Here is a 57,671-nt window from a genome sequence, read left to right on the forward strand (position 1 = left end):
ATTGAGCGGTCAATCTCTGATTTTCGCTTTCTGCAGCTTTTTTGTATTTTCTTTATTCTATACAATTGTCAATGTAATTGAAGAATTACTTGAGCAAGTTCTCTCCCCCAATGAATATAGAGCTTCTGTAATGTCCACTATAGGCGCGGTAGGTACGGTCGGATATCTTATCGGAGGATCTCTAACCGGCTGGTTATCAGACTTAGTCGGTCCTACGAATACCGCAATTCTAGCGGCAGTTAGTCTAATAGGCGCAGGAATCTTTGCGGGATTGACCATGCTTCGATATCGAGTAGAAAAGGTTTAGTTCAATTTTGTCCAACAAGAAAAAAGTAATTAGTTGATAATCATAATTCAATATTTAAAGTAAGGCATCAATAAGATGTCCGCGGATATACATGCATCCATTTAGAGCTGTATTGACCTTCCTCGTGGTTCTTTGCGTGATATAGCTGTGCTTCTAAGTATGACTAACCGGAAGGGTTGATGACGCATCGGTCAGCCTACCGCAATGGAATCAGCTACTGCTCACCAGAAATGCAGGTTAGTGCTTGCATGACCAGTACTGTTCACAACAGGGCGATGTTGTACGGAAATACATTGATGTAGGGTTGAGGGTTCCACGCCTCACACGGATACAGCCAAGGCAAGGTGGCAGACGCCCTGGGCCATGCAAGATCCGCAATGTCGGACTGGCTAAATGCAAAGCCTCCGATAGAGGTAGCAGTTGTCAATGAGATCTGCGACTATATGTGTCGGACATCTGGGTGGTCATCCGCAGGGCCGAGCAACGTATGACGGAAAGCCTAGCACCTATCCTCTCTGACTGTGGATTTCCTTCAAGTCTCAGAGGATAAGAAGGCGGCTTATGTGCTTGGACACAGTCAAGACCGGCGACCATCCACTGGCAGCACACCGACGCTACTAGAACAGGCGTTACGGTCTGCGCCTGGAACGCCGTACAAGGCGCGAAACCGCGCTGAAGCTCGCCAAACCCTCGAATATCGGATCGTCTGCGAACCCGACGCCACCCTCCAAATCAACCAGGGCTACCAGCCCATACCCGATTCGAACCAGACGCACTGCAAAGCACGAACCTGCCCCCCCTCCCCACAGGCACGACCATCGTACAGAATAAATGGTAGCCTGCTGGTAGTCATAGAGGATGAAGAAAGAGGGATAAGTCATGTCCAACGCTGAACAGACCCCACAGACTCCAAAGACCCCACAGACACCTGTGCCCCCATGGATGCAGCCACCGGAGGAAAAGCCGATTTACAAGAAGGTCTGGTTCTGGGTCGTCATCGCAGTCGTTGCCATTCTTGTTTTTGCCGCAACCGCAGGATCAAACATCAAGCTGACCATCGGTGTCCCCAAGATCGAGACAGCCGGCATATCACAGCAACTGAACAAGATGAAGAAAACCCCAAAGGACACTGAAACCCCTGCCAACCCTAACCCCGACGATCACCAGGCGGCTCTGGCCAAGGCGCAAGACTACTCTGAGGTTCTGCACAAGAGCAAGCAGGGCATCTACGAGCAGCTCACCAACGAGGATAAATTCACGCCCGAGGCCGCCCAGTACGCCATAGACCACCTCAAAGCCGACGACAAGGCCAATGCCCTCGCCGCAGCCCAAGATGACGAGAGAATACTGCACTTGAGCAAGCAGCGCGTCTACGACAATCTCACCAGAGATGAGAAATACACGCCTGAGGACGCCCAGTACGCCGTAGATAACCTCAAAGCCGACTACAAGGCCAATGCTCTCGCCGCAGCCAAATATTTCCAGAAAATACACATGAGCCCGGCAGAAATCCAGAAGCAACTCACCAGCCAGTACGGAGAGAAGTTTACCCCTGAAGAAGCGGCTTACGCCATGCAGCACCTCAAACAGTAACCAGATTCCAACGGACCGGCCCGCTCCGGCGGGGCTTTTCCTTTGCGAGGGCTCTGTCGCTTAAATGTCGCACAAAATCGTGTTTCAGACAAATCATCAAAGCAAGAGAAAAGCCTCCACAACCTATGCGTCTGTGGGGGGGCTTTGACTCTGTGCCGCCACAGGGTTCGAACTACTGACATGCTGATTAAGAGGCAGCTTCTTTTTTGCGACTTGTACCACTGTATCCTCCCCACCTGAGATGACAGAACGTTGCATCAGCTGGTGTTATTGACTTTTCGACTCATTAAGCAATCTCCGACAAGCGCCACAATTGCTTGTGCCAAACGATTGTCGGATATGGCGTAAGTTGTCGTATTCCACATATTTGTTACACCTCGTGTTCGCCACACCTGAAAATTCAGGAACCTTCCAGCTGACTAAGCAGTTCTGGACTTGCTGGTAGTCTGCTGGTAGTCATAGAGGACGAAGGGAGAGGTAAGTCATGTCCAACGCTGAACAGACCCCACAGACTCCAAAGACCCCACAGACACCCGTGCCCCCATGGATGCAGCCACCCGAGGAAAAGCCGATTTACAAGAAGGTCTGGTTCTGGATCGCCATCGCAGTCGTTGCCATTCTTGTTTTTGCCGCAACCGCAGGATCAAACATCAAGCTGACCATCGGTGTCCCCAAGATCGAGACAGCCGGCATATCACAGCAACTGAACAAGATGAAGAAAACTATAAAAGCCCCTAAAAAACCTGCTAACCCTGACCCTGACAATCACAAGGCGGCTCTGGCTCAGGCGCAAGACTTCTCTGAGCTCCTGTACATGAGCAAGCAGGGCATCTACGATAGGCTCACCAGCGTGGATAAATTCACGCCCGAGGCCGCCCAGTACGCCGTAGACCATCTCAAAGCCGACTACAACGCCAATGCCCTTGCCGAAGCCAAACACTACCAGAAAAGAATGCACATGAGCAAGCGGGGCATCTACGATGAGCTCACCAGCGAGGATAAATTCACGCCCGAGGCTGCCCAGTACGCCGTAGATAACCTCCAAGCCGACGACAACGCGGCTGCTCAGGCTAAAGCCAAACATTACCTGGAAATAACACACGAGAGCAAGGAGGGCATCTACTACGACCTCACCAGTGAGGATAAATTCACGCCCAATGTCGCCCAGCACGCCGTAGATAACCTCAAAGCCGACTACAAGGCCACTGCTCTCGCCGCAGCCAAAGACTACCAGAAAATGCACATGAGCCCGGCAGAAATCCAGCATCAGCTCGCCAGCCCGTACGGATCGAAGTTTACCCCCGAAGAAGTGGCTTACGCCATGCAGCATCTCAATCAGTAACCAGATCCCAACGGATCAGCCCCGCTCCGGCGGGGCTTTTCCTTTGCGGGAACCTTTGTCGCACAAATGTCACACAAAATCAAGTCTTAAGCAAACTTGCCGAGTAATGGAAAAGCCCCGCAGCCTTTGTGGCTGTAGGGCTTCCGTGTGGTGCGCCAGACAGGATTCGAACCTGCAACCTGCTGATCCGTAGTCAGCTGCTCTAATCCGTTGGGCTACTGGCGCATGTCATCTTGACGAGGAACTCGTTTTTGACAACTCATTTATACTACCGCAATTGTGGATTCTGTCCAGTCTGGTGTGTCGCACAGGAAGCGGGAAACCACGGGCTTCAGTCTGACTGGGACCAAGACAGCCAGAGCAGATATTCCACGTTGCCATGGGCTCCGGTTATCGGCGATGGCATGGTAGCTCGAACAACGAATTCATACTCACGTGCACAGGCCAAGACGCGCTCCAACGCCTCCTGCCTGCGATCCTCGTCCGTCACAATGCCATGATGGCCCAGCAGGCTGCGTCCGACCTCGAACTGGGGCTTGACCAGCAACAGGCAGTTGGCAGCAGGCGCCAGCAAGGCAGGGAGGACGGGAATGACGTAGGTCAGCGAGATGAAAGACACATCCGAAACCACATATTCCGGATGATACGGCAGATCCCCCGGCTGGACTTCGCGTATGTTGACACCGCTCCTGTCAATCACCCTAGGATCAGCGGCAATCCGTTCCAGCAACTGTCCGTGGCCCACATCAAGGGCGATAACTCGCCTTGCCCCGCGCCTGAGCAGAACGTCAGTGAAACCGCCCGTGGAAGCCCCGATATCGAGACAGAGCCTGTCCTGCGGACCGGGCATCCCCTGCGCCGCAAAAGTCCTCAGGGCGCCCTCCAGCTTCAGCGCTCCCCGAGAGGCATAGTCATCGCCCGGATCCAGAAGAATCACATCGCCTGGCTGGACGCTCTGAGCAGGCTTTGATGCCAGATGATCGTTGACCGTAACTCGGCCCTGCCGAATCAACGCCTGGGCTCTGGCCCGTGAATCCGTCAGCCCCTGTGCAGACAGGATACGGTCAAGCCGGTCGCGGGTGTGAGCCACAGTCCTTCGACGACCGTCCCCAGCGCTGACGACCGTGTCCTCAACGTTCACTTGCCCTCCTGGTTCAGGTCCTGCTGGAGCCCGGTCAGCACCTTGCCGAGCAGCTCAACCTGTTGGGCATCGTCCAGATCGTCCAATTGAGCCAAATCAGGGAAACGTTCCAAAAGAGGTGCCATGACTTGCTTATCCATGGGCTCTTCAGATGCTGACACAGTCGGATCCTCATCATCTGCATGTGAAGACCGCGCAGTACGCTCAGACCCTACAGGCTGCTCGGTCTGACCAGACTGCCTATGTAGCCCGTAGTGATTGGATTCCTGGGATGATTCGCTCGCTTCGGGCTGTCCGGACTTGGCTTCTTCCGACATGGCCCGCTATGCCCCTACGACAAAGGCGGGCAGATCCAGCGAGTCCATGTCTCCACCACGATCCTGGTACTCCCAGAGCGCACAGGCACAGGCTCGCACAGCATCCAAATCAGACAGGGGTTCGCCACCTGCCTCAAGAGCGCGCAGGGTGACATGCCCGTCATCGTCCACCCTTGCGGTTTGGCCGCCGCAGTGCCAGGTTTGGTCTGCCTCCTTGTTGGGCTGGGGCTGTGGCGCAGTCAGGCCGCGCAGGTCTTCAGCCAGATAGGTAGGCCGCAACTTGGCAGGTGCAGTCAGAATGGCAGGTGTTCGGGCCACGCCTGTCAGGACGACCATGGAGTCGTACCCACCCCGGTTGGCTGCCTCGATGTCGGTATCCAGACGGTCACCCACAGGCAGGCATCGGTCAACGTCAAAGATCTTCTCTTGGCTATCCGCTAACAGCTGCCGAGCCTCGTCATACATGGCCGATTCCGGCTTACCGGCCGAAGCCTCCGGCTGCTTTCCAGTAGCCAGAATCACCGGTTGGAGCATAGCTCCATTACCGGGTGCCATGCCACCTTCACGGGGCAGGGTCTGATCCTTGTTGGTAGTGAAGTAACGTGCACCATTTTCAATGGCAAAGGCGGCCTGGGCCAGGTCCTGCCAGCTCAGCTCGGGATACCAGGCCTGAATGACGGCCTCTGGCTTATCTGCGGCCTTGTTTACCGGCACCATTCCGTTAAGGCGGATCTGATCACGTAGATGATCGGATCCAATGACCAGCACTCTGGCGCCCTCCTGCAGGTGTCGGCGCAGCATTCGTGCGGCGACTACGGCCGAGGTGATGACCTGGCCATCGTCCAGGGTCAGACCGAACCCGCGCAGCTGATCGGCCACTACATGGGGAAACCGGGATGCATTGTTGGTGGTGTAGGCCATGCGCAAGCCGAGCGTCTGAGCGCGGTCGATGCCCTCGGCCGCATGCTCAACAGGGTCAGCACCCCGGTAGACCACCCCATCCAGGTCAAGCAGTGCCAGATGATAGGTCTTTGCCGGAGCGTCGTCAGTTCCTTTGAGGAATACGGTCACTATTCAGTCCTAGCTTCATCAGGCGTATCGGACTCATTGACCTGCTCATCCTTGGCCTGTTCAGGTTCATGATCGATAGCGCCTGCCTCGGATCCTGCAGCCTGGACAGTCGCGTCACCGTTGTCAGCAGCAGATTTATCGGCGACAGCCACGTCAGCTTCGCTACCGTTCTGGTCACTTTGAGACCCATCGTCCGAAGTTTCTGCATCAAGGGGAGAGGACTCTCCCCCGGGTTGCTTCACAGTATCTGACGATTCCGGCACTTCAGATTCCGACACTTCAGATGAACCAGTTGAGTCGGACGAACCAGTCGAATCAACTGCGTCGGATGTATCAGTCGAATCGGATGAGTCACCAGTGTCAGTCGAGTCCGCTGAATCGTCCGAAGCAACTGATTCTGGAGATTCCTCAACCAGGCTGTCATCGGCACCCTGATCGGATGCATCAGTGACATCAGACTCAGCGGCCTCAGTCTCAGCTTCAGCCTCATCCGAGTCATCCTCACCGCCATCCGGATCAATGGAGAGATCCTCCATCATGGCCGGATCCAGGTGCTCCAGGTCATAGTCGATCAGGATCTCCTCGGACTGTCCGCCATTCTGGCCGTCCTCGTCCTCATCCTCGTCGGCATACTCTGCTTCCAGCCGGTCCAGCAAGGGTTCCAGTTCCAGAGCCTCCTGGCTGCGACCAGCCTGTTCGAGGAAGTTCTGCTCGGCCTGCACGGCACGCATCCGGTAGTCGCCGCTGAGCCCCCGGGCCTTGACCAGGGCCTGAACGGTCTCGATGGCCTTGTCCCACAGGCCCAGATCGCCCAAGGCTCCGGCATAAACCAGGAACATCTCCGCCTTGGACTCGCCCTGCAGCTGACTGCCTTCCTCGGAGGTGGCCTCCTCAATGGCCTTGCGGGGATTGCCCAGACCACGCTCACAGTCGGCGATGAAGGGTAGGTAATCAGAATAGCCGTTCATGCGGTGTGCGGTGCGGAACTCCTTCAAGGCCAGCTTGTAGTCGCCCTGACGGTAAGCCACCAGGGCCAGCGTCTCACGAGCAAGATCGATCCGCGAGGCCTGCCGGGCAGCCCACTTGGCATGAGCCAGAGCCCCCTGGGGATCGGTCTCCTCCAGCGCGTAGGCGGCCAGAATGTGCAGGCCGATGTTCTCCGCATGCTCCTTGCTCAACCCGCGCAGGCGCAGGCGATCATCCTTGGAGAGCATGGACCATTCCAGGCCTTTGGGCATCTTGGGCTCGCCAGGCCGGCGATCCGTGTAGGGATTCTGCGAGGGGTAGGAGATGGTTCCGTCAGAGTTGCGACGACCGCGGTCATAGCCATTCTGGCGGTTACGCTGATAGGCCCCGCGTCGGTCGTCATGGCGACGGTCGTCGTGACCATGCTGGCCCTGATACCTGTTGCCATGGGAACGGTCGCCCCGATAGCCGCCTTGACGGTGGTCGTCATGAGAACGGTCACCATAAGAGCGCTTGCCATAGGGACGGTCCCCACGTGAACGGTCCTGGCGTGGACGGTCATCACGGGAGCGGCTGTTCCATGGACGATCCCCGCCGGACCGCTCATCCTGCCGACGACCAAACCTCCGGTCGTCACCCCGGCGGCGGTCCCCGTGGAAGCCCTGACCACGATCATGATCACGGTCATGCCGCTGGTAGCCACGTCCGGAACGACGTTCGCCATATCCCGACCGACCGCGGTCGTTGTCATGATCACGATGCCCGTAGCCACGGTTCCCGTTGGCATGGAAGTCGCGACGTGGACGGTCACCATCCTGCCGACGGCCGTGGCGGTCGTCACGCTTGTCGAAATGCCGGTCCCGGTCGGAATCCCTGTGGAAGCCGCTGTGACCATCCTGACGGTCATGCCTGTATCCGCGATTGTCACGGTCGAACCGGTCGTGCCCTCGCCCGCGGAAGGGCCTCTGGCCATTCCTGTTCTCGGAACGACGCTCTTCGCCGCCTTCGCCGTCATGGTTGTGGAAGTTGCCGGAACGGTGACCTCCCGAACGATATCCTCCGGAGCGGTACCCGCCCGAGTGAGAACCGCCCTTGTGGAAGCCCGAAGAGCGACGGCCGCCCGACCGGAAGCCGCCTGGGCGCGAACCGCCCCGGTCCCGTCCGCGATCGCTCCGGGAATGATTGTGTTCTTCTGCCATCAGTGTCCTTAATTCCTGCGTTCCTACTTGCCGGCCCGACGCTCAAGTGCGCCCAGGGCCTTCTTTCCTCTGCGAACCAGGGCGAAGCGCCCGTGCAGAAAGTCCTTGTTGCCCAATACCTGATCCGGATCCTCGACACGCTGGTTATTCAGGTAGAAACCGCCCGAGGCCACAGTCTTCCGAGCCTCGGAGACCGAACGGAAGAGTCCGGCCGCAACTCCGGCCTCCACCAGACGCTGACCCTCGCTGGCCGCAGGCAGGGCTCGTCCGCCTTGACCATCATCGACCTTGAGGCCGTCCAGTGCGGAATCCAGCACATCCTCGTCCAGCTCCTCCAGGGTCTTGCCACGACCGAAGAGGGCGCCCGAGGCATCGATGGCCCCCTGGGCGGCATGCTCGCCGTGCACATAGGAGGTCACCTGCCAGGCCAGAACCTTCTGGGCTTCGCGAGCACCGGGATCCTGGGCGGTCCGCTCCTCCAGGCGCTCGATCTCGGCCTTGGGCAGGAAGGTGAAGGTCTTCAGCAACTTGACCACCTGGTCGTCAGGCTGGTTGAACCAGAACTGGTAGAAGCGGTAGGGGCTGAACATGGTGGGATCCAGCCAGACCGCGTTGCCCTCGGACTTGCCGAACTTCTTGCCCTGGGAGTCCGTGATCAACGGGCTGGTCATCACATTGACGGATGCATTGCGCACCTTGCGAATCAGGTCCAGGCCGCTGGTCAGGTTCCCCCACTGGTCGCTGCCGCCCAGCTGCAGACTGCATCCGTAGCGGTCGAAGAGCTCCAGGAAGTCGTTGCCCTGGAGCACCTGGTAGCTGAACTCGGTAAAGGAGATGCCCTCGTCGGAATCCAGACGACGGGCCACCGTGTCCTTGGCCAGCATGGTGCCCATGCGGAAGTTCTTGCCCACATCGCGCAGGAAGTCGATGGTGCTCATGGACCCGGTCCACTCATAATTATTGACGAACCGGACGGGGTTGTCCCCCTCGGTGTCCAGGAAGCGTCCGATCTGTCCACGCAGGCGCTCGGTCCATTCGGCCACGGTCTGCTTGGGATTCAGGGTGCGCTCCCCCGACTGGCGAGGGTCGCCGATCAGCCCGGTGGCCCCGCCTACAACGGCGATGGGATGCAGACCAGCCGCCTGCAGGTGGCGCATGTTGAGCAGCTGGACCAGATTGCCCACGTGCAGCGAGGGAGCGGTGGGGTCAAATCCGCAATAATAGGTCACCGAGGGGTCGGCCAGCACCTTCCTGAGCTCGGACTCGTCCGTGCACTGGGCAATGAGACCGCGCCACTTGAGTTCGTCGAAAAGCGAGTCGAAACCCGCCTGCCTGAAATCGGTGACCTGCGACATGAGAGGCTACTCCCTATCGAATACTTGATGAATGTATGCTAAACCCTACTATTCTTGCAACAGATACCGACACGGCAGAGCCCCGGACCGCCGCAGACAAGGCCTCACCAAGCAGGAATCCCCAGGGGGCGAAACCGGATAATCACTGTGAATCGACCACTGCGGATTGGCGATTAACCGCTGGCTGCTTTTGCCAAGACGGGGCGGCCGGCTGAATCCTCTCAGCAAAACCACTGCGTCTAAGTCAGGAACGCGCAGACACAGACAACTGATCGATCAGGTCTTGGGGAATGTGGTCGACCACGCAGGCGGCCATGCGCCGGTAGCCTTCAACCCCCGGATGGAAGTGGTCAATGCCCCAGAAATCGGGTCGGTCAGTGCCGACATCGTCGCGGGTGGCATCCACGAAGGGCACCGAGGCCTCTTGGCAGACCTGACGGCTGGTCTGCGTCTGACGGGCTATCCGACGTTCCACCTCGGCCCTGAGTGCCCGGCCCAGGGCAGGATCCCGATAAAGTTGACCGGAGCTCAGGACCAGCACCCGACGGCCCTTGTTTTTGGCCAGTTCGATGCTGGCAGCCAGGTCATCCCGCCATTGTTCGTCGGTGCGGTTGGCCATGATGTCGTTGGATCCTGCACACAGGACCAGCAGATCAGGATGGTCCTGCAGGGCGGGCAGGAACCGGTAACGCACCCTGCGGATGGTGGCCCCCAGCCGGCCCTGGGTCGACCAGGACACCGGACGTCCCAGTCGGGTGGCCAGGCAGGCGGCTATATCAGGGGCAAAGCCCTGGCTCTGGTCCTTCACCCCGCAGCCGACTGCCATGGAGTCGCCCACCACCAGCATGGTCAATGGCTCCAGGTCGCGGCCTTGGTCCGGAGGCGAGCACAACCCCTGGCGGGAACCGGGCGGCTCCTTGGCCAGAGTGATGTGCTGCTTGGCCCACCAAGCCTGGACCAGTGCCACCGGATTCATGTTCGCCGCCGCCTTTCGCCGTTTACTCTTCCTGTTGAGGAATTGCCGTTGGGCATTCTAACGCGGCCACCGGTCCGGCGGATACCAGAAGCTTCACCTGGGAGGACGGTAGGCAGGCCCGTCAGACTGTGAGTCGGCGAAGGTCTTCAGTTCCTCCAGCGCACGTGCAGCCTGGTCCATCTGCTCCTTGACCCTCTCCGGTGCAGTGCCTCCCTGGCCCCGGCGAGCGCGCACGGCTCCCCCGGCGGTCAGGACCGAGCGAACCTCTGGAGCCCGATCTGCGGGCACCCAGTCAGCGAAGACCTTGACGAAATCGCCATCATCCAGGTCGGCCAGCTCACAACCACGACCCTCGGCCAGCTTGACGCAGGCCCCGGAGAGTTCGTGGGCATGCCGGAAGGGCACACCCTGCCTGACCAGCCACTCGGCCAGGTCGGTGGCCAGGGCGAATCCTGTGGGGGCCTGCTCCTCCAGGCGGTCCTTGTTGAAGGTCAAGGTGGCGACCATGCCGGCAAAGGCGGGCAACAGGACCTCCAGGGTGTCCACCTGGTCGAAGACCGCCTCCTTATCCTCCTGCAGATCGCGTGCATAGGCTGTCGGCAGCCCCTTGAGAGTGGTCAGCAGGCCTGCCAGATCCCCGACCAGTCGACCGGCCTTGCCTCGGGCCAGCTCGGCAACGTCCGGATTCTTCTTCTGGGGCATGATGGAGGAACCGGTCGAGTAGCCGTCGTCCAAGCGTACAAAAGCGAACTCCTGGGTGTTCCAGATGATGATCTCCTCGGCCAGCCTGGACAGATCCACGCCGATCATGGCGGCGACGAAGGCGAACTCAGCCACCACATCCCTGGCGGCGGTCCCGTCGATGGAGTTGGCGCAGACCCGGCTAAAGCCCAGATCCCGGGCCACCGGCAGGGGGTCCAGACCCAGGGTGGTGCCGGCGAGCGCGCCAGATCCATATGGGCTGGCATCGGCACGCTTATCCCAGTCCCTCAGGCGTTCCAGGTCACGGACAAGAGGCCAGACATGGGCCATGAGTTGGTGGGCCAGCAGGACGGGCTGGGCGTGCTGCATATGGGTGCGGCCGGGCATGACCGTGGTTCCCGCAGCCCGAGCCTGATCCATCAGAGCCTGGGCCGTGCTCAGCAGGTCCTTGGCCAGCACCCGGGCGTGGCGACGCAGCCAGATCCGAATGAGGGTGGCGATCTGATCGTTGCGCGAGCGCCCGGCCCGCAGCTTGCCGCCCAGCTGGTCCCCCGCTATGTCAATGAGGCCGCGCTCCAGGGCCGTGGCCTCATCCTCGTCGCCAGGCTCAGGGGCGAAGGCGCCGGAGTCCACCTGGTCCTGGAGTTCATCCAGAGCCTGCTCCATACGTGCCAGCTCGTCATCATCCAGCAGTCCAGCACGGTTGAGGGCCCGTGCGTGGGCTCGGGAACCAGCCAGGTCGTCGTCGGCCAGACGCCAATCGAACTGGGTGGATCGGCTGAGCTCGACCAGGGCCGGCGAGGGCCCACTGCTGAAACGCCCGCCCCAGAGGGCCATGGGCTTGTCGCCGCTGCTCACCGCTCTTGTCCGTCCTGTTCTTGTCCGTCCTGTGCGATGCCGTTGCCGAAGCGCATGTCACGGGCGGCGGCCACCTTGTCTGCCAGGCCGTAGATGGCGATGAACCCGTTGGAGGCGTTCTGGTCGAAGCTGTCGCCGGACTCATAGGTGGCCAGGCTGTAGTCGTAGAGGGAGCTGTCGGAGTGCCGGCCGGTGACCACGGCCCGTCCTCCGTGCATGACCATGCGGATGCGACCGGAGACATAGCGTTGGGTCTCTTCGATGAAGGCGTTCAGGGAGCGGACGGCAGGCGAGTACCACTGGGCGTCGTAGACCAGTTCGCCCCAGCGCTTGTCGATGTCGCGCTTGATCCGGTGCTGTTCGCGCTCCAGGCAGCAGTTCTCCAACTCCTGGTGGGCGGTGATCAGGGCCACGGCCCCCGGAGCCTCGTAGAGCTCGCGGGACTTGATGCCCACCAGCCTGTCCTCAATCAGATCCACACGTCCGATCCCCTGGGCTCCGGCGCGGCGGTTCATCTCCTCGATGGCCTCCAGAGGGGTGACGGCCCTGCCGTCGATGCGCACGGGAATGCCCTGCTCGAAGTCGATGGTCACCTCGTCCTCGACCGGCGGGAAGGCCGGGTCGTCGGTGTAGGAGTAGACATCCTTGGTGGGTCCGTTCCAGGGATCCTCCAGGTAACCGGTCTCGATGGCCCGTCCCCAGACATTCTGGTCGATGGAATAGGGGCTCTCCTCGGTCTGTTCGATGGGCAGGTGGTGCTCCTTGGCGTAGGCGATCTCCACATCGCGCATCAATCCCAGGTCGCGGATGGGGCTGATGGCCTTCAGCGACGGGTCGATGGACATGATGGAGACTTCGAAACGGACCTGGTCGTTGCCCTTGCCGGTGCAGCCGTGGGCTATGGTGTCGGCACCGTACTGGTGGGCCGCCTGGACCAGATGCTTGGTGATCAGTGGCCTTGAGATGGCCGATACCAGCGGGTAGACGCCCTCGTACATGGCATTGGCCTTGAGTGCCAGCATGCAGTAATCCCTGGCGAACTCGTCCCGGGCATCCACCACGACGGATTCGACGGCCCCGCAGTCTAGGGCCCGCTGGCGGATGGTCTGCAGACGCTCGCCGCCCTGGCCCACATCCAGGGAGACGGCCACCACATCCTTGCCGGTGCGCTCCTTGAGGTAGGGAATGGACACCGAGGTGTCCAGGCCGCCTGAGTAGGCCAGCACGATGCGATTGTTTTCGGTCATGGCGATCCTCTTTCCTTCTAATTTCACACTTGCAGATATTCGGTTCGCACCTACTGCGATCATCGGGCCCTGGCATCCTCCTGGCCCGAGACGATGGTCATGAGCCAGTTGGCCCGGGATGATGCCGCCTCATCGTCGGCTGCGATGATCAGAATCGTGTCGTCCCCGGCTATGGTGCCCAGGATGCCCTTGATCGGCTGACGGTCCAGGGCGGAAGCCGCATACTGGGCGGCGCCGGCCGGGGTTCTTACCACCAACAGGTTGCGGGCCCGGGCCACCGAGGTGATCAGCCCGGTCAGGATCTTGGCCAGGTAGGCGTCGGTCTTGTTCTCCCCCTCAACCTCAGGCCCTTCGGCGGCAGCGGCCTCCATGGCCTGCTGATCGGTGGTGGCGGGAATCCAGTAGGCCATGCTCCCGTCTGCATACCGCAGCTTGGTGGCATGCAGGTCGTCCAGGTCCCGGCTCAGAGTGGCCTGGGTCACCTCAATGCCCTGCTCAGCCAGGAGGGAGGACAGCTGCTGCTGGGAGTTGACCCGATGTCGGTTCAGCGCCTGGCGGATGGCGTCCAGCCGGGCCACCTTGGTCGTCGGCCGCATCAGCACACCCCCTGCAGGAGGGATTCGTCGCCCCGGGAGCGGGCCACCAGCCAGGTCATCAGTGCCTTCTGGGCATGCAACCGGTTTTCAGCCTCGTCCCAGACCACGGACTGGGGGCCATCGATGACCTCGGCCGTCACCTCCCGGCCCCTGTAGGCGGGCAGGCAGTGCTGGAAGAGGGCATCCGGGCGGGCATGGGCCATAAGTCGGGCGTTGACCTGATAGGGCAGGAAGGGATGGGAGCGAACGTCGTACTGGTCCTCCTCGCCCATGGAGACCCAGGTGTCGGTGAAGACGCAGTCAGCGTCCTCGACGGCCTGGACCGGATCCGTGGTGACCAGAATGGATCCTCCGTTTTCAGCGGCCAGGGTCCGCGCCTGGTCAACCAGGCCCGGATCGGGCAGAAAGCCGTTGGGCCCGGCAATCCGCACGTTCATGCCGGCCACTGCTCCGCCAAGCAGATAGGAGTTGGCCATGTTGTTGGCTGCGTCGCCCAGGTAGGCGATGGTCATGCCAGCCAGGGCGTCGACCCCGCCCCGGTGCTGGGCCAGGGTCAGGAAGTCGGCCAGGACCTGGCAGGGGTGGAAGGAGTCTGTCAGCGCGTTGATGACGGGCACGGTGGCATGGGCGGCCATGGTCTCCACCCGATCCTGTCCGAAGGTGCGCCAGACTATGGCGGATGTCATCCGCGTCAGCACGTTGGCAGTGTCCGCCACGGGTTCGCCACGGCCCAGCTGCGAGCCTGGGCTGTCGATGACCATGGGGTAGCCGCCCAGCTGGGCCACGCCTACGCAGAAACTGGTTCTGGTGCGCGTGCTGGGCTTGTCGAAGATGATCGCCACGGCTTGAGGACCCAGGAAAGGCCTGGACAAATAGGGATTGGCCCTGAAGGCCATGCCCAGCCGAAGCACCTCCAGCTGCTCCTCGTGGTTGAGGTCGTCGTCACGAAGCATGTGCCGCAAACCGCTGTTCATCTCTGCCTCCCTTACGGTGTCGTCACGATTGTCTCTGAATGCTGTAAATCACCGATCACCCTGCGGCGAATCCACGTCCCCGAGACGGGTCGGGACCTTGGAAAGAATGTCAACGGCCAGGTCGATCTGATCGGCCTGGATGATCAGCGGCGGCGCCAGACGCAGGGCATCAGGGGCCACGGGATTGACTATCAGCCCGTGGTCCAGGCACCAGGCGGCCACCTTGCTGGCACAGGGGGACCTCAGCTGGATGGCATCCAGCAGACCCCTGCCTCTGACCGAAGTGAAGAGGGGGTTGCCGCAGGCGGCTATGCCATCGCGCAGCCTCTTCCCCATCCGCTCTGCCCGTTCCAGCAGACCCTCCCGCTGGATGGTCTCCAGGGTGGTCAGCGCCAGGGCCGATCCCAGGGGGTTGCCACCGAAGGTGGAACCGTGCGTGCCAGGGGTCAGCAGACCGGAAGGCCCGGAGCCGAAGGTGATCATCCCGCCCATGGGGAAGCCGCCAGCCACCCCCTTGGCGAAGGTAAGCACATCAGGGCAGGCACCGCCGGACAGGCTTTGATCCTGGAAGGCGAACCAGTGGCCGGTTCTGCCCATGCCGGTCTGCACCTCGTCAAGAATCATCAATGCACCATGCCGACTGCAGAGCTCACGCACCTTTTGCACATAGTCGGGCTCCAGCGGCAGCACGCCAGCCTCACCCTGGATGAGCTCCAGTATGACGGCGGCCACTGGCTGGTCGGAAGCCTCTTCTCCGGTGAAGGCCTCCTCCAGGGCTTTGGGGTCGCCGGAGGGCAGAAAGCCCATCCTCGGCACCAGGGGCTGGAAGGGCTCACGGATGGCAGGCTTCCAGGTCAGGCTCAGCGAGCCCATGCTGCGACCGTGAAAACTGTGGGTCAGGGCCAGGATCCTCCCGGGATTCCCGCCCATGCGAGTGCCATGCAGCCGGGCCAGCTTGATTGCCGCCTCATTGGCCTCGGTTCCGGAGTTGCAGAAGAAGACGCGCGAACCATCCGGGGCCTGGGCCAGCTCCAGCAGCCGCTCGGCCAGTTCAATCTGAGGCCGGGATGCGAAGAAGTTGCTAATGTGAGCCATTTTGCCGGCCTGCTCGGCCAGGGCCTTGTTCCAGGCAGGATGGGCGTAGCCCAGGGCGTTAACCGCTATCCCCGCCAGCATGTCCAGATAACGATTGCCGTCAACGTCCCATATCCATGCGCCTTGACCGTGATCCATGACCCTGCCCGGCCTTCCGAAGACCTTCATATGGACATGGTCATAGCGATCGGCCCATTGGCGACTCCGGGGACCCTCAACCGTTTCAGCTGGCTCCGCAATCTCGCCGCAATCTTGATCAGCCTTGTTCATGGCTCCTCCTCATGACCATTTCATGACCCGGCACAACGACGGTGCCGATCCCGTTTTGGGTGAAGATTTCGGTGAGCATGGAGTGCGGTTGTCGCCCGTCAATGATGTGGGCCTGACTGACCCCGGCACGCACAGCCTGCAGGCAGGCCTCCATCTTGGGACGCATCCCTGCCTTCATGTCTCCAAGCAGACCATCCAAACGATCCACGCCAATGCTGGAAATCAGGGAATCCGTCTGAGGCCAGTTGGCATAGAGTCCCTCGACATCGGTGAGAATGACCAGCTTTCTGGCGCCCAAGGCCGCAGCCAGGGCAGAGGCGGCGGCGTCGGCATTCACGTTGAGCACCTGGGTGGCGTCCTGCTCGTCCGGGGCCACCGAAGAAACCACAGGAATCCGCCCGGCATCAATCAGGTCCTCCACGGCCGAAGCATCCACAGCCACGACTTCGCCCACCAGGCCCAAGTCCACCGGGTGACCATCCACCATAGCGGTACGACGGGCAGCGCTGAACAGACCGGCATCTTCTCCAGACAGACCGACGGCCATGGGACCATGGGCATTGATGGCACCGACCAAATCCCTGCCCACCTGACCGGTCAGGACCATGCGGACCACCTTCATGATTTCCGGCGTGGTCACCCGAAGACCACCACGGAAAACCGAGGGGATGCCCAGGGCCTGAAGCATGTCGGAGATCTGAGGGCCTCCCCCATGGACAACCACCGGGTGCATTCCCACCTGCCGCAGGAAGACCATATCCTGAGCAAAGCACTGGCGCAGGTGGTCATCGACCATGGCATGGCCGCCATACTTGACCACGATCCGCTGACCTGCAAACTCCTCCAGCCAGGGCAGGGCCTCAATCAGCACCCGGGCCTTGCTGACATCGTCCAAGGCCCGTTCAGCTTCTGCCTCCTGCTCGCCATCTGCCATCCTTTTCCCTTTCCTCATTGCCGCTTCTGCCTCCGGTGCCTCACGCTCGTGCGCAAGCTCCGGATCAGGTGCGGTAGTCGGCGTTGATGGTCACATATTCGTGGGTCAGATCATCTGTCCAAACCGTTGCCTGGCGGTCGCCCTGACCAAGATCGATATCGATATGGACCTCGGGCACGTGCAGGTCAACCAGGGAGGGATCCTGGCCGGGGCGGCCTCCTTGGCAGACTTTGACTCCATTGAAGCTGACGTCCACACGGTCCGGATCATAGGCCGCCGTCGAAACCGGCACAGTACCCAGTGAGGCCACTACGCGACCCCAGTTGGGATCCTCGCCAGCCACTGCACACTTGAGCAGGGTGGAACCGGAGACAGCGCGGGCGCAGGCCAGGGCCGCGTCCTCACTCTCGGCCCCGTCCACCTGGATGCGGATACGGTGGCGGCTGCCCTCACCATCGGCCACAATGCGACGGGAGAGCTCACCGCAGGCCTGGCTGAGCAACTCCTGGAACTGATCGGGGTCAGGACGAACACCAGAAGCGCCGGAGGCCATGAGCAGGACCGTGTCATTGGTGGACATGCAACCGTCCACATCGATCCGGTTGAAGCTGAGCCGGCAGGCTTCAGCCAGATCGCGGCGGGCCTGATCAGGCTCCACAATGGCATCAGTGGTGATCAGGCAGATCATGGTGGCCAGCTGCGGGGCGATCATCCCCGAGCCCTTGACCATGCCGCCCAGCCGCCAGCCGGAACCGTCCAGGGATACAGTCTTGGTACAGGTGTCGGTGGTCAATATGGCCTTGGCTGCCGCTTCACCGGCCTCCTGGCTGGTCGACAGCTCCTGAGCCGCCTGGTCGATGCCGGCCAGTATGGGGTCCAGGTGCAGCAGGTGGCCGATGATCCCGGTGGAACAGACGGCAACCTGTTCGGCTGGCAGACCCAGATTCTTGCCTGTCCGCTCAGCCATGGCCTTGGCCTGGTCCAGGCCCTCGGAACCCGTGCAGGCGTTGGCATTGCCCGAGTTGATGACCACGGCTCCTGCCCGGCCCTCTTTCAAAATCCTGCTGGTCCAGATGACCGGAGCGGCCCGGAAGCGGTTGGGAGTGAAGACACCTACAGCAGTATCCATGGGCCCCTTGTTGACAACCAAGGCCAGGTTGCGGCGGCGTGAACCTCCCGGGCGATGGGCGATGGCGGTGCCTGTCTGGAAGCCCGCGGCGTAGGTGATGCTCATGGTGCCACTCCTATGGTTGTCAGACCGGTTTCCTCGGGCAGGCCCAGGGCCAGGTTGACGGCCTGAAGGGCCTGGCCGGCGGTACCCCGGGTCAGGTTGTCGATGGCTGCGAAAGCATAGAGACGGTCGGCGCGTTCGTCTGTGAGGACCTGAACCTGCGCCAGGTTCGAACCGTAGACGTCAGCCGTGGAGGGGAGCCTGCCCTGGGGCAGCAGATCAACGAACGGCTCCTTGGCGTAGATCTTTTCCCAGACGGCACGAATGCCTTCCGCGCCCAAGGCACGCCCACGCGCGTTCAGTTTGGCCGAAACCACGGCCAGGATTCCACGTGACATGGGAACCAGGATAGGGGTCAGCCCCAGGCGAATCGGTTGATGGTCCTCCCCCAGGTCCGGATTGGCTGCTTCCGCCTTGCGCAGGTTCTGCAGGATTTCGGGGATATGCCTGTGGGTGCCACCGACCGAATAGGGATGGGCTGAATTGATGGCTTCAGCTGCAAGTAGATCCATTCTGCTGCTGGAGCGACCAGCACCCGAGTAGGCCACGGCAAGATCGGCCACCAGGTCATCGGACTGCACCAAGCCGGCAGCCAGCGCCGGCTGGAAAGCCAGGGTGACTGCGGTTACGTTGCAACCCGGACCTGCTATCCGGCGAGCATGCTTGAGCAGTTCACGCTGACGAACGCCTTCTGCCGTCAATAGCTCCGGCATTCCGTAGGTCCAAGGAGAGAAAAAGTGCCCGCCGTAGTAGTCCTGCCAGTCGGCCGGATCCTCCAGCCGATGGTCGGCACCCAGATCGACCAGTATCGATTGCGAATCCAGCTGCTCTGCCAAGGGACCAGAGGCACCATGAGGCAGGGCCAGCACCACCAGATCATGACCGGCCAGGATCTTCGGGTCTGTGGCCTGAATCTCTAGCGAGGCCAGCGAATTCGGAAGATTGGGCGAGAACTCCCCCAGCTGTCGACCCGCTGAACTGCGCCCAGTGACCGTACATACCCGGAAGGCGGGGTGAGCGGCCATGAGTCGGATCATTTCAGAACCGGCATACCCGGAGGCCCCCACCACGGCCACTGTATATTGGTGCATGAACGCTCCTTTCGCCGGGCACCATCATAAATAGTCATGCGACAAAATGCATAATTATGCAATCTGGCGTGTCGTTATGCTTTGTTCCGCGCAAATGGGTCATAACCGGACTCACGGTTGCGGATGTATTCCATCTGGGTGCTGGCCTTGTCCGCGGCCTCGGGCCCGCAAGTGTCTTCAACATAGTCCAAGGCCATATCGATGCCAGCCGAGATGCCCGAGGAGGTGCGGAACTTTCCATCGACCACCCAACGGGCCTCTTTGATCCAATCCACCCTCTCACCCGTGCTGACCACCCAGTCAAAGGCCAGATCGTTGGAGGTGGCCCGCCGACCATCCAGAGCACCGGCAGCAGCCAGCAGAGCCGAACCCGTGCAGACAGTCAGCACCTGCGAAGACTGCGCAACCAGGCTCCGCAGATTGTTTAGCCAGCGGTCATCGTCGACCATGGCGCGCGTGCCGGACCCGCCCGGTATAAGCAGAACCCCCCTGGGATCGATCTGCTCTGGTCCCAGGGCCTCGACCCTGGCACCGCCCTCGCTGACTTTCACGCCAGGACCATCCAAGGAGAATATCCGCACGCGGGCGCCATCTGTGTTGATGAAAACCTCAAAGGGCCCGAAGACATCCAGGGGTTCGAATCCGTCGAATACGACAATATTGACATCCGGCACCATTCGAATGAACCTCTCCCCACTGGCAGACCTGCCCTCATCAGACGCACAGGCATGAATACTCATTGGCGCCAATGCTCACTTCCGGGAAGTGACATCACCGCCTCAATCGATGGTACCGCCAGGCCCATAACTGCCAGGTCCTTCCTGGCACTCTTTCACAGCTTCTTGCTCTCAGCCCACGAGGTATGAGCTTGCATAGGTGCGCAAACTTCTGCTGATACTGGCGGCACCTGTACCTTGAGAGTTCAGGCGCTGACGCCATCCCCGCCAGAGCCGCCGCCACCCGTTGAGGGCGACGGCATCATCTGCTGGTAGAAGTCGTTCAGGGAAATGCCGTTGGCCAACAGCCAGAGCCAAGCCAGGGTGAAGAGCAGGTTGATGATCAGGGCAGCCATGGCCAGCCCGTAGCCCTTCATATGCAGGTGACGTGTCCGATACATGGAAATGCCGCCGAGCAGAGCTGGAACCACAGGCATTGGAAGAAAGAGGGCCATGAAAAAGGCGATGATGGCACAGGGATCCCAGTGACCGTAGACAGGATTTTGGGAGGGATCGTTCAAATTGGGCATGCCCTGGGGAGGCCATCCCGGAGTACCAGGACGGGGTGTTTGGGGATTGCCAGGATTTCCGCCGCCACTGGGGCCCGGCTGCCCCGCCATGGGCATGGGCCGGTTGGCGGGGCTACTCTGGGACGAGTCGGATTCCTTGGCCTTGGGTTCGGGATCCGGGCGACCGTATATGTACGGATTCCATCCTGGATAACGATCGGCGCGCGCGCCGTACAAGGGCTGGTCGCCCCCATCATGATCCTGGCGGTCAGGTCCTCCAGCTGTGCCCTGTTCTTGAGAATCCGTCATGTCCCTCGGTCCCCTTGATGCACGGTCAGGCGCGCAGTACGGCGCCCAGACCCGCAGTCTTGTCAACGATGGCCTGACGCAGGGATTCGCTGTCCTCGGACGTCAAAGTACGGTCCGGGGCGCGGAAGGTGACTGCGAAGGCCAGCGATTTTGCATGCTCACCGATCTGATCGCCAGTGAAAACGTCGAACAGCTCGATGGATTCAAGACTAGACCCAGCCGCTTCTCTGATGGCGGAAGTCAGGTCGGCAGCCGAGACCGTGTCCGGCACGGTGAAGGCCAGATCCTGACGAACCGGCGGGAAGGTTGAAACCGGCTTGGCCTGCAGTGGGGTGTAGTCCAGATGGTCCAGCACCATGTCCAGGCTCAGCTCGAAGGCGGCTGAGTGGGCGGGGAAGCCAAGAGCCTGATCAACACGTGGATGCAACTCGCCCACCATACCGACGAGCGTGCCGTCGTTGAGAACCAGCTTTGCAGTACGGCCCGGATGCCACTGGTCAGGCACCTGCTCGGCCGAGGGCTGCTCCAGCCGATAATCGGCACCCAGCCTGTCCAAAACCCGGCGAGCCGATTCGACTGCATCGGTCCAATCCACATCCCTGGTGTCCTTGAGCCAGCCGTCCTCCTGGGCACGGCCCGTCAGCAAGGCCGCCACATGCAGCCGCTGCTCCGGCAGACCCTGGTCCAGGCGGGCCAGATCCTCATCACTGGGCCGCACGCCGCCTGGAAGGGTTGGTACCGCAGGAGCCTTGGGATCGCGACGGAAGACATAGCCGATCTCGAAGAGACGCACATCCGTGTTGCCACGTCGCAGGTTGCGCTCCACGGTGTTGGCCAGCGGCAGCAGCAGGCTCTGTCGCAGGTAGGGCCTGTCAGCGGCCATGGGATTGGCCAGCTCCACGCTGTTGACATGGACCTCATCAGGATCCATGCCGAAGTCCTTGAAATCATTGTCACCGACGAACGGGTAGTCCAGGACCTCGGTCAGCCCATACTCGGCCAGGGTGTCGGCCACCCAACGGCGACGCTGCTGGCGATCGGTCAGACCAACCGCACCGGACACCTTGGGTGATGGCACGGTGACGGGGATGCGATCGTAGCCCACCAGGCGGGCCACTTCCTCGACCAGGTCGCAGCCCTCGCCCAGGTCGGGCCTCCAGGTCGGCGGGGTCACCGACAGCTGTCCGGACGGCTCTCCCTGGACCGTGCAACCGATGTCGCGCAGAATGGCCACTATGCGCTGGGGCTCCACCTCCAGTCCTGTCAGCCGGGCCACCTCGCTGACGGAAAAGTCGATGACCGGCATGGGTTTGGTCTGGTTCATATCAAGCGGAGCATCCAGGTCCTGGCCGCCGGCAAGGCGATGCAGCAGGTCTGCGGCCATGGCTGCAGCAGCCGGTTGCATCTGCGGATCAACCCCACGCTCAAAGCGCTTGGAGGCCTCCGAGGGCAGCTTGTGGCGACGGGCGGTCCGGGCGATGGTGACCTGGTCGAAGTGGGCGGACTCGATCAGGATGTTCCGCGTCTGATCGGTCACCTCCCCATATAGACCCCCCATGACTCCGGCCAGACCCAGGATGCGGGATCCCTCCTGCCCATCGGGCGAGTCGGTGATGAGCAGATCCTCGGTGCTGAGCTCACGATCCTTGCCATCCAGAGTGGTCAGGTGCTCGCCCTGCCTGGCCCTGCGGACGACGATGGGCCCGCTGAGCTTGTCCAGATCGTAGGCATGCAGGGGCTGGCCCAGATCCAACATGACGTAGTTGGTGATGTCCACCGGCAGGCTGATGGAGCGCATGCCGGCCCGAACCAGCCGACGACGCATCCAGCTGGGAGTCGCCGCCTTGGGATCGCACCCGGTCAGGGCCCGCAGATAGTAGCGATCGCAACCGGGCTGACCATGAATGGGGTTGTTGTCCTCAACATGCACGGCCAGCGGAGCCTGATCCTCCCGAGTTGCAGAGGCCGGCACCGTCTTGTTCAGCTCAATCACCGGATCTGTATACTCAGCCCCTGTCGAGTGGTGGTATTCGCGGGCAACCCCCCTGTAGGAGAAGGCATAGCCACGATCGGGGGTGATGTTGATCTCAAGGACGGGCCTGTTCATATGGAGCAGGGCCATGGCATCGTCACCAGGCTTGAGCTGCTCATACTGTTCAGGGGTGAACCCGTAATTGCGCAGCAGGATGATGCCCTGATGGTCCGAACCCAGCCCCAACTCACGCTCGGAGGCGCACATGCCGTCCGAGATGTGGCCATAGGTCTTGCGCGGTTCGATACGGAAGTCCCCGGGCAGAACGGCCCCCGGCAGAGTCACCACCACTTTCTCGCCCGCAGCCATGTTCGGGGCCCCGCAGACGATGCCCCTGGGCACCTTGTGACCCTGGTCGTCCACAGCGTTGTACTGCTCGCCCACATCCACATGGCACCAGTTGATGGTCTTGCCGTTCTTCTGGGGCTCAGGCTCGGCATCCACCACATAGCCGACCACGATGGGCCCGGTCACTGTGGACTGATGGATGTCCTCTTCCTCCAGACCGACCCGGACCAGGTCCTTGGCCAGCTGTTCATAGGTCAGATCCTCAGGGACCTGCACATGCTCCTTGAGCCAGTCGATATCTACCATTGGCATCTGACGGTCACTCCCCCATCTCGAACTGCTGGCTGAACCGCACGTCGCCTTCTACCAGGTCGTGCATGTCATTGATGTCGTGGCGCAGGAGCAGGGTGCGCTCCATGCCCACGCCGAAGGCGAAGCCTGAGTAGCGCTGCGGGTCCACGCCGGCCGATCTCAGAACGTTGGGGTTGACCATGCCGCAGCCTCCCCATTCGATCCATCCGGGGCCGCCCTTTTTGTCCGGGAACCAGAGGTCCATCTCGGCGCTGGGCTCGGTGAAGGGGAAGTATGAGGGACGCAGTCTGGTCCGGGCCTCGGGGCCGAACATGGCCACGGCGAGCTTGTCCAGGGTGCCCTTGAGGTCGGCCATGGTCAGGTGTTCATCGACGGCGATGGCCTCGCACTGGTGGAAGACCGGGGTGTGGGTGGCATCCAGCTCGTCGGTGCGGAAGACCCTGCCGGTGCAGGCCACGTAGAGTGGCACACCGCGTGTTATCAAGGAACGGGCCTGGTCCGGCGAAGTGTGTGTGCGCATGACCATGTTGGAGCCGACGAAGCCGGCGGCATCCCTGGCCTGGTTGCCCTTGACGTAGAAAGTGTCCTGCATCTGGCGGGCAGGATGGTCAGGGCCGAAGTTGAGGGCATCGAAGTTGTACCACTCGGCCTCAAGCTCGGGGCCTTGGGCGATGCTCCAACCCATGGAGACAAAGAAGTCCTCCACGTCCTCCATGAGCTTGGACAGCGGGTGCCGGGCGCCCTGGGGACGGCGGTTGACCGGCAGGGTCATGTCCACCTGCTCGGCGGCCAGACGGCGGGACTCCTCCTCCTGGCGCAGCTGCCGCTCCTTGAGCCCGTAGGCACGACCGAAGTCAGCCTTGAGCTTGCCCGCTAGGCGGCCGGCGGTCTTCTTCTGATCCGCTGGCAGCCTTCCGATCATCCGTCCGGAACCGGCCAGGGCTGAACCTGTCCCCGCATACTGGGCCTTGATCGCCTTGAGCTCTTCCAAATCGGAGGCTTCGCGAATCCTGCCGATGCCCTCGTTGACCTCGTCGGTCATCGCCGCGGGGTCGAATTCTACCTGTGCCACCATGGACCTTTCCACTGTTGCCAATGCCGTGTCCGGGCCGCAAATCAGCGGAAATCCCGGTCGTTGACGCCTTCACATTCTTTCAATACGACTCGACATGGCCATGGCGTAGAGCAGCACTGCAGCCGAGGTAGCCAGATTGAGGGATTCAGCCCGCCCATATATGGGTATGCGGACGATCTGATCCATGGACTGCAACAGCTCATTGGGCAGTCCACGTGCCTCATTGCCGAAGAGCAGGGCCATGGGTTGACCCGCCGAGTCTGGCTTGGCCAGGGAACCGCTCGCCATCAAATCAGTCAGGGAGCTGACGGGTTTATCCGGTGTTCCATAGACATCCGCGGCCACCATGGTCCGGCCCTGCCGTCTGCACAAGGCCAGGAAGTCCTCGGTACTCATGGTCATCAGGGGGATGTGAAAGGCCGAGCCAGCCGTGGAGCGAATGACCTTGGGATTGGTGGGTTCCACGCACTGGTCCACCAGTATGACTGCCCGGCAACCAGCGGCATCGGCGGTGCGAATGACGGTTCCGGCATTGCCTGGATCACGAATCTGCCAGAAGGCCGCCACCAGGTCGATCCCCTTCACTGCCAAATCCCGAGAATCCTCATGATCCGTCGGTTGAGCCAAAAATCCATTAGTGCGCGCCTGGGCCAGGATTCCTTGGGCATTGCCGCTGATGGCATGCATGACCCGGGCCGAGACGAAGTGCCCATAGCAGTCAGGCAGCTCCCGGGCCTGCTCCATGATGGCACCCACATTCTCATTGAGCGGTTGCGGTTGACCACCCTGGGCTGCAGAAGAGGATTCACCCGCCTGAATATAGAGGTCAGTCAGCAGGTCGGGACGCCAGCGGACCGCCTCGCGCACGCTCTGCGGCCCCTCTATCACGAAGCGGCCATGACGCTGCCGGGCCCGCCGATCCTGCAGTTCAGCCAGGCGACGAATTCGTTGGGCATGGGGATTGTCAAGGAGGGAATCATCAAATGGCATGGGCACAACTCTAACCCCGGCAGTCGAGAGCATCGCTGACGGACCCTCATGAGCCCACATCTGTGGGAAATTTCACTGAAAGAAGGGTCTGCACCCCTTGTGCTCGGCCAACAAGGGGCTAGGGTAAAAGAACCGGTCGGGTCGACCACGTCCATCGCTGGTATGGCGCAGACCGACCATGGCACATCTGGCTTGGCCAGAATCATTGTGAGGAGACGATATGCCCGTATACACCCTTCCCGATCTGCCCTACGACTACTCGGCACTGGAGCCGTACGTGTCCGGCAAGATCATGGAGCTGCACCATGACAAGCACCATCAGGCTTATGTGAACGGGGCCAACAAGGCCCTGGAGCAGATCCACGATGCCGCCGAGTCCGGCAACGTGGCCCAGTCCAACCTGCTGGAGAAGAACCTGGCCTTCAACCTGGCCGGGCACAAGAACCACTCCATCTTCTGGAAGAACATGGCCCCGGCCGACGGCCAGGAGCCCACTGGCGAACTGAAGGCCGCCATCGAGGACCAGTTCGGGTCCTTCCAGGGCTTCCAGACCTACTTCGAGTCCATGTGTGCAGGCATCCAGGGCTCCGGCTGGGCCGTCCTGGCCTGGGATACCCTGGGCGAGCGCCTGGTCACCCTGCAGATGTACGACCACCAGGGCAACCTGCCCGTCACCATCTTCCCGCTGGTTCTGCTGGACCTCTGGGAGCACGCCTACTACCTGGAGTACCTGAACGACCGTGCCAGCTACGTCAAGGCCTGGTGGCACATCGTCAACTGGGAGGATGCTTCCAAGCGTTTCGACGAAGTGCGCAACATCAACACCACTCTGGCCAGGTAAAGGGCCAGCGCTTCCGACCACAGGCAAACCCTGGCCCTTTCCCCTCTCTGCGGGAGGTGGAAAGGGCCGGGGTTCCTCTATATCTGGATCTGGAGCCTGCGAAAACCGCAGCGATCAGTTGCCGAAGAAGGCGATGGAGCCGGTCAGGGCAGCCACGGTCAGAGAGATTGCGGGCACAGCCAGACAGATAAGCAGAAAACCCACATCACGAGTTCTGACATGGGAAACCCTGGCATGAGTTCGTGGCGTGTTGCCGCCGAAGCCCCGGGCCTCCATGGCCGTAGCCAAGGTCGTCGAACGCCTTATGGACAAGACCAGCAGAGCGAAGGCCTGGGGCATGAAAGCCTTGAAACGGTTCTCATCGCCCAGTCCGCGACTGCGGCGCGAGGCAGTCAGGGCCGACCAGTCGTCCTTGAGAACAGTGAAAAGCCGCATACCGGCCAACCCGCCATAGACGAAGCGATCAGGCAGATGAAGCACCTGGCTGAAGGCATCGGCCAAGTCAGTGGCATCTACTCCCAGCACGGTGATGATGGCAGGGATTCCGATAGCCAGTATTCGCAGTGCAGTAGCCAGGGCCAGGTCCAGCGATCGCTGGGTGATGTGGATCATCCCCCACTGCCAGAAAGTCGCGCCGCCGCTCTTTCCATAGAGGATGATTGCCAGGGCCGAACCCGGTGCCCCCAGGAAGATGGGCCAGGTGGATCTGACCACGCGCAGGGGTGTAAAGCCTGCCGCGCCCAGCAGCAGGAATTCCAGAACCAGGGCCATCGTGGCCGAGACCGGGTCCAGGCTGATCAGCAGGGGCAGAGCCGCCAGAAAGGCCCCGATCAGACGGAAGGCTGGATTGATGGAGGCTATGTAGGGCGACCGGCTGGCCGGTTTGACCGGCTCGTCCCGCTGATCCATTGGCGTGACAGTCAGTCTGGCGGCAACAGTCTCTTGGCGAACCTGCATATCTGACTCGGCTGCTGGCCAGATGGCCTTCCGGGCTCCTGGGGGTGTCATCTCCACCAGACGGGCATTCAGGGCCTGGACCAGCTCCCTGTCGTGGGTGACCAGGATGATGCAGGCTCCCTGGTCGCGCAGGTCTGCAATCAGCTGAGCCATGTTGACCCAGGTGTTCCTGTCTTGACCGAAGGTGGGCTCGTCAAGAATCAGCACCTGGGGTGCTGCCGCCAGGGCCGAGGCCACGGTGAGCCGCCGCTTCTCGCCGCCGGAGAGCGTGTAAGGGTTGGCGCGAGCGTACTGCCTCAGACTAAAGCGACTCAGCAGCTCCTGGGCGCGGGACTGAGCCTGGTCCTCGGTCATGCCGGTGCGGATGGGAGCCAGCTTGACCTCTTCCAGGACCGTACCCCGGGCGAACTGATGCTCGGGATTCTGAAAAACATAGGCAATACGCGCGGCCAGTTGGGATGAGGTCCACCGGATGGGCTCGGGCTGCGTGGGCATCTGCCCCTGGGGTCCCCGAAGTAGGCGTTCCTGGGCAAGGACCGAACCAGCCACCGGCTCCAGCAAACCAGCCAGGGTCATGGCCAGAGTAGACTTGCCGGCTCCGTTGGCTCCGACCAAGGCCGTGACCTGCCCGGCCCTGAATTCCAGATCGATGTGCTCGGCCACGGCCTTACCCTGACGACCAACCGCCAGATCCTGCGCGGTCAACAGGACAGGATGCTCATCCTGTCCAGGGCTGGATTGCCCAGACCTGACCTGGCCCCGTCCAAGCTCAGGAAGCGAATCCCTGGCGCTCCTATAAGCCTCGGGAACCCAGATGCCCAAGGAGGCAAGGTCCAGCCCGGGATCGGTGAAGACCTCATCGGGGCTGCCGTCGGCTATGATCACAGACTTGCGATAGGCTGCAGCATCCGGTCCGCCGGTGCCATCTTCAACCTCACCCAACCCAAGTACAATGACTCGGTCGATCATGTCCATCCAAGGCCCTGCTCGGTGCTCGACCAGAATCATAGTGGAACCTTGCCGGTCCAGAACCTTTCTGACGGCATCGACTATCTGCTCGACACCGACCGGATCCAGGTTGGCCGTGGGCTCGTCCAGCAGGAGCAGCCCAGGCTGCATGGCCAGAGCGCCAGCCAGGGCCAGACGCTGCATCTGCCCTCCACTCAGATGCATGGTGGACCGGGTCAGCTGAAGGTCGGCCAGGCCCACCTCGGCCATGGCCTGCCGCACCCGTGGCCAAATCTGATCCCGGGGCAATCCCATGTTCTCTGGTCCGAAAGCTACGTTATCGCCAAGCCGCTGAAAGATGGCCTGAGCGTCCGGATCCTGCAGAACCAGGCCCACACGTCCCCGGCTGGAGACGGCGGGATTGCCGTCAATCAAGACCTGCCCTTGGGTCACCCCGCCCTCGTCATCCTCGACCTGGTCCTGACTGCTCTGCGGGGCATGATCGCCCAGCAGTCCGGCCACACCCTCAAGGATGGTCGATTTGCCAATGCCGGAGGCTCCCAGCAGAAGCACCCGCTGACCTGCAGGAATGCTCAGCGAGAGATCCCTGACGGCGAAGTGGTTCCTGTAGGCATGGCGGTACCCCCAGCCGCGCAGTTCCAAAGCGGCTGGGCGGTAGGGATTGTCCTGGATGCTCTGATCCACTCCTGGACCTCTACTTCCCGGCCGTGCGAATATCGCGGCCGGAGGCGAAACGGTCCAAGGCCCCGGTGGCGGCGATGGCCTTGTAGAGGTACCAGACCAGCACTCCGGCAATCAGGGCGCCCGAAATCAGGGTGGCTATCAGATAGATCACCCCGTAAGGACCGGTCAAGTTGATGGCCTGCAGGTGCGTGCAGAAGGAGTACAGCCAGCAGCCGAAACCAGCGGCAGCGCCCGACAGCGCCACCGTAGACATATTCCAACGCCGGTACCGCAGCAGCATGAAGACCAGCTCGGCCATGAAGCCCTGAAGCAGACCGATCAGTATGGTCTCCACAGGCACCCAAAGGCTGCCCAGCAGCGACTCCAGGATGGCGGCGACCAGCTCGGCATAGACTGCTGCACCTGGCTTGCGTACGATGACCGATGCCAAAGGCCCGGCAAATAGGTAGAGACCGTTGAGAATGCCGCCCAGACCGGGCACAACCCCGTCCAGGAAGGACCAGGGAATGCTGGTCACCATGGCGACCACCCAGTAGATGACGGCGGAAGCCACCCCGATGACCGAGGCAACAGCGATATCCACCACCCTCCACCGTCTGGAGGGGATCCTGACCTGAGAGGGAGTCCCTTCAGACTCTGGCTCCGGTCCGGAAACAGTATTGTTCATGAAATGACCATCGGTCATGATCTTGTGCCTTTCCTCGGGGCGCTCCCCTTGAGCGCCATCCCGTTCAGGCACGGGTCCAGTGACATCCGTGCGCCGGCATTACCCGGTAAACGTTCGTCCGGTTGAGGCTGAGCCTCCTCTCAGCCGCACGCCCTTAGGCATACGGCCCCCGTGTCACCTGTCATCTTAGAACATACGATGGTCAAGAGAATCCAACAGCAAGGCCTCGGCGACGATGTTGTCGACCAGCCCCTGCAGGGAGATGGACTCATTCGGACTGTGGGCGTTGGACTGGGGATCCTCGGGGCCGGTCACCAGGACCTGAGCCTGAGGGAAGAGCCGCTTGAGCTCTGGGATGAAGGGGATGGATCCACCCTCGCCCTTGTTGACCGGGTTGCATCCGAAGGCCTGCCGCATGGCCTCCTCGGCCTGCCGGACCACTGGGCTGTCAGCATCCATGGCCCATCCCATACCCAAGTCGCTGGGCGTGACTTCCACTTTGGCTCCTCGGGGCGCATGGGCGACCAGAAAATCGGCCAGGGCCTGCACGGCCTGTTCGGGCCGCTGGGTGGGCGCAGTGCGCAGGGAGATGCGGAAGCGGGTCTTATCGGCCAGCACGTTGAAGGAGCCCTCCACTGGGTGGGCATCGAAGCCGATCACGGCCGCCGCCGGCTTGGTCCAGAGCCGAGAGGCCAGGGAGTCGGTTCCAGCCAGCTGGTAGGAATCCACCACGCCGGCATCCGCACGCAGCTGGGCCTGGTCCAGGTCACGCTGCAGGCCACCGATGGGCTGTCCGCCCTCCAGACCGGGCACCGACAGCTGACCCTGATCGTCATACATGGAGGCAATCAGCATGGCAGCCAGGGTGTTGGCGTCCAGAATGGGCCCGCCGAACTGCCCGGAGTGGACCGGGTGCTCCAAGACCGTGACCGTAACATCCAGGTCCGCATTCCCTCGCAGTGAGGTGGTCAGGCTTGGGGTGTCCGCCGACCAGTTGCCCGAGTCGGCCACGATGATCAGATCCGAGGCGAAGTCGTCCCGATGAGCCTGAAGGAAGGGAATGAAGCTTTGCGAGCCCATCTCCTCCTCCCCTTCGATGAAGACCTTGACGTTGACGCGCAGGTCCTTGCCCAAGGCATGGAGGGCACCCGAGTGGATGGCAATACCACCGCCGTCGTCGGCTGACCCGCGTCCATAAAGCCGCCCCTCCTTCTCAACGCCGGTAAAAGGATCGGTAGACCACTGGGAGGGGTCAGGCACCGGTTGTACGTCGTGATGGGCATAGAGCAGGACGATCGGGGCATTGGCATCCACCTGCCGGGATCCGATGACCTCGAAGGCTCCAGGGGTCCCGTCAGGATTGGTGGCCTGGACCACCCGGGCGTCCACACCCACCTGCCGCAGCTGCCCGGCCACATAGTCGGCCGAGCGCCGCATGTGGTCTCCGGTGATCCCCTTGGCTGAGACCGAAGCCAGGGCGATCTTGTCCTTGAGCAGATCGACGATCCTGTTCCTATCGTTTTGGACACGTGTACGGATCGTCTCCAGACCCAGTTCCGCCATCGTTACCTCCTGTGATTGCTTGCGTCTCAATGCTTGCGAGTCTAGGCGTCACCGTAACCTGTTCGCATGACATGGAACCCCTTCTCACGCAAGGATCGTCGGGACAAAGAGGCGGAGGCGGACCAGACGGCCTCTGCGGAGGATGTGCAAGGCAAGGGACGCCCCACACCCAAGCGCAAGCAGGCCGAGGCCCGGAACCTGCGCCCGCTGGTCCCCAAGGACCGCAAGGCCTCCCGCAAGGCCGCCAAGGCACGGATCCGAGCCCGTGAGGATGCCCAGTATGAGGCCATGAGGACCGGCGACATCGACCACATGCCCAAGTCGGAGCGCCTGCCCTGGAGGATTTACATCCGCGACTATGTGGATGCCCGCTTCAATCTGCTGGAATGGATCTTCCCGGCCATCATCCTTATGTTCGTGGCCACCCTGATGGGCATGTTCGTGGGTCCGCAGCATTATGCCACCTTCACCATGGTGGTGACCATCCTTCTCTATGGCTACCTGATCGTGGCCCTGGTCGACACCTGGCTGATGTGGCGCAAGCTCAAGCGCCTGCTGATTGACAAGTTCGGCGAGCGCTCGGTGGCCAAGGGGTCTCGCTCGGCCTCCTATGCCTGGCAGCGGGCCATGATGGTCCGGCGCTGGCGGGTTCCCAAGCCCAACCAGAGCAAGCGTGGACACTGGCCCAAGTGACAGCCTTTGATATTCCGGCCTGTGGGTCGGTTACACCGGGCAGTCTCGTATTCACTCCACATTCTGCTAATGGTCTTCATTCTCCCAGCCTCTACGGCTAGCATTGATTGCTATGCAGCAATCGATCAACCAATCCGACACACAGACTCTTGACCCCTGGGATGCCGACAGCCGCCAATACGACACCATCATCATCGGATCCGGCCCGGGCGGCTATGCCACGGCCCTGCGCACAGCAGAGCTGGGCGGACGGGTGGCCCTGGTCGAACAGGACCCTGTGGTTGGCGGCGTCTGCTTGAACCGAGGATGCATCCCCACCAAGGCCCTGCTGACCGCTACCCAGGTTCTCGAACAGGCCGGCCTGGGAGCCGCCATGGGCATCAACGTCGAGTCAGCCAATATCGACTACCAGAAGCTTCAGGACTATCAGGACCGGATGGTGGATGCCATGACCGGCGGTCTAGCGAGCCTGCTGAAGCAGCGTGACATCACCGTGGTACACGGCCACGGCAGCATCGTCGGCGACGGCCTGGTGGAGGTGAGCGACTGTGACGGTAATCGAACCCGTCTGACCACCTGCGACACCATCCTGGCTACCGGGTCTCATCCCCGGGCCCTGACAGAACTCCCCTTCGATGACCTGGTCATCGATACCGATCGGGCGCTGACCCTCAAGCCCTTCCCCCGCCGCGCCCTGATTATCGGGTCCGGGGCTGTGGCCCTGGAATTCGCTACCATTTGGAATCAAGCCGGCTGCCAGGTGACCCTGATGATCAGACGGGACCGGGTGCTCTCCCACTGGGGTCGGCGGACCGGTCAGATCATGACCCGGGAGCTGGAGCGTCAGGGGATTCAGATCATCACCCATGCCCGTTGCTCGGGCGGGCGTCATCTGTCCGCAGACGAGGGCATCCAGGTCGACTACCAGCCGGCCGACGATAAGGGCCAGGCAGGACAGGTTGAGACTGATCTGGTTCTGGTCGCCATAGGCAGGGACCCCAACACCGATCCCAAGCATATGAAGGACCTGGGCATCGATCTGGACGAGCATGGCCAGGTCCTGACCGACTCCCAGGGACGCACCAGCCGCGACCGGGTCTGGGCCCTGGGCGACATCACCCCGGGACACCATCTGGCCCACAGGGCCTTCCAGCAGGGTATCACCCTGGCCGATGCCGCCTCCGGTCTGGATCCTGAACCAGTCAACGAAGCCACCATTCCCCGCGTGGTCTTCTCCTCTCCCCAGGCCGCAGCGGTGGGCTTCAGCCGTAAGGAGGCCGAGGATGATCCTTCGCTGAACCAGGTCAAGGAGACCATCTACCCCATGATGGCCAACTCGCGCATGCGCATGAGCGGCCTGCAGGGCACCCTCAGCCTGATCACCGCCTGCCAAGCCACCGATTTGGAGAAGCAGATAGTGGTCGGTCTGGAGATGGTCTCCCCCCAGGCCTCTGAGAATATTGCCGAGGCCCAGCAGCTGGTGGGCAACCAGATCCCCCTGCACAGGGCGGCCGGGCTCATCCACCCCCATCCCACCTTCTCGGAAGCCATTGGAGAAGCCCTGCTCAAGGCTGACGGCAGACCCCTGAACATGCGGTAGGCATGCGGTAGACTGGTCAACCAGTGAACGTTTCCAAGTGAGGATGGCATGGCTACAGAGGACACCAAGGGCAAAAAAGCAAAAAAGAAGACCAGCACGATCAGCCAGATCGTCAAGATCTACCAATTCACTTATGCAGAGGACAAGGCCCTTCCCTGGCTACTGGCCGCAGCCATTCTGGTACCCACACTGATAGCAGTGGTGATCTGCCTGCTGGCCCATTTTGGATGGCTGTCCTGGATCCTGACCGTGCTTCTGGGCATCATGGTCGGCCTGCTCCTGGCCACCATGACCCTGACCAGGCGCTCAGACCGTGTCGGTTACGCCAAGATGGAGGGTCGCCCGGGCGCTGCAGCCGCCGTGCTGAGCGGTATCTCCAAGGCAGGCTTCTCTTTCCCCCAGGAACCCGTCTGGATCGATGCCAAGACCAAGGATGCCGTCTGGAGAGGCACCGGCCGCACTGGGGTTTACCTGATAGCCGAGGGCGACTACAACCGCGTCAATAAGGCCATGAACCGCGAGGAGGAGAAAATCCGCCGCATCACCCGCGGGTCGGCTATCCCCATCTACCGGATCAGCGTGGGCCACGGTCCAGACCAGGTCCCGCTCAACAAGCTCCAGCGCACTGTGATCAAGAAGAAGGTCAAGCTGACCGCCACCGAGCTGGAGACGCTGAACGACCGGCTGGTCACCCTGCAAAAACGGCAGAGCGCCCTGGGAATGCCCAAGGGCATTGATCCGACCAAGATACACGTCAGCCGCAAGGCCATGCGCGGGCGCTGATGTATTCCAAGGTCCCGGCATCTCCCTCAAGGAGGCGCCGGGACCTTCGCATGAAACACCCCCGTAACCTCAGTGGCGCATTGCCGAAAAAACCGGTCCTCTAGACTGGGGGACCGTTAAGGTTTCCACGAAAGGAGCAGTTCAGTGAGCGAACTTAAGTCAAAGGCCGATTGCGAAGCTCTGATAAACCAGGAGGGCGTGGAATATGTCTCAGTCAGGTTCACAGACCTGATCGGGGTCCAGCAGCACTTCACCGTCCCCGCCAGCGAATTCCTCAAAGACGCTTTCACGGACGGCATGGCCTTCGACGGCTCCTCCGTCCAAGGCTTCCAAGCCATCAACGAGTCCGATATGAAGCTGATCCCTGATCCTGAAACAGCCTACCTGGACCCCTTCCGCCGCCACCGCACTTTGAACGTGGCCTTCTCCATCGTGGACCCGGTGACCGACGAGCCTTACTCGCGCGACCCCCGGCAGATCGCCTCCAAGGCCGAGGCCTACCTGCGCTCCACCGGCATCGCCGACACGGCCTCCTTCGCTCCTGAGGCTGAGTTCTTCATCTTCGACAAGGTCCGTTTCGAGAACAGCATGCAACGCTCCTTCTACGAGGTCGACTCCATCGAAGCCCCCTGGAACTCCGGCGTGGATGTCGAGGAGGACGGCTCCGACAACATCGGTTTCAAGAACCGGGTCAAGAGGGGATACTTCCCCGTACCGCCCATCGACCACTATCAGGATCTGCGCGACGACATGGTTGCAAACCTGCAAAAGGTGGGCTTGATTCTGGAGCGCTCCCATCACGAGGTGGGCGGCGCCGGCCAGCAGGAGATCAACTACCGTTTCAACACCCTGCTGCACGCTGGCGACGATCTGATGAAGTACAAGTACGTGGTCCACGAGACCGCTGCCCTGGCCGGCAAGGCAGCCACCTTCATGCCCAAGCCCATCGCAGGGGACAACGGGACCGGCATGCACTGCCACCAGTCCCTCTGGAAGGACGGCAAGCCCCTCTTCTACGACGAGAATGGCTATGGTGGTCTCTCCGACATTGCCCGCTGGTATGTGGGCGGTCTGATTGAGCATGCCTCGTCCGTTCTGGCCTTCACCAACCCCTCCACCAATTCCTACAAGAGGCTGGTGCCCGGGTATGAGGCCCCGGTCAACCTGGTCTACTCGGCCCGGAACCGTTCAGCGGCCATCCGCATCCCCCTGGCTGGCACCTCTCCTGCCGCCAAGAGGATCGAGTTCCGCGCTCCCGACCCCTCCTGCAACCCCTTCCTGGCCTTCTCGGCCCAGCTGATGGCAGGGCTGGACGGCATCCTCAACCACACCGAGCCCCCGGCCCCCATCGACAAGGACCTCTATGAGCTGCCCCCGGAGGAGCACGCCCAGATCAAGCAGGTGCCCGGCTCCCTGGAGGAGGCCCTGAACGCGCTGGAGGAGGACCATGACTTCCTGAGCGAGGGCGATGTCTTCACCGACGACCTGATCCAGACCTGGCTGGACCTGAAGCGCGGCGAACTGGACCAGACCCGTCTGGCCCCCACACCTCTTGAGTACGAGCTCTACTTCCACATCTGAGTTCGCATAACGACTGACGCCGACTAACCGGCCAGGTCGCATAAGGCCCGATCCTTCCTGCTGAGGGGTCGGGCCTCTTTGCATCACCACGACCATCGGCATCCGCCCATTGACGGCAACACGCCAGCCCCCGCATTCCGGCAGCGGTCAGGCCAGAATGAAGGGCAGGTATGAAGACTGATCCGATGGGGGTGGAGACCGATGCGCTGGCTGCGTGAATTCATGGAGTTGCCCGTATATCTGCGAGCCATGCTCATCGTGGACCTCATGTGCAACTTCGGCATCGGCCTGGTCATGCCCATCGAACTGCTCTTCGCCACCCATTCCCTGGGCGCCACCATGAGCGAGGCCGCCCTTCTGGTGACCATCAGCTCAGTGGGGTCTCTGATCTCCAACCCCGTCATCGGCTGGGTCTCAGATCGGCGCTCCTCCTGGCTGGCCATGCACACGGCAATGATTTTCTCCGTCATCGGCCCCCTGATATTCACCGTGGCCCACGACTATCGGGCAGCAGTCGCAGGAGCCTTCGTCTCAGGCTTGGGAATGGGCATGCAGACCTCCTGGGCCAGTATTCTGACGCAGATCTCCACCAGGGAGCAGCACCGAATCGTCTACGGCATCAACCAGGCCGAGCTTAACCTGGGCATCGGCCTTGGGGCGGCCGTTGGCGGACTGCTGGCCGCCGGTGGTCAGGACTTCCTCTATCGGCTCGGCTTCGGCGGCAGGGCCTTGGGATTCGCCCTGCTCAGCCTGTCCCTGCTGGTCATCGAACGGCACTGGCAGCTGCGCCGCCTGACGGCTGAGCTCAAGGCTAAGGCGGAACAGGAGGTCGTCCAAGAATCCGTACAGTCCACCAATGCTCTGCAGGCCAGCCGATCGGACAGCGCAGAAAGCATGACCGTCAACGGTACCTTTGGAGGGCGGACCAGCTCCCTGACCAGGGTGCTGGCCTCCATGATCCTGCTGACCCTGGGCACCTTCTTCATGGATCTGTTCGGCTACTCCCAGTTCGACGCCGGCCTGGTCACCACCCTGATTTCGGATCCGCACATCCCCCGCTGGTCCCTGTCGGTGGTGGACGTGGTCAACACGTTCTCGGTGGTCATCATGAACATCGTGCTGCTGCCCCGGCTCAAGGACGCCAACCATGTGCGCCTGCTGCGCACCGTGCCGGTCTTCTGGGCTGCGGCCTGGGTGATCATCGTCCTGGGCCTGCGCCTGGATTCCACCCCCGGTGCCCTGAGTGTGGCCTCCCTGGGCATCACCATCTTCGGGCTGGGCGAGGTCATGATGGGCATCTCCCAGCCGGTGGTGGCCGCTGAGCTGGCCGGACCATCGTTCAGCGGACGCATGTTCGGCCTGCTCAACACGGCCGCCTCCCTGGGCTACATCGTGGGACCCATGTTCGCCTCCTACATCCTGGCCGGACACGAGGTCATTCCCTTCCTGGCCATGTGCGCCATCGGCCTGGTCCTGCTGGCAGTCCCCTGGTTCCTGGCCATTCCCTCGCGGCAGATCACCAGCCAGAAGAGCCCGGCCGCCGTCTAGCTTCAGACAAGACGCGGCACCGGATTAAAACTCCAAGGTTGGCTAATTCGAAGGATGGCCAAGAAGGTCTACCTGCAGTGGCCAGTCCAGCGGACTGAGTTATCTCTTTAAAGTCAGTCCTTGTTGAGAGTCAGTCCTCACCAGCGGCCCGACGGGCATCGCCGGGCTCCGAACCCGCCATCAGGGTCTTGGCCAGATCCACAAATCGCATGGTCAACGGAGAATCATCCAGGGAGCCATCTGGTCTGAGTACAGCCGGCCGGCCGGACTCCCCCGATTCGCGTAGGTCGGTCTGCAGGGGCAACTGCTCCAGCAGGGGCACCTGATACCCCAGATCCCGGGTCAGCTGGTCAGCCACACGCTGGCCGCCCCCCTGACCGAAGATGCGCAGCCGCTCTCCATTGTGCTCATACCAGGACATGTTTTCAATCACACCCTGGACCTTGGTGGGCAACTGGAGGGCCACCAGACCTGAACGCACGGCCACCTGCGAGGCCGAGGGCTGAGGGGTGGTGACCACGATCAGCCGGCTGTTGGGCAGGGCCTGGGCCACCGATAGGGCCATGTCCCCGGTGCCTGGGGCCAGATCCAACAAAAGCACATCGGGGTCGCCCCACCAGACATCAGAGAGGAACTGCTCCAGCGAGCGCTGCAGACGCGGACCCCTCCAGAGGATGGCCCGGTCCGACCCGGCGAACATGCCGATGGAGATCAGCTTTACCCCCCAAGCGGTCACCGGCATCAGCATGCCATGCAGATTGGTGGGTTGACTGTGCACGCCGAAGAGCCCGGGTAGGGAGAATCCGTAGATGTCCGCGTCAATGGCGGCCGTGTCATAGCCCAGGGCTGCCAGCGTGGCCGCAAGGTTGACGGTCACCGAGGACTTGCCTACGCCGCCCTTGCCCGAGGCGATGGCGAAGATGCGGGTGCCCACCCCAGGCTTGGAGAAGGGGTTGCTGCGCCGGGCGGCCTTGAGGTCGGCCACCAGGTTGTCCAGCTTCTCCCGGCTCATGGAGGAGACATCGATATGGGGGCGCAGCCGGGCTCGCGGGTAGGAAGTCACGGTCCCGTTGATCTGGTTGGTGATGGTGGTCGACAGCGGACATCCCTTGATGGTCAGCTCCACCCGCACGGTCACCTCATAATCGGCCTGGGCATCCTTGGCTGGCTCGACAATGATGTCGGTGATCATGCCCAGATCGGTGATGGACCGACCCAGTTCTGGATCGATGACCCGACTGAGCCGCTCATAGACCTCCCCCTTGATTCTTCGAGGCAGCTCCTCCAGATTCCGGGTCCCTTCCTTGCGATGCTCTACTTGTTCCATGCCGTCACCATATCGCGCCCAGCCATCTGCTGCTAGGGCGCGGCTGGTCGGATATTGCGAATGTCACTATCAACCTTGGGCTGGGTTCGGGTCACCGGTGTCAAGCAGACGGTGGAAGGCTGCCTCGTCCAGGATGGGCAGGCCCAGACTCTCAGCCTTGTCGGCCTTGGAACCCGGATTGGCGCCCACCACCACATAGGTGGTCTTTTTGCTGACGGATCCTGAAGCCTTGCCGCCGCGCTCTACGATGGCCTCCTTTGCAGAGTCCCTGGAGAAGTCCTCCAGACTGCCGGTGACCACCACGGTCATACCCTTCAGGGTCTGCGGCTTGGTGCTGCGCTCGACGTGAGCACCCACACCAGCTGCCTGCCAAGCATCCAGGATGCGCCCACGCCAGTCGCCTGGCTGACGGGCGCCCTGGAACCAGTCGTGAATGGAGTGCGCGATCTCGGGGCCCACACCGTCCAGCTCGGACAGGTCCTCCACGCTGGCCTCCTCCACGGCCTTGAGCGACGGGAAACGGGTGGCTATGGCCCGGGCCGAGGTCGGTCCCAGATGCCGGATGGACAGGGCCACCAGGACCCTCCACAGGTCGGCATGCCTGGCCTTGTCAATCTCTTCAAGCATCTGCAGGGTGTTCCTGGAGGGTTGGGCATCGGCACTGCCCAAGGCGGCCTCCTGGACCTGGGTCTCATGACTGTTCATGGCCCGCTCACCCTGCCCCATCTGGGCACTCTTGGGCAGGTTATAGAAGGCGGGCACCCGGTACCAAAGACCACTGCCGCCAGTCCGGTGCTTTGTTGTTGTGCGGCCCTGTCGGCCTTCGACCTCCACCTGCTCCATCAGGGGAACCTCACGCCAGACGTAGACCTGGCGCAGATCCTCCACCTTCAGGTCGAACAGGCCCGCCTCGCTGGTCAAGACCGGATCCTGACGTCGTGGAAGCTTCAGGTCCGGATCCGGCTGGTAGGGGGCTGCCTGGCCGCCCTGGTCGACCAGGACCTCACGCAGGCCGGGAGCATAGACCTCAACGGAATCAGGCCGGTTCTCGTCGGGGTTGGTCAGGGCTATGGCGCTCTGCTCCCCCAGATGCTCGATGTCCAGGGCCTTTCGCGAGGCCATGTGGATGATCCGCTCGGTCAGCTGGGCCGGGCAGGACTCCACATTGGGGCAGCGGATGTCCACATCGCCCTCCTTGGCCGGGGCCAGGCGGGCGCCGCAGCTGGGGCAGGTCTCGGGCATGACGAAGGGTCTCAGGTCCTTCTCGCGGCCCTTCCTGGCCTCGACGACCGGTCCGACCAGCTCAGGGATCACATCGCCCGCCTTGCGGACCACGACCGTATCCCCGATCAGAATGCCTTTTCGCTTGACCTCGGAGGCGTTGTGGAGGGTGGTCCTGGAAACCGTGGACCCGGCCACGGTGACGGGGGTGAGAACAGCTACCGGAGTAATCCGCCCGGTCCGGCCCACCTGGACGGTGATGTCCAGAAGCCGGGTATTGACCTCCTCCGGTGGGTATTTGTAGGCCACGGCCCAGCGGGGGGCACGGGAGGTGGCACCCAGCCTGCGCTGGAGATCCCGATCCTGAAGCTTGACCACGATGCCGTCCAGGGCATGCTCGATGTCATTGCGGTGCTGACCGTAATAGTCGATCATGTCCAGGATCTGATCGAAGGAGGTGACGACCCGGTTGTGGGGCGAGACCGGAATCCCCCACTGCTTATAGAGGTCGTAGGCCTGGGACTGGTCGATGACCTCGTCGTGGGTACCCTTGGGATGGGCCGGGCCCCATCTCAGGGAGCCCAGGCCATGGGCGTAGAAGCTCAGATGACGACTGGCGGTGATGCGCGGATCCTTCTGCCTGAGCGATCCGGCGGCGGCATTGCGAGGGTTGGCGAAGGGCGCCTTGCCCTCCTGCTCCTGCTGCTCGTTCAGGGCGTTGAAGTCGTCGAACCGCATGAAGACCTCGCCGCGGACCTCCACGAACTCGGGGATGTCGCGGGCCGGTCCCGACAAATTCTGCGGAATGCTCGAAATGGTCCTGACGTTCAGGGTGATGTCCTCCCCGGTGACGCCGTCTCCCCTGGTCAGTCCCTGCTCCAGGACCCCGTTGCGGTAGAGAAGGTTGAGGGCCAGCCCGTCTATCTTGACCTCGCTGGTCATGGGCAGAGCCTTGCCCTGCGGCCAGTCGAGCTCGTTGCGAAGCCCGTCGTACCACTGGCGCAGCTCGGCGATACTGAAGACGTCATCCAAGCTGAGCATCTGGGAGGGGTGACGGACGGAGGCGAAGTCGTTGGAGAAGGTCCCCCCGACCCGATGCGTCGGCGACTGAGGGGTATCCAAGCTGGGGAAGCGGGACTCCAGCTCCTCCAGGCAGCGCATCCTGGCATCATAGGCCGCGTCGGAGGAGACGGGCGCATCGTCTATGTAGTAGGCGACCTGGTCGGACTCCACCCAGGCGGCAAGCCTGGACCAGAGACGCTGGGCCTGTTGGGCTCCCAGAGAGTCAAGGTCCAGCTCCCCCAATCGCATGGCATCAGCATCGTCGGGCTGCAGGGATGCTATCCATCGGTCAGTGCCCGGCCTGGGCCTGGACCCGGTATTCCCGCCCTGGTCACTGGTTTGCTGAGTATCTTCCTGAGCTGTTCTGTCATGCATTGAGCGACCTCATGAACTGTGCCTGTACCACATCAACACCTTCATTATCGTCGTCGTTCATCCTTGCGGCCGCCATTGACAGTGTTCGGGCCGGGACGAAGAGCCCGCCGTCCACACAGATGCGCGCTGCCTGACGCACTATGGAGGCCACCTCTGTGTGGGGCCAGACCGGCAGGCCGTGTTCTGCCAGCACCCGGCGGGCCTGCCTGTGGTCTTCGGGCAGGACCACGCACTGGGAGCGGGCCCTGGCCTGCAGCTCGGCCAGCTCGCTCTTGAGGGCTGGTATCCGATCGGGACTGATGTGCTCGCTCATCAGGTAGGCCGCTGCAGCCACATCGAACTCGTCGCGCATCCATGAGGCATAGGCCAGGCGATAGTAGGCGAAGGAGGCATCGTCCCGGTCCAGAGCCACCCTCAGGGCATTCAGTGTGGCAGCCCTGGCCGAATCCCAGTCCTCCCGGTTGGCCAGCATGACTGCCAGCTTCAGGTGGGAGAGCGGGTAGGCGGGCGCATAGGCTACCATGGCGTTCAGGTGCTTGAGGGCCGCCTGGTCATCCTTGAGCTGGGCCAGCAGGTCGGCTATCTCCAAGTGGGCGTAGAAGAGGTTGTCAGGAATGAGCAGGGTCCGCTCACCCGGTGTGGCGAAGAGACGGTTATAGACCACCCGCTCGGCGTATGAGTTGAAGTAGCGGGGAACCTGTCCCTCGGCCGCAAAGACGGCATCCATATGGGCGATGGCATCCTGCTCAACCTGTATGCCCTGGGCTGCACCGCCGGAGAAAAGCAGATCGCGGGCTTTGACGCGCTCCTTGTCCAGCTGTGAGGACAGTGAGAAGTCAAAGTCGGGAACAGGGGTGCCGTCGATCATGGCGCTGGCAACCTGGGGGGCCAGCTGTTCCAGCTCCGGGTCGCCAATGCTCTGGATGATACCTGTTGCCGCCTGTGCCTTGGCTGCCGAAGTCATGGTCCGGTCGGAGGCCAGCTGGTGGAAACCGCCTACAGCCCTCTGCAGCAGGTCGGCACGCTGGATGGACAGATCCACGGCCTTATGTGCACCCAGGGCCTTGGCCGACTTGTCGGCAAAGGCCACCTCGGAGAACTCGGGCTCCTCCTGGCTGCCGTGAGGGCTGAATTGGTCATCGCGCATGTCGAACTCGGCCTCTGTAGGCTTGAGCCCGCCCTGGGAATCCACCTGCATGGTCGCGTCGAAGAAGCGGTAGATGGCACGTGGATCCTTCAGACCCTGTGAACGGATGCGGGAGAGGAAGAGCTCCCTGCTGAAGACCACCGAGACCAGGGTGCGGATGGTCGGATTACTCTGCAGGGCACTGAGCGGATTCTGGGATCCGTCGCCCTCGCTCTGATCCGTAGAGGCGTCCTCATCCGGAACACCCTCGTTGGTTGCATCATCGGCAGTCGATTCATCCGCATCGGTCCCATTGGCCGACGACGGCGGCGCAAAGGCGGCAGAGTCAAGGTCCACGCCCTGCATGAGATCCTTGAACTCACGGTCCACCGATTCCTTTTCGCCCTGATCCTCGGCCTTGTCCCCCTCATCCCCTTCTCCTTGCTCAGGAGCCAACCGGGAGGCAATGGGCTTGGTTGGATCCCCATGCACGTCGCCATCCTTGGGATCAGCCTTGGATCCAGTGGGGGCCACTTCACCTGAACGCATGCGCTCAAAGGCCTCCAGGGCCTGTCCCATCATGGTCCTGATAGCCGAGTTCTGCTGGTCGACAGCCTCTTCCAGACCGATGGAGTCGATCTGCAGGCTGACCTCACGCACGGACGGATCCACCCCGAAGGCCAGGGCGGCCATCATCAGCCCGACACGCAGGTTGTAGTCAGCACTCATGGCGGAACGCTCGCCCTCGTCCAGATCCCGCCAGGCCCGTGACTGGTCCTCATAGCGACTGGAGGGCATCATGGTACGCCCAGCCGCAGTGAAAGCCAGGGCCACCTGCCCCTGGGCCAGGTTGGACCTGAACTCCACATCGAAGCGGAAGGGCAGCCGGAGGGATCGCATCAGCATGGACAGCGTCTGCCGGTAGACCCACTCGGAACGCACCGGCTCCTGACCCTGGCCATCCGCTCGCACAGGCAGTGCCTGGGGAGCCTGTTGACTGACCATGACGGCGGTGGCCGAAGCCTTGTCGACCATGGCGTTGATGGCGGTTCGCCCGTCATCCTCCAGGGGATCGAAGTGAATCGGATAGTCCCCCGGGCGCAGCAGGGCGACAATGGCAGGATCGTCCAAAAGGGCCTGGTCCAACCGGGTTGCCTGGACGCGGTTGATCGAGTCCTCGGTGGGCAGCGTTCCCAGGTGGGCATTGCGCTCCAGCCAGGCGCTGACGGCGGCAAACCTGTTGAGATTGCCTTCAATGCGCAGGGCCGCAAGGGCGGCAGTGAACTCCAGTCCGTTGTCCCAGCTGAGGAAGTAGGCGCCAGAATAGGAGGAAGCATACAGATGCAGGGGTTCGGCCCCATGAACGGCCTCAAGACCCGAGACGGGTGAGAGGGCCCCGGCCTCACGCATCAGGTCGGCGAACAGATCCTCCAGACCGGAGACCCGCTGTCCGTGGGAGCGTGCCTGGATCATGTCGCCTACGCTGCGTCGGATGGCTCCCATGGGTGCCTCACGGTTGAGCCGGTAGAAGATGTTGCCCGAGCCGAACCCGGTGAAGGTTCCCTGGATGCGCGGCAGCAGATAGGCGGCGAAGAAGGCGATGGCCACGGCATCCCGGTATTCCAGGTCCAGGCGCATCTCAGGAGGCAGGAGTGGACGCAGCTGCTCAAGTGAATAGCGGCCATCGGCTCGCAGCCAGGAGGCCAGCCAACGCATGTGGCCGGCATCGTCACGGCCTGCCACAGCACCCTGCAGGGCGCGGACCGGCCCTGAATCCTGACCCGGATCACGACCCAACCGGCGACCGTCGGCCAGGGTCACCTCCTCCTCCCGACCCAGCAAGAAGGCAGGTTCCATGTTCTGCAGGTCCATCCGACTCTGCTCACCGATGAAAACCCGGCCATGGTCGTCTGCCAGAGCGATCTGAGCAAAGTGACGACGATCGGTGAAGATCCCCAGCGCGAAACCACGGCCCGGCGCGCCAGGCCACTGGACCCAGCCCAGCGTCAGCCCCTCGGGCACGCCCTGCAGACGAGGAAAAAGCCGACGCTTGACAGCGATACCCAGAACACGACTGTGGGAGGCCAGAAATTCGCGCATCTGACGATCATCTGGATGGTGCCCCGTCCGGTTAATCAAATCAACCATGTCGGCCACCGAAGAATCCAGGGGACGATCCCCGCTACTCCCAGCAGTCGGCCGAGAGGAGCCGACCAGTCCCTCCAGTGCGGAAAGAATGGAACGGCACAGACCGGACAGATCACCGAGCCCCCGGGACTTCTTCGCGTTCTTGGACATACCTTTGATTGTCCCAATCCAGCCAGACATGTCGCCGTTAGAATAAAACCGTGATGACTCTGCCAGTCCTACAACGCTCCAACCCGGCCAGGGGTACGACCATTCGCCTGCTGCTGGCACTTGTTGTTGTGCTCCTCCTCGAACTGGGGGTATTCAATCTGGCCCACTGGCAGTCGCTGGCGGGTTCCTCCTCAACCTCTTCGGCAAGAACTGCAGGCAATATTGAGCCCCGGTCAGCCCAGCTGGGGCCAGGACTGTCCGCGCTGCCGGGCGGAGGTCTGAAGGTCACCGATCCCGCCGGCGCCTGGATGGATGTCCCTGTCGCCGATGGACAGGCATCCTTCGTCCAGGCCCATCTGGCAGAAGACATGGAGGGTTCGCCCCTGGCACAGATTCATGTGCGTCTGGACCTGCGCCTGGCCGGCGACAAGGGTTGGACCCCGGGCACCCGAGGACTGATCTGTCCCGGTCAAGACCGCAGCCACTATCTGCGCATCAGAGGCAAACCCAACGGATCCCGGATCCAGGCCATGCGACTGTGGATACAGGAGCCCATCGGATCCCGGCTGGAGCTGACCGGGATAACTTCGACCGAGGTGGTCCCCCTGGACTTCAATCCGGCACGGATACTGATGTTGGTCTGTCTGGCGGCGCTGATCCTGGGCTACCTGCCAGGCTCGGTCCTTTGGCGGACCCGGCTGAATACTGGTTCGATGAGCCAGCGCCTGGCCCTGGCTCTGATTCTGGCCCCACTGGCAGCCTGGTCCTGCTGGAACATCCAGCATGATCTGTCCACCTTCACCCCCATGGCCTACCACCAGCCGAATGCCTACGTCTACGACTTCAACCAGTACGACCACGTGGCCCAGGCCCTGCTGCACGGAAGCCCCTGGCTGGATCTGGGCCAGGCACCTGGCTTGGCCAAGGCGGCCAACCCCTTTGACATAGCCATCCGCAACGCACTCCTAGCCCAGGATCAGCAACCAATATATTGGGATTATGTCTATCGGGGCGGCCACTGGTATTCCTACTTCGGTGTCCTGCCGGTGCTGCTGCTCTTCCTGCCCTACCGAGTGATAACCAGCCTGGTGCATCCGGGTGGCTATGCCCTGCCCACCAGCTCGGCTGCGGCCCTGCTGGTCGCGGCGGCAACCATCATGACCGCCCTGGCCACCATCCGCCTGCTGGCCCGATGGTTCCCCCGGGTTAACCTGGCCGTGGTCGGCATGGCCCTTATAACCATGCTGGGAGGATCCGGCATGGCCTACCTCTGGTGCCGCCGCAACTTCTATACGATTCCCTTCGATGCCTCTTTGCTGGCGGTCATGACCGGACTTTGGATCTGGATGGGGGCCAGACGTGTCCGGCGACAGTCTGCGAACGCCGGTGAGCACCCGGGTCATCAGCCGACACGGATGTGGACCGTGGAGGACGGGGACCAAGGCTGGCATCTGTCCAGACCTCGACTCTTTTTTGGATCGTTGTCAGTGGCTACCACCCTGGGCTGCCGACCAACCTTCCTGGCTGCCGGCCTGCTGGCGCTGCCCCTGTTCGCCAAGGAAATAAGGGCAGTCATCAACGCCCTGTTCAATCGCGGGAGCCATCCCGCCGACCTGCCTCGGAGGCGGGCGTTGTCCCTGCTGGTCTGTGGCCTGTTGCCGGTCTTCCTGGTGGCTGCTCCCCTGCTCTGGTACAACCGCTGGCGCTTCGGATCCCTGCTGGACTTTGGCAACCGGTATCAGATGACCGTCCTGGACCTGACCAACTATCATCCCGGCACCCAGGGCCTGCTTCAGATTTTTGGCTACTACCTGCTGCAGCCGTTGACCAGCCTGCCGGTCTTCCCCTACCTGCAATTCTCCCCTGCTCCCATGCGGTTCTGGCACTTCACCGAACCTGGCCTGGGCGGGCTGCTGATCACTACACCGGTACTCATACTGACCCTTGTACTTCTTGCTCTGTCCAGGATGCGAAAGGAACTGCAGCGTCGGGGGTGGATGCCCGCCTTGATCCTGGCCCTGGCTCTGGCAGTCCTGGTCATGGTTGCAGACTCCTATATAGGCGGGTTCTCGGTGCGCTACAGCATCGATTTCGCCTGGCTGATCTGCCTGGTTGCTGTTGTGGTCATGGCCACCGCATCCTCAACATACGAAGACGGCCGCTCCACAGCGGGAGCGGCCGTCATGAGCCTGCTAACACTGGCCTGTCTGGCTGGACTGGTCCTGACATTCATCAACGCCATGGTCCTGCTGGAGCACTTCGACCTCAGTCAGGCCATGAACGTAGCCGTCTGGTTTATAGCACCCTGAGCCCAGCCGACGGTGATGTCAGGAATCCAGCCCCTGCTGTTTGAGGGCCTGGTGATACCGGTCGACCATGTCAGCCACGATGCCATTGCCATCGCCACCCGACAAGGTGATGACCGAGGCCAGAGGCATGGTGTCGAAGAGCTGAGCTGTGTTGGGATCGTCGGGCAGCGGTATGCCATCCTGATCGATACGATCACGCAGGATAGGTCCCCCGATCGAATTCTCGCGCCACTCGGCCATGGTCGATTCGGCATTCAGCGGAATGAACCGGCCGTCGCCATCCACCTGCAGGTCCTCTTCTGCAATCAGATCACGGCTGGAGGTACCCACCTGGATGCGGTAGGTGCCCGCCTCCACATGCCAGGCATCCATGGCCGTCGACCAGTAGGCGAAGTCGCGCTCGGTCAGGTCCATGCTCACCCTGTTGGACTGTCCAGCCTTCAGGAAGACCTTGGTGAAGGCCTTGAGCTCATGACTGGGCCGATTCACCCGGCTGGCGCAGGGGGCCACATAGACCTGCACGGTCTGAGCACCGTCCACCTGCGAGGTGTTGGTCACGGTCACCTCCACCCGAGCCGAGTTGGCTCCGGTCTTGGTCACCACGACCTGATCCAGATCGAAGTCAGCATAGGACAGACCGAATCCGAAGGGGAAGGCCACCGGACGCTGGAAGGTGTCGTAGTAGCGGTAGCCCACGTAGACACCCTCGCCGTAACGGGAATGACCCTCCTCGCCGGGGAAGGAAGTGATGGTGGGGTTATCCTCCAGCCGAACCGGGATGGTTTCAGGCAGATGGCCCGAAGGATTGGCGGCACCGGTCAGCACATCCACCACGGCGCGTCCACCCTCCTGACCCAAAAGCCAGGTCTCCAGCAAGCCCTTGGTCTTGTCCATCCAGTCAGCAACCGTCACCACTGCTCCATTGGAGAGGACGGCGACCACCCGGTCATTGACCTCGGACACGGCCTTGAGTAGAGCCACCTGCTTGTCGGGAAGATCCATGCTGGTGCGGTCGAAGCCCTCGGACTCGGCATCTTCAGGCAATCCCAGGAAGAGCACCACGGTGTCGGCTCCGCGCGCCACATCCAGCGCCTGCTGGGTCAGAGCAGGATCCTGCTCCTTCTCGTCCAGTGTGAACCCAGGCGCGAAGTCCACATTCACGCCGGCCTCCTTGAAGCCATCCAGCGCTGATGAGACCTCGGTGGGTGTGATGTGCGAGGAGCCTCCGCCCTGATAGCGCGGAGTCCGGGCGAATTCGCCAATGACGGCAACTTTCTGCTTCGGATCAAGAGGCAGGATCCGGTCCTCGTTGCGCAAGAGGACGATGGACTCCTGGGCCGCGCGACGGGCCATGTTGTTGTGTTCCTGGACATCGTAGCGATAACCCTGTTGGGACATGGCCGGTCGGGCCTTGTCGATCAGGTCCAGGATTCCCTGGGCCATCCGGTCCAGCTGCTCCTTGTCCAGCTTGCCAGCCTGTACAGCCTGGACTACCTGGTCATCAGTGCGGGAGGGCGGCATCTCCAGGTTGAGTCCGGCCTGCAGAGCGTTGACCCTGTTGTGGACGGCACCCCAGTCTGACATGACCATGCCTTGGTAGCCCCACTCGCCGCGCAGAACGTCCGTCAGCAGCCAGCGGTTCTCCGAGCTGAAAACCCCATTGATCTTGTTGTAGGCACACATGATGGTCCATGGCTTGGCATTCCTGACCACATATTCGAAGGCCGGCAGGTAGATCTCGCGCAGGGTACGGGCATCCACGTCAGAGCTGACCCTGAGCCGGTCGGTCTCCTGGTTGTTGGCTGCAAAGTGCTTCAGAGAGGTTCCAACCTCCTTGGATTGGACACCCTCAACCAGACCTGCGGCTTCATGCCCAGCCAGCACAGGATCCTCCGAGTAAAACTCGAAATTGCGGCCGCCCAGCGGGCTTCGCTTGATGTTGATGCCTGGCCCCAGGATTACAGCCACCTTCTCCTGGATACACTCCTCGCCCATGGCCTGGCCCACCTGGTATGTCAGATCAGGATTCCAGGAGGAGGCCAGTCCGGCAGTCGGAGGGAAGCAAGTGGCCGGAACCGATCCGTAGACGTCAGAACCTGTGGCCTTGCGCAGGCCGTAGGGGCCGTCGGTGATCATATAGCCTTCATAACCCTTGTCGGGCAGCCCCTGCAGGTGCCAGGAGTCGGACCCCGAGGTCAGTGAGGCCTCCTCTTGCAGGTCCAGATCCTTGGCTTTGGTATGCGTTTGTTCTGTCATGTCTTTTTCCTTTCGGGTTCGATTATCCGGTCCGCTGCTCAGCACAGGTCCGGGTTACAGGTTTTCAGACTCACTTGACCTTGCGAATCATCATGATGAATACGGTTCCCACCAGCAGGCAGACGATGGCGACTGGGAAGATCATCCTGTAGCCGCCGAAAACGCCAATGACCAGCGTGGTGCACCCGGGGGCGATCACCTGACCGATCGTATTGGCCAGGTTAAGGATGCCCAGGTCCTTGCCCGCCTCCTTGGCGTTCGGCAACACATCGACATTCAGAGCCTGGTCGACTGACATGTAGCAGCCGTTGCCGATTCCTGCCAGGGCGGCATAGAAGTACATGCCAGTGGCGGTTGGCATCAGGAAGGGGAAGAGTATGCCGAGGGCGAGAATCAGGCAGCTAGTGGATACAATCACCTTCCGCCTGTGCAGGAAGTCCGAGAGCGGGCCCGATACCACGGAGGCCAGGATGGTGGTCACCACCGAGATCAGGGCCATGATCTTGAGTGTGGATGCGGCCTGGGTATCACTCAGATAGCAGTACTTCTGCAGTATGTAGAGCTGGTAGCCCTGAATCATGAAGCAGCCGACGACGAAAGTGAACCTGCCCAGAAGAGCCAGGTAGAAGTCGCGGCAATTCTTAGTGGGCGGTATGAAGGACCGGCCGACATCTGCCCAGGTCCGTTCTACGACTGTGTTGGCAGCCGACTTCTCCCGGGGCCAGATCAGCACGGTGAGAATACCAGAGAAGAGGAAAATAATCATGGCGACTACCAGACCGGTATGGATGTTGCCCATGAACGAGCTGCCGATGATCGTTCCCAGCTGCTGACCGATGACCTGGCTGGCACCATAGAGTGCCGAATAGGTTCCCCTGGTCGACTCGGGAATCCTATCTGAGAGGACTGCGACGGCCGGGGCTATCAGGCAGTTGATACCCACCTGCACAATGCACCAACCGAAAATGATCATGGGGAGTGTATGGGACTGGATGACCAGCAGGAAGCCAAGGGCGCCGATAATGCCACCTAGCACGATCCAGGGGGTGCGCTTACCGACTCGGAACCTGGACATGTCTGAGAGAGCACCGAAAACAACGTTGGCCACCAAGGCGAACACACAGCCAATCGAATTCATTGTCCCCAGAGCCGCTTCAGCGCTGACTCCATGCAGGGAATTGAAGATCTGCGGCAGGAGGACACCGGACCCCATAGTAAAGGGCGCAGCCCAGAGCAGGGAAACCAGAACGAACCCAATGGCAAAACGGATCTTCTCCGCATTGTTGAGCCTTCTGCCCGTATCCGGAGCCAGGCTCGCATCCACCCCCTGTCCAGTGACAGCACCTCCGGTCTCATCTGCAGAGGCCATGGTCTTGATGTCCTCCCCGATTCGGGCGCCAACCCCCTCGGTTGGGTCTCCCCTTCGATTCTTATCTTCGTCTACCATCGTTATCACTCCTTCGTGTGCAGCCTTGCAATCAGTGGCTCATCATTGAGCCGTGTCAATCTCCCCCTTCCATAACCGACAATTGTTCAGAACATATTATCGGAGTGAACAGTGCATTCAGTGGGCTATAAACACACTATTTTTCCGATAGCTGAGACGACTGAGTTCACATATCCGCGGAATTTCAAGGATTCTGGCAGGAGTGACAGGGCTAGATATCCGTTGCCTGGCATGTCGAAAAAATAGCCGGGCTGACCAGTCAACCCGTAGGACTTAATGAGGCCAAGAATCAATTCCTCCTCGTCGATGACCTGAGGAAAACGCAACAGAACGTTCCAGCCTCCCTCAGGTCTGAGCAGGGAGACACAGGACTCCTTTTGGCTCAATGTCTGTCTAAGGATTTCGAGATTGCCCCTGACTCGTTCCCCCACTCGGCTGGTCTGGCCGGGAATATCCGATAGCATGGCCTCCATGTCCCTGGTGACCAGAAGGCTCATGGGCAGGTAATCGTCGGCTATCAGGTCTAGATGGCGCTTGGCCTCGGCAACCTGGTCCGCTGGCCCGGAAACCTGAATCCAGCCCACCTTGGCATGGGGGGCGGCCAGGCTCTTCGAGAACCCATCCAGGGCGAAGGTCAGTACCCTGTTCTCCCCGGCCAGTCGGGCACGACCCGGCAGGGGATCCAGAGGGTAGTCGAAAAAGACCTCGTCGGCAATGATGGCCATCCCATGCCGCTGACAGAGTTCCAGCAGCGACTGGCGTTCTTCCGGATGAATATATGAGCCGGTGGGGTTGTTGGGGTTGATAAGGACCAAGGCACGGATACAGTCGCCCTTAGGCCCCTCCAGAGCCTGTCTGACCGTGGCCAGATCAAGAACCCAGGACCCATCGTAGGACAGACGGTATGGGATTGTTCGGACGCATTCCAGACCGGCGATGGATTCGATCAGAGGATATCCGGGCCTGGGCTCCAGAATGTCATCACCCGGGTCGCAGAGAAGTTTCATCAGCCAGGAATAAGCCTGGGACGTGGAGGAGAGCAGATAGAGGTCATCAGGATCGACCGCTGTACCGCCTTGGTTCTCCTTCAACCCCTGACGTCTGGTCAGAAACTCAGCCAGGGACTGGCGGGCCTTAAGAGGTCCCCTCGGTTCGGCCTCATAGACTTGGGGCAGGAATGCCGGGGCCAGTCCGAAGCGGGTGGGATTGGAATCATTCAGCTTGTCTAACTTGAGACCATGAGCTTGTGCTTCCGATTCGGACAGAGCTATGCGATTGGGGCGGTCAGACCCGGTACGGTGAGAAAAATGCACGATTCTTCAGCTCCTCATCCGATCCAGCAGCCGCCCGAACGCCCCATGCAGGGTGGTCGCAGAAAACGCTCTGATTCACCCCAGGTGCTTTTGCCGAAGGTCGGCCAGATAGGCTGCACCGACAATGCCGGCCTGGTTGCGCAGCTTGGCGGCCACAATGGGAGTCTTGATGTCGATGTGAGGCAGGAACTTTTCGCTCATCCGGCTGACTCCGCCGCCGACGACGAAGAAATCGGGATTGAAGTAGTGCTCGAGCAGTCGGTAGTACTTGGTCAGACGATTGGCCCACTTCTTATAGCTCAGCTTCTTGCGGTCGCGCACCGAAGAGGCTGCGTACTTCTCTGCGTCTTTACCATCCAGCGTCAGGTGACCGAGCTCACTGTTGGGAATCAGCACACCGTTGTAGATCAGAGCCGTACCGATACCGGTGCCCAATGTGGTAGCAATGACCAGGCCCTTCTGCCCCTTGGCCGCCCCATACTGCACCTCGGCGAGACCGGCTGCATCCGCGTCGTTGACAACGCTGACGGGCCTGCCGCAGGCCTTGGAAAGAACCTCCTGAACATTGGTGCCTACCCAGGCCTGGTCCAGGTTGGCCATGAAATCGAGAGGCTTGTCAGGCTTGACAGGGGCCGGGAAGGCGATGCCCACGGGCACATCCGAAGGGACTTCAAAACGATCCAAGAGCTCCTTGACGACAACCCCCACAGCCTCTGGGGTGGAATGCTCGGGAGTCAGAATCTTCTTGCGAGGCTCTGCAAAATCACCGATCGTCAGGTCAACAGGGGCAGCCTTGATACCGGATCCACCAATATCCACTCCGAAAGCCTGCGCTGTTTCAATCATTGCTGCTCCTTAGCTGATCAAAGATGAGGGTTCGAACCGGCACGGTAGCGATTGTACCCCAAGGCATGCCTCTGCGCCCCTTGGTAGCGGCACAAACCGGACCAAACTCGGGCCCTTACGGCTGACCTTGTGCCCTACCTGCAGGAAGAAGAATTGAGTGGAATAATAAGGTTATGGCCGAACATACACAGCTTATTGACGCAGTCAACGTGCGCATCACCACCAGAGAATACGACCCCAAGCCCATCGATCCCGACCTTGCCAGGCAGCTGGGCAGCACTCTGAACGCTCTGAATACCTTGAGCGGTCTGGACATGCAACTGGTCCTGGGCAAGCCCGACGCCTTCGCCGCCGACAACGCTTCCGGCCACCTGGCCAATGCAGCCAACTACCTTGCCCTGGTCGGACCCAAGGATGATCAGGAGAGCCTGGAGAAAGCCGGTTTTTATGGCGAGCGCATGGTCCTTGCCGCCACCCTGTACGGACTGGGGACAGGATGGGTGTCAGGCAGCTGGGACCGTCAGGCAGCCGAGCGCCACTGTCGGATCACTCCCAGTCAGTCGCTCTATCTTGTTGTCACCATCGGCTATCCGGCCGACCAAATCGGCTACGGCAACCAGGACTTCGACAAGCTTTGCCAACGTCAGAGTGAGCATCGAACCTCCAAGAGCTATGAGGAACTGACTTCATCCATGAGCGCGCAGGTCCGGCAGGATGCGCCGGGATGGTTCAAGGCCGGCGTGGCTGCAGCCGCCAAGGCTCCTTCAGCCATGAACGGACAACCGGTGGTTTTTTCCTGGGACAGGGACACGGGCGATGCGATTGCCACCCTGGACCCCTCGGTCGCTTATGGCTCCGCAGTCGATCTGGGCATAGCCAAAATGAATTTCCAGATCGGTGCCGGCGGCGGCACGTGGACCTGGGGCGACGGAGGCCGTCTCATCAGGTCCTGACCGGGGCTGTATCCCAGTGCCCCGGCAAGGGGGCCGTGTAGTGTGATGAACTATGAACAATGGAGCATCATCATCACAATCCGCCGCTGAGCCGAGCACTGAAGCAGGTTCGACAACTCTTTACCTGACCCGTCACGGCAGAACGACGGCCAACGTCATGCATCTGATGCAGGGCTGGTCCGATTTTCCCCTGACTAGGCAAGGCCGCGAGGACGTGCGCCAGTTCGGCCGGGGTCTGCGGCCTATTCGTTTCCGGGCGGCCTGGAGCGGCAATCTGAGCCGCCAGTATGAAACGGCCCGCTTGGCCCTCGATATGTCCGGCAATGGAGACCTACGCGTGGGCGTGGACCCCGACTTGCGAGAGGACAATTTCGGCAGTTTCGAGGGCCGGGACGAGCACACCACTCTGGATCAGGTCTGCGCCGCCATGGGTTTTAAAAACTTCGTTACGGCCAAGGCAACCTACGGCAGGAACATCTCCGTCCATATGCAGGACACCTTCCATCGGCTGGATGCCCAGGACATCCTTTCCGCCGGACTTGAGGAACAGGATCGGGCTGAGACCACCGCCCAGGTCCGCAGCAGGATGATCGCGGTGCTGACGCGCATCGCCCAGTCTGCCATCGAAGAGGGTGGCGGGCCTGTCCTGGTGGTTTCCTCGGGCATGTGCCTGCAACAGTTCCTGGTGGCCATCGATGACCACTGCCCCATCCCTGATATGGACAACACCGCTGTCACCAAGGTCGTCTACCGGGATGGCGGTTTCCATCTGGCAGGACCCATCGGTTCCATGGAGTACTTCCAGGCAGGCAGTCAGGAAAAGTAGCAGGCGAAACTTTCAGGCGCCCTGTATTTCCCCGGCTGGTTGGCCCTTAAGGGGCTCCATGGGCCTCCAGTCGGGATCGTGCAATATCTGGCGCGAATCCACCCATCCCTTCAGGATGGCAGGGATACCAGTCATGATGTGACTGCGATCAACAGCCAGAAGGCGGATGATTTCCTTGAGAGCTGTTGCCAGGGTCCCTAGAGCGAAAGCCAGAGGCCGATAGTCCCCATGGACCATGAAATACCTGGCCATAAAGCCCCGGTTGCGCATGATGTGATAACGATTCATATCCGAGGTGGAATTGAGCTGGCGCACACCAGCGATGTTCCAATTGGCGATGTTGCGAGTCCGACGCATGACTACATCGGAGACCACCACAGGCTGTGTGACCTTGGATGCCAAATACCCATAGATGGTGTCATCCCAATAGATGAAGAAGCGCGGGTCAGGCAGACCGATTTGCTCCACAACCTGCCGGGAGAAGAATCCGCCCTCAAAACACATGGTGTTCATAGGCCGACATCCTGATGGTCCGAACTCCCCTGGTGCTATCGGATCTGGAATGCCCAAGGCGGTCAGAAAATGATACTGCCAATAGAAGGGGCCACCATCATAATCCAGCCGGGAACCCTGCACCACCTGATAGCGGTCACTCCACTTGGCCAGCAGGTCAAGTCCTTCAGGTTCTACTGCAACGTCATCATCCATGACCCAGAACCATTTGGCACCAAGCTCGTATGCCTTGCGCACACCAGCGGAGAAGCCTCCCGCACCGCCGCCATTGTGGTCCTGTGGCAGATAAACGACACGATCCTGATTGCCAGAGCCGTCGATGATGGTCCTGCCCCAACGGCCTGTCACACGTTCAGAGAACTGCTCGACCATGGTTCTCGTGTCTGCCGAATTCTCGTTATCCACCACAACAATCCGCCAAGGAGCCTGGGTAAGTTTGAGAATCGAGTCGAACAGGCCTGTCAGCAATTCCTGACGCTTATAGGTTACGACGACTATGGCCGCCTTATTCAAGGTCTTTCCCATGCTCTCCATTCTGACACTGCCCCGCAACTTTGCTTACTGAAGCAAAATCCTCCTAGTGTGTTCATCCTTCTTCCGTTTTCCTAGATTGCAGGCTGCATACCCAGGATGTAAACACCGCCACCAGCAACAGAACCACAGTCACCAGAAGGAACCGGCCGACGGGCACAGGGGTCAGAGCCATAGACATGCCAGCCTGGACAAAACTCAAGGCTATACAGCCCTCGACAATGGCAATCGCCAGCAGCGCCATCACTGCACCGCCGGCCACATCGGTCAGTGTCTCCATCACTCCCGACCAGACTATTGACCTCCAGACCACCCCAATCTGATTAAGCCGCTGGTTCTGCCGCTTGCGCTCCCAGGCAGAAATGGCGATGGACTGCATCATGAAAATCAAGGCAAGAACGGTCCCGCCGACAATCATGACCGTCATGGCCGTCTGCCCGGACAGGCCTCGTTGAATGAAGTCATCTATATACTCCTGCCTGGTCTGCACCGCGAAATCGCCCTGGAGTTCACTCTTCAGGCGGGAGGTAATCCCCTGTGCATCAGTCGGATTGGCAGCCGATATGGGAATGATCGTACGTGCGTCTTCACCCAATTGAGGCAGGTCACCCTCTGCCGTCAGGAACAGAGGGTAGTTATTGCCTGCAGATAGTTCTGGAATGCCCTCAGGCGACCGAACAAGGGCAACGACCCGCGCCTCATGCGGTTGATCATGGCGATCAAGAAGACGAACGGTGTCGCCTATGGAATAGGAGGAATCCTGATTCACGGCGACCCGGTCTGAGCCGAGATCAGACGAATTCCCTTGGATAAAGGAGAAATGAATGCTCGACGAGTTCTGAACTTTCTGACCCTGCAGTTGCTCGGCAGGCTCCCATACCACCGTTGCCGTCTGGCCCGGTGATCCTTCCATGGCCCATTGCTGAGTCTGGTAGGTAACAAAGTCTCGAACCTCAGGTATCCCCTCGATCAAATCTGATGGGTTGCGGTTTTTGGCATCCGAATCAAGGGAAGTAGCTATGACATCGGCCTTCAGAGGGTACAGACTCAGAACCGCTCCACCGATGGAGCCAGCCTGCGCGGCGGCCACAAGGGAGATGACGATGGTCAGAATCATCATGGCGGGGAGGGCTATCGCAGTTGAACCCGCGCTCTCCTTACGAGCACGCTGCCGGGCCAGAAGACCTGGCCCCCCGGCCGCCTTCGCCGGGATCAGGCCAATGATCGACACAGTCAGGACAACCAGGATCGGAGCCGCCAAATAGACCGTAGTGATGACAAGAATGACCTCGAGCATAATACGCAGGTCCTGGGTCATAGAAGACAGCGGGGCGAACCCGACCACCAAGGTCAGGATCAGGAAGACCAGGGCTGCCGAAAAACGAACCCACCCCATCCGCTTGGTTTTGTCACTGGTCTCCGTCATGAGCTGGAGCACGGATGCCCTGCCCACCTTGCTCATAGCCATCCATACTCCCAGCAGACAGGCAACCATCATCATGATGAAGGTGACCACTGCAATGGAGGGTCGAATCCGCGGAGTGAAAACCATGCCCCTGTCGCCGAACTCGGCCGAGCGCGCGTAAAACCGTCCAACTGGTACGGTCAGGAGAGACCCTGCCAAACAGCCGATGAGATTCGAGAGGGCCAGGGGAATCGAGAATTCCAGGAGACCTATGATCAGGATCCTCCTGCGCGAGGCTCCGTTCAACCGCATCATTGCATACTCGCGCCGACGTTCCTGAATCAGAAAAGTGACCGAGGAGAGAACCAAAAAGACTGACACCAGCAAGCAGCAAACCAGCGCCGGAATAGTGACTATAGAGAGATTTGAATAAGGTGCCTTGGCCTGGAAACGCTGGTAGGTGTTCAACCTATTCAGATCG

General features: G+C 61.3%; 44 protein-coding genes, 1 tRNA gene, 3 pseudogenes and 1 riboswitch (2 of these 49 cut by a window edge). Of the genes and pseudogenes, 13 read left to right on the plus strand and 35 right to left on the minus strand.

Features of this window, described 5'->3' with window-relative positions:
• The 3 genes from ACNAOV_RS05200 to ACNAOV_RS05210 all read left to right on the plus strand — a co-directional run.
• Nucleotides 1–307, plus strand: the 3' portion of a protein-coding gene (locus tag ACNAOV_RS05200) for a hypothetical protein (protein ID WP_416516877.1). It extends 491 nt beyond the left edge of the window; only the last 307 of its 798 coding nucleotides appear in the window; its start codon lies beyond the left edge, outside the window; the stop codon is at nt 305–307.
• 942 nt (nt 308–1,249) lie between these two features.
• Nucleotides 1,250–1,900 (plus strand): Ltp family lipoprotein, encoded by a 651-nt coding sequence (locus ACNAOV_RS05205; RefSeq protein ID WP_416516878.1) that lies wholly within the window; start codon nt 1,250–1,252, stop codon nt 1,898–1,900.
• Nucleotides 1,901–2,384: 484 nt separating this feature from the next.
• Nucleotides 2,385–3,242 carry an Ltp family lipoprotein gene (locus tag ACNAOV_RS05210; protein ID WP_416516879.1) on the plus strand — a complete coding sequence of 286 codons (858 nt, stop codon included), beginning with the start codon at nt 2,385–2,387 and terminating at the stop codon, nt 3,240–3,242.
• Between the two features lie 148 nt (nt 3,243–3,390).
• On the opposite strand, the gene ACNAOV_RS05215 is transcribed toward ACNAOV_RS05210, so the two are convergent.
• From ACNAOV_RS05215 to ACNAOV_RS05310, 20 genes are all read right to left on the minus strand, one after another.
• Nucleotides 3,391–3,467, minus strand: a tRNA-Arg gene (locus tag ACNAOV_RS05215).
• A gap of 106 nt (nt 3,468–3,573) precedes the next feature.
• Nucleotides 3,574–4,332 (minus strand): TlyA family RNA methyltransferase, encoded by a 759-nt coding sequence (locus ACNAOV_RS05220; RefSeq protein WP_416518159.1) that lies wholly within the window; start codon nt 4,330–4,332, stop codon nt 3,574–3,576.
• A gap of 47 nt (nt 4,333–4,379) precedes the next feature.
• Entirely contained in the window at nt 4,380–4,544 is a 165-nt protein-coding gene (locus tag ACNAOV_RS05225; protein ID WP_198205485.1) for a hypothetical protein, read from the minus strand.
• 162 nt (nt 4,545–4,706) lie between these two features.
• Complete coding sequence (locus tag ACNAOV_RS05230) at nt 4,707–5,771, minus strand: HAD-IIA family hydrolase (protein WP_416516880.1); 1,065 nt, start codon at nt 5,769–5,771, stop codon at nt 4,707–4,709.
• Nucleotides 5,771–7,936, minus strand: a complete 2,166-nt coding sequence (locus ACNAOV_RS05235; protein WP_416516881.1) for a helicase — start codon at nt 7,934–7,936, stop codon at nt 5,771–5,773. The genes ACNAOV_RS05230 and ACNAOV_RS05235 overlap by 1 nt, the downstream gene beginning before the upstream one ends.
• Before the next feature lie 23 nt (nt 7,937–7,959).
• On the minus strand, nt 7,960–9,291 hold the full coding sequence (gene tyrS, locus ACNAOV_RS05240) for a tyrosine--tRNA ligase (protein WP_254477331.1): 1,332 nt from the start codon (nt 9,289–9,291) through the stop codon (nt 7,960–7,962).
• 244 nt (nt 9,292–9,535) lie between these two features.
• The gene (locus tag ACNAOV_RS05245) at nt 9,536–10,267 is read right to left on the minus strand and encodes an SGNH/GDSL hydrolase family protein (RefSeq protein ID WP_416516882.1); all 732 of its coding nucleotides are present in this window, start codon (nt 10,265–10,267) and stop codon (nt 9,536–9,538) included.
• A 93-nt stretch (nt 10,268–10,360) separates the two neighbouring features.
• Complete coding sequence (gene argH, locus ACNAOV_RS05250; RefSeq protein WP_416516883.1) at nt 10,361–11,827, minus strand: argininosuccinate lyase; 1,467 nt, start codon at nt 11,825–11,827, stop codon at nt 10,361–10,363.
• Nucleotides 11,824–13,074 (minus strand): argininosuccinate synthase, encoded by a 1,251-nt coding sequence (locus ACNAOV_RS05255; RefSeq protein WP_198177530.1) that lies wholly within the window; start codon nt 13,072–13,074, stop codon nt 11,824–11,826. Before ACNAOV_RS05255 ends, argH begins: the two co-directional genes overlap by 4 nt.
• Before the next feature lie 59 nt (nt 13,075–13,133).
• The gene (locus ACNAOV_RS05260; protein ID WP_288805408.1) at nt 13,134–13,670 is read right to left on the minus strand and encodes an arginine repressor; all 537 of its coding nucleotides are present in this window, start codon (nt 13,668–13,670) and stop codon (nt 13,134–13,136) included.
• Nucleotides 13,670–14,644, minus strand: coding sequence for an ornithine carbamoyltransferase (argF, locus tag ACNAOV_RS05265; protein ID WP_416516884.1), 975 nt, complete (start codon nt 14,642–14,644; stop codon nt 13,670–13,672). The genes ACNAOV_RS05260 and argF overlap by 1 nt, the downstream gene beginning before the upstream one ends.
• 48 nt (nt 14,645–14,692) lie before the next feature.
• Nucleotides 14,693–16,009, minus strand: a complete 1,317-nt coding sequence (locus ACNAOV_RS05270) for an acetylornithine transaminase (RefSeq protein WP_416516885.1) — start codon at nt 16,007–16,009, stop codon at nt 14,693–14,695.
• Nucleotides 15,996–16,943: an acetylglutamate kinase gene (gene argB / locus ACNAOV_RS05275; protein WP_416516886.1), complete on the minus strand. Its 948-nt coding sequence runs from the start codon at nt 16,941–16,943 to the stop codon at nt 15,996–15,998. The genes ACNAOV_RS05270 and argB overlap by 14 nt, the downstream gene beginning before the upstream one ends.
• Nucleotides 16,944–17,007: 64 nt before the next feature.
• Entirely contained in the window at nt 17,008–18,177 is a 1,170-nt protein-coding gene (gene argJ, locus ACNAOV_RS05280; RefSeq protein ID WP_416516887.1) for a bifunctional glutamate N-acetyltransferase/amino-acid acetyltransferase ArgJ, read from the minus strand.
• Nucleotides 18,174–19,265 carry an N-acetyl-gamma-glutamyl-phosphate reductase gene (gene argC, locus ACNAOV_RS05285; RefSeq protein ID WP_416516888.1) on the minus strand — a complete coding sequence of 364 codons (1,092 nt, stop codon included), beginning with the start codon at nt 19,263–19,265 and terminating at the stop codon, nt 18,174–18,176. The genes argJ and argC overlap by 4 nt, the downstream gene beginning before the upstream one ends.
• A gap of 74 nt (nt 19,266–19,339) precedes the next feature.
• A complete protein-coding gene (locus tag ACNAOV_RS05290; protein WP_416516889.1) occupies nt 19,340–19,942 on the minus strand; it encodes a DJ-1/PfpI family protein in 603 nt (200 codons plus the stop codon).
• Between the two features lie 245 nt (nt 19,943–20,187).
• A complete protein-coding gene (locus ACNAOV_RS05295; RefSeq protein WP_416516890.1) occupies nt 20,188–20,799 on the minus strand; it encodes a DUF4190 domain-containing protein in 612 nt (203 codons plus the stop codon).
• A 25-nt stretch (nt 20,800–20,824) separates the two neighbouring features.
• A complete protein-coding gene (gene pheT / locus ACNAOV_RS05300; RefSeq protein WP_416516891.1) occupies nt 20,825–23,431 on the minus strand; it encodes a phenylalanine--tRNA ligase subunit beta in 2,607 nt (868 codons plus the stop codon).
• Nucleotides 23,432–23,438: 7 nt separating this feature from the next.
• Entirely contained in the window at nt 23,439–24,506 is a 1,068-nt protein-coding gene (gene pheS, locus ACNAOV_RS05305) for a phenylalanine--tRNA ligase subunit alpha (protein WP_416516892.1), read from the minus strand.
• Nucleotides 24,507–24,575: 69 nt separating this feature from the next.
• Nucleotides 24,576–25,496: a TrmH family RNA methyltransferase gene (locus tag ACNAOV_RS05310; RefSeq protein WP_416516893.1), complete on the minus strand. Its 921-nt coding sequence runs from the start codon at nt 25,494–25,496 to the stop codon at nt 24,576–24,578.
• Between the two features lie 220 nt (nt 25,497–25,716).
• Between ACNAOV_RS05310 and ACNAOV_RS05315 the strand changes: the two genes are divergently transcribed.
• Nucleotides 25,717–26,337: a superoxide dismutase gene (locus ACNAOV_RS05315; RefSeq protein ID WP_024626528.1), complete on the plus strand. Its 621-nt coding sequence runs from the start codon at nt 25,717–25,719 to the stop codon at nt 26,335–26,337.
• A 114-nt stretch (nt 26,338–26,451) separates the two neighbouring features.
• Here the strand turns inward: ACNAOV_RS05315 and ACNAOV_RS05320 are convergent, their stop codons facing one another.
• The 5 genes and pseudogenes from ACNAOV_RS05320 to ACNAOV_RS05340 all read right to left on the minus strand — a co-directional run bounded on the left by ACNAOV_RS05320 (nt 26,452) and on the right by ACNAOV_RS05340 (nt 31,177).
• The gene (locus tag ACNAOV_RS05320) at nt 26,452–27,447 is read right to left on the minus strand and encodes an energy-coupling factor transporter transmembrane component T family protein (protein ID WP_416518160.1); all 996 of its coding nucleotides are present in this window, start codon (nt 27,445–27,447) and stop codon (nt 26,452–26,454) included.
• A gap of 90 nt (nt 27,448–27,537) precedes the next feature.
• Nucleotides 27,538–27,930, minus strand: a pseudogene (locus ACNAOV_RS05325) (ATP-binding cassette domain-containing protein); the annotation flags it as partial.
• Nucleotides 27,931–28,386: 456 nt separating this feature from the next.
• Nucleotides 28,387–28,947: pseudogene (locus ACNAOV_RS05330) on the minus strand (energy-coupling factor ABC transporter ATP-binding protein); the annotation flags it as partial.
• A 10-nt stretch (nt 28,948–28,957) separates the two neighbouring features.
• The gene (locus ACNAOV_RS05335) at nt 28,958–29,686 is read right to left on the minus strand and encodes an ECF transporter S component (protein ID WP_416516894.1); all 729 of its coding nucleotides are present in this window, start codon (nt 29,684–29,686) and stop codon (nt 28,958–28,960) included.
• Nucleotides 29,682–29,797: riboswitch (TPP riboswitch) on the minus strand. (Overlaps the previous gene by 5 nt.)
• Before the next feature lie 3 nt (nt 29,798–29,800).
• On the minus strand, nt 29,801–31,177 hold the full coding sequence (locus tag ACNAOV_RS05340) for a dipeptidase (protein WP_416516895.1): 1,377 nt from the start codon (nt 31,175–31,177) through the stop codon (nt 29,801–29,803).
• Nucleotides 31,178–31,243: 66 nt separating this feature from the next.
• Between ACNAOV_RS05340 and ACNAOV_RS05345 the strand changes: the two genes are divergently transcribed.
• From ACNAOV_RS05345 to ACNAOV_RS05365, 5 genes are all read left to right on the plus strand, one after another.
• On the plus strand, nt 31,244–31,870 hold the full coding sequence (locus tag ACNAOV_RS05345; protein ID WP_416516896.1) for a DUF3043 domain-containing protein: 627 nt from the start codon (nt 31,244–31,246) through the stop codon (nt 31,868–31,870).
• A gap of 112 nt (nt 31,871–31,982) precedes the next feature.
• A complete protein-coding gene (locus tag ACNAOV_RS05350) occupies nt 31,983–33,470 on the plus strand; it encodes a dihydrolipoyl dehydrogenase family protein (protein WP_416516897.1) in 1,488 nt (495 codons plus the stop codon).
• Between the two features lie 48 nt (nt 33,471–33,518).
• Nucleotides 33,519–34,253, plus strand: coding sequence for a DUF4191 domain-containing protein (locus ACNAOV_RS05355; protein WP_416516898.1), 735 nt, complete (start codon nt 33,519–33,521; stop codon nt 34,251–34,253).
• A 144-nt stretch (nt 34,254–34,397) separates the two neighbouring features.
• On the plus strand, nt 34,398–35,834 hold the full coding sequence (glnA, locus tag ACNAOV_RS05360; protein ID WP_110413121.1) for a type I glutamate--ammonia ligase: 1,437 nt from the start codon (nt 34,398–34,400) through the stop codon (nt 35,832–35,834).
• Nucleotides 35,835–36,056: 222 nt separating this feature from the next.
• Nucleotides 36,057–37,382, plus strand: coding sequence for an MFS transporter (locus tag ACNAOV_RS05365; RefSeq protein ID WP_416516899.1), 1,326 nt, complete (start codon nt 36,057–36,059; stop codon nt 37,380–37,382).
• 130 nt (nt 37,383–37,512) lie between these two features.
• On the opposite strand, the gene ACNAOV_RS05370 is transcribed toward ACNAOV_RS05365, so the two are convergent.
• The 3 genes from ACNAOV_RS05370 to ACNAOV_RS05380 form a co-directional block, all read right to left on the minus strand.
• The gene (locus ACNAOV_RS05370) at nt 37,513–38,709 is read right to left on the minus strand and encodes an Mrp/NBP35 family ATP-binding protein (protein ID WP_416516900.1); all 1,197 of its coding nucleotides are present in this window, start codon (nt 38,707–38,709) and stop codon (nt 37,513–37,515) included.
• Between the two features lie 69 nt (nt 38,710–38,778).
• Complete coding sequence (gene ligA / locus ACNAOV_RS05375; protein ID WP_416516901.1) at nt 38,779–41,367, minus strand: NAD-dependent DNA ligase LigA; 2,589 nt, start codon at nt 41,365–41,367, stop codon at nt 38,779–38,781.
• Nucleotides 41,360–44,791, minus strand: coding sequence for a tetratricopeptide repeat protein (locus ACNAOV_RS05380; RefSeq protein ID WP_416516902.1), 3,432 nt, complete (start codon nt 44,789–44,791; stop codon nt 41,360–41,362). The genes ligA and ACNAOV_RS05380 overlap by 8 nt, the downstream gene beginning before the upstream one ends.
• Nucleotides 44,792–44,841: 50 nt before the next feature.
• Between ACNAOV_RS05380 and ACNAOV_RS05385 the strand changes: the two genes are divergently transcribed.
• Nucleotides 44,842–47,100, plus strand: coding sequence for a hypothetical protein (locus ACNAOV_RS05385; protein WP_416516903.1), 2,259 nt, complete (start codon nt 44,842–44,844; stop codon nt 47,098–47,100).
• Between the two features lie 18 nt (nt 47,101–47,118).
• On the opposite strand, the gene ACNAOV_RS05390 is transcribed toward ACNAOV_RS05385, so the two are convergent.
• The 4 genes from ACNAOV_RS05390 to ppgK all read right to left on the minus strand — a co-directional run bounded on the left by ACNAOV_RS05390 (nt 47,119) and on the right by ppgK (nt 52,962).
• Nucleotides 47,119–49,356 carry an exo-alpha-(1->6)-L-arabinopyranosidase gene (locus ACNAOV_RS05390; RefSeq protein WP_416516904.1) on the minus strand — a complete coding sequence of 746 codons (2,238 nt, stop codon included), beginning with the start codon at nt 49,354–49,356 and terminating at the stop codon, nt 47,119–47,121.
• A 70-nt stretch (nt 49,357–49,426) separates the two neighbouring features.
• Nucleotides 49,427–50,803, minus strand: a complete 1,377-nt coding sequence (locus tag ACNAOV_RS05395) for an MFS transporter (protein ID WP_416516905.1) — start codon at nt 50,801–50,803, stop codon at nt 49,427–49,429.
• A gap of 125 nt (nt 50,804–50,928) precedes the next feature.
• Entirely contained in the window at nt 50,929–52,116 is a 1,188-nt protein-coding gene (locus ACNAOV_RS05400; protein WP_416516906.1) for a pyridoxal phosphate-dependent aminotransferase, read from the minus strand.
• A gap of 75 nt (nt 52,117–52,191) precedes the next feature.
• Nucleotides 52,192–52,962, minus strand: coding sequence for a polyphosphate--glucose phosphotransferase (ppgK, locus tag ACNAOV_RS05405; protein WP_110413135.1), 771 nt, complete (start codon nt 52,960–52,962; stop codon nt 52,192–52,194).
• 173 nt (nt 52,963–53,135) lie between these two features.
• Here ppgK and ACNAOV_RS05410 point away from each other — a divergent pair, with 173 nt between their 5' ends.
• Together ACNAOV_RS05410 and ACNAOV_RS05415 are read left to right on the plus strand one after the other, a co-directional pair.
• Nucleotides 53,136–53,915: a nitroreductase family protein gene (locus tag ACNAOV_RS05410; protein WP_416516907.1), complete on the plus strand. Its 780-nt coding sequence runs from the start codon at nt 53,136–53,138 to the stop codon at nt 53,913–53,915.
• Nucleotides 53,916–53,967: 52 nt separating this feature from the next.
• Complete coding sequence (locus ACNAOV_RS05415; RefSeq protein WP_416516908.1) at nt 53,968–54,741, plus strand: histidine phosphatase family protein; 774 nt, start codon at nt 53,968–53,970, stop codon at nt 54,739–54,741.
• A gap of 12 nt (nt 54,742–54,753) precedes the next feature.
• Here ACNAOV_RS05415 and ACNAOV_RS05420 read toward each other — a convergent pair whose 3' ends face one another.
• Both ACNAOV_RS05420 and ACNAOV_RS05425 read right to left on the minus strand, forming a co-directional pair.
• Nucleotides 54,754–55,779, minus strand: a complete 1,026-nt coding sequence (locus tag ACNAOV_RS05420; RefSeq protein WP_416516909.1) for a glycosyltransferase — start codon at nt 55,777–55,779, stop codon at nt 54,754–54,756.
• Nucleotides 55,780–55,840: 61 nt separating this feature from the next.
• Nucleotides 55,841–57,082 (minus strand): FtsX-like permease family protein, encoded by a 1,242-nt coding sequence (locus ACNAOV_RS05425; protein WP_416518161.1) that lies wholly within the window; start codon nt 57,080–57,082, stop codon nt 55,841–55,843.
• Between ACNAOV_RS05425 and ACNAOV_RS05430 the strand changes: the two genes are divergently transcribed.
• On the plus strand, nt 57,069–57,371 hold the full coding sequence (locus ACNAOV_RS05430) for a hypothetical protein (protein ID WP_416518202.1): 303 nt from the start codon (nt 57,069–57,071) through the stop codon (nt 57,369–57,371). The two genes, ACNAOV_RS05425 and ACNAOV_RS05430, sit on opposite strands and share 14 nt — an antisense overlap.
• On the opposite strand, the pseudogene ACNAOV_RS05435 reads toward ACNAOV_RS05430, so the two are convergent.
• Nucleotides 57,284–57,671: pseudogene (locus ACNAOV_RS05435) on the minus strand (FtsX-like permease family protein); its annotated part runs 86 nt beyond the window's last position; the annotation flags it as partial. The gene ACNAOV_RS05430 and the pseudogene ACNAOV_RS05435 sit on opposite strands and share 88 nt — an antisense overlap.

Origin of the sequence: Bifidobacterium asteroides, assembly GCF_048001765.1 — a bacterium.
GTDB lineage: Bacteria > Actinomycetota > Actinomycetes > Actinomycetales > Bifidobacteriaceae > Bombiscardovia > Bombiscardovia asteroides_K.

Bases quoted from the DNA above. Each gene is read 5' to 3' on its own strand.
- ACNAOV_RS05205 (WP_416516878.1), top strand. From the start codon at position 1,250: ATGCAGCCACCGGAGGAAAAGCCGATTTACAAGAAGGTCTGGTTCTGG.
- ACNAOV_RS05210 (WP_416516879.1), top strand. From the start codon at position 2,385: ATGTCCAACGCTGAACAGACCCCACAGACTCCAAAGACCCCACAGACA.
- ACNAOV_RS05235 (WP_416516881.1), bottom strand. From the start codon at position 7,936: ATGGCAGAAGAACACAATCATTCCCGGAGCGATCGCGGACGGGACCGG.
- tyrS (WP_254477331.1), bottom strand. From the start codon at position 9,291: ATGTCGCAGGTCACCGATTTCAGGCAGGCGGGTTTCGACTCGCTTTTC.
- ACNAOV_RS05245 (WP_416516882.1), bottom strand. From the start codon at position 10,267: ATGAATCCGGTGGCACTGGTCCAGGCTTGGTGGGCCAAGCAGCACATC.
- ACNAOV_RS05255 (WP_198177530.1), bottom strand. From the start codon at position 13,074: ATGACCGAAAACAATCGCATCGTGCTGGCCTACTCAGGCGGCCTGGAC.
- ACNAOV_RS05260 (WP_288805408.1), bottom strand. From the start codon at position 13,670: ATGCGGCCGACGACCAAGGTGGCCCGGCTGGACGCCATCCGCCAGGCG.
- argF (WP_416516884.1), bottom strand. From the start codon at position 14,644: ATGAACAGCGGTTTGCGGCACATGCTTCGTGACGACGACCTCAACCAC.
- ACNAOV_RS05270 (WP_416516885.1), bottom strand. From the start codon at position 16,009: ATGAACAAGGCTGATCAAGATTGCGGCGAGATTGCGGAGCCAGCTGAA.
- argB (WP_416516886.1), bottom strand. From the start codon at position 16,943: ATGGCAGATGGCGAGCAGGAGGCAGAAGCTGAACGGGCCTTGGACGAT.
- argJ (WP_416516887.1), bottom strand. From the start codon at position 18,177: ATGAGCATCACCTACGCCGCGGGCTTCCAGACAGGCACCGCCATCGCC.
- argC (WP_416516888.1), bottom strand. From the start codon at position 19,265: ATGCACCAATATACAGTGGCCGTGGTGGGGGCCTCCGGGTATGCCGGT.
- ACNAOV_RS05290 (WP_416516889.1), bottom strand. From the start codon at position 19,942: ATGGTGCCGGATGTCAATATTGTCGTATTCGACGGATTCGAACCCCTG.
- ACNAOV_RS05295 (WP_416516890.1), bottom strand. From the start codon at position 20,799: ATGACGGATTCTCAAGAACAGGGCACAGCTGGAGGACCTGACCGCCAG.
- pheT (WP_416516891.1), bottom strand. From the start codon at position 23,431: ATGCCAATGGTAGATATCGACTGGCTCAAGGAGCATGTGCAGGTCCCT.
- pheS (WP_416516892.1), bottom strand. From the start codon at position 24,506: ATGGTGGCACAGGTAGAATTCGACCCCGCGGCGATGACCGACGAGGTC.
- ACNAOV_RS05310 (WP_416516893.1), bottom strand. From the start codon at position 25,496: ATGCCATTTGATGATTCCCTCCTTGACAATCCCCATGCCCAACGAATT.
- ACNAOV_RS05315 (WP_024626528.1), top strand. From the start codon at position 25,717: ATGCCCGTATACACCCTTCCCGATCTGCCCTACGACTACTCGGCACTG.
- ACNAOV_RS05320 (WP_416518160.1), bottom strand. From the start codon at position 27,447: ATGGCTCAGCTGATTGCAGACCTGCGCGACCAGGGAGCCTGCATCATC.
- ACNAOV_RS05340 (WP_416516895.1), bottom strand. From the start codon at position 31,177: ATGGCGGAACTGGGTCTGGAGACGATCCGTACACGTGTCCAAAACGAT.
- ACNAOV_RS05345 (WP_416516896.1), top strand. From the start codon at position 31,244: ATGACATGGAACCCCTTCTCACGCAAGGATCGTCGGGACAAAGAGGCG.
- ACNAOV_RS05350 (WP_416516897.1), top strand. From the start codon at position 31,983: ATGCAGCAATCGATCAACCAATCCGACACACAGACTCTTGACCCCTGG.
- ACNAOV_RS05355 (WP_416516898.1), top strand. From the start codon at position 33,519: ATGGCTACAGAGGACACCAAGGGCAAAAAAGCAAAAAAGAAGACCAGC.
- ACNAOV_RS05365 (WP_416516899.1), top strand. From the start codon at position 36,057: ATGGAGTTGCCCGTATATCTGCGAGCCATGCTCATCGTGGACCTCATG.
- ACNAOV_RS05370 (WP_416516900.1), bottom strand. From the start codon at position 38,709: ATGGAACAAGTAGAGCATCGCAAGGAAGGGACCCGGAATCTGGAGGAG.
- ligA (WP_416516901.1), bottom strand. From the start codon at position 41,367: ATGCATGACAGAACAGCTCAGGAAGATACTCAGCAAACCAGTGACCAG.
- ACNAOV_RS05380 (WP_416516902.1), bottom strand. From the start codon at position 44,791: ATGTCCAAGAACGCGAAGAAGTCCCGGGGGCTCGGTGATCTGTCCGGT.
- ACNAOV_RS05390 (WP_416516904.1), bottom strand. From the start codon at position 49,356: ATGACAGAACAAACGCATACCAAAGCCAAGGATCTGGACCTGCAAGAG.
- ACNAOV_RS05395 (WP_416516905.1), bottom strand. From the start codon at position 50,803: ATGGTAGACGAAGATAAGAATCGAAGGGGAGACCCAACCGAGGGGGTT.
- ppgK (WP_110413135.1), bottom strand. From the start codon at position 52,962: ATGATTGAAACAGCGCAGGCTTTCGGAGTGGATATTGGTGGATCCGGT.
- ACNAOV_RS05410 (WP_416516907.1), top strand. From the start codon at position 53,136: ATGGCCGAACATACACAGCTTATTGACGCAGTCAACGTGCGCATCACC.
- ACNAOV_RS05415 (WP_416516908.1), top strand. From the start codon at position 53,968: ATGAACAATGGAGCATCATCATCACAATCCGCCGCTGAGCCGAGCACT.
- ACNAOV_RS05420 (WP_416516909.1), bottom strand. From the start codon at position 55,779: ATGGGAAAGACCTTGAATAAGGCGGCCATAGTCGTCGTAACCTATAAG.
- ACNAOV_RS05430 (WP_416518202.1), top strand. From the start codon at position 57,069: ATGACCTCGAGCATAATACGCAGGTCCTGGGTCATAGAAGACAGCGGG.
- ACNAOV_RS05425 (WP_416518161.1), bottom strand. From the start codon at position 57,082: ATGCTCGAGGTCATTCTTGTCATCACTACGGTCTATTTGGCGGCTCCG.